Source organism: Pseudoalteromonas sp. MMG007, from assembly GCF_018100985.1.
Taxonomy (GTDB): Bacteria; Pseudomonadota; Gammaproteobacteria; order Enterobacterales; family Alteromonadaceae; genus Pseudoalteromonas.
This window is the reverse complement of sequence record NZ_JAGJEI010000013.1, coordinates 57,672-115,342: the sequence shown is the minus strand read 5'-3', so window position 1 is coordinate 115,342 and position 57,671 is coordinate 57,672. Positions and strand designations below refer to the sequence as shown.

Here is a 57,671-nt window from a genome sequence, read left to right as displayed (position 1 = left end):
GCATTATTGGTATTTTGGTGTTGGTATCGTCGTTATTTGGCTTATCAACCATGTTACTTGCCTCTATGGCACAACGTAAAAACGAAATTGCCGTGCTACGTGTATTGGGCGCAGGGCCAAGCGTTATTTTTAGCTTAGTGCTAGTAGAAGCTTTAATTTTAGTAATACTAGCAAGCGCAGCTGCAACGGCTTTACTTAGCTTAACCTTATGGCTTTTAGGTGATTGGCTAGGCGCTACTTATGGCTTATTTTTAAATGCAAACATGCTTAATGTAGAGACTTTAAAAGTAATCGCCGTTATTACTGTTGCGGCTATTATTACCTCAGCTATACCCGCGTATGAGGCCTATAAAAATGCCCTACACAGTTCGCTTGGAGCTAAAAATTAGCACCTTTAAAAATTTAATCATGTAATAAACAAAAAGGCCGCAGTAATAAATACTGCGGCCTTTGTTTTAGCTAAACTTTTTTAAATTAGCTACATTTAGTAAGCGCCTGCGCTGTAAATAAGCTCGTAGCTGTGGCTGTAAACCTCAAGGATGTTACCAAACGGGTCTTCCATGTAGATCATGCGGTATGGCTTTTCGCCTGGGTAGTAGTAACGAGGCTCTGACATACGTTTTTTACCACCTGCAGCAACAATACGCTCCGCTAAGCCTTCCACATCTGGGTCTTGTACACAAAAATGGAAGATACCGGTTTTCCAGTATTCAAAATTGTCTTTAGGGTTTTCTTGGTCTTTAAATTCAAAAATTTCTACACCAATACGGTCGCCTGTTGAAAGGTGCGCTATTTTAAATTTTTCCCATTTTTCACCAAATACTTCGGTACACATTTCGCCAATGGGGCTGTTATCTTCAGTGATCACGGTAGGCTCCATTATGGTGTACCAGCCCATCACCTTAGTGTAAAACTCTACGGCTTTTTCAACATCCGGTACTGAAATACCAATGTGCGAAAAACTACGTGGATATGTATGACTCATAATATGTCCTCTTTAACGTGTGACTTATCTTAGTTGATGGAGTTAGTTTACGAATCAGCCTTTATTAAGTAAAATTATCATTAATCATCATTTTGAGTACGTTTTGTAATGATAAATCCTACATGGTTAAACACGTTTTGCACCTTGGTTGAGGTAAATCATTTTACCCAAACCGCCGAACGCCTTTTTATGACCCAATCAGGCGTAAGTCAGCACATTAAAAAGCTAGAGAAGCAAGTAAACTGCGCGCTATTAGAGCGCCACGGCAAACAATTTACCCTTACCGTACATGGGCAAAATTTGTATCAACAAGGCAGTTTATTATTAAAAGAATGGCAATTTTTAGAACAACAATTAAAAGATGATTCGCCTTACAGTGGCCTAGTAAAAATACAATCGCCAGGTAGTTGTGGGCTACAATTTTATAGCCAGTTGTTAGCGCTGCAGGCAAAGCATACCGAGCTTAATATTGATTATCGCTTTGCACCCAATACAAGCGTAGAGCAAGCCGTAGCAAACCACAGTGCCGACATAGGATTTTTAACTCAAGCTCCCACGCTTAGCGAGGTTACTAGCCACAAAATTGGTAAAGAAGCGCTATTACTTGTTACCCCTGCACATATTAAGAACCCAACGTGGGAGGTTTTATGTGAGCTTGGCTTTATTGGCCATCCCGATGCAAAACACCACGCGCAGCTATTACTAAGCGAAAACTACAGTGAGTTTGAACATGTTGATCAAATTAAGCGCACGGGGTTTTCTAACCAAATAAGTTTAATACTGGAGCCGGTAAGTTTAGGGCTCGGTTTTACGGTGTTACCTGCGCATGCTGTTAGCGCATTTAATAAACCTGCGCTTATTAAAACGCACCATTTAGCTAATCCAATCAGCGAAAATATTTATGTATGCCATCATCGCAATAGGCCAATGGCAAAGCGCATGAATACCGTAATTGAAGCAATAAAAGCAGGCTAGGGCGCCTGTAACTGCGCCCGTAAAGCCCCTTTACAGTTTATGCTGCACGTTTAGGTTTTTGCTTAAAACCAAGTAGGATTAGCTTAATTTGCAAATACATTTTATGTACTGCAAAAGTGAGTAAACTCATAAGCGCCATTAGGCACAACGTTGGCACAAGCGACTGTGTATGATAACCAAACACTCCCATAAACCAGCAAATAAGCACCCACTGAATAACATACAAAGCGGTAACATGTTTGCTCGCATATAAAAGGGCCCGAGTAATAGGGCCATTAAATTTATTTGCAATGGCGTACTCTATAAAAGCTAAAGCACATAAATTTAAGCCAATTAAATAAATAATACCGCCGCCATTTAAGTGAAAAAAGTTACCAAACTGGCCGTTAAAATCAATAAATAACCATGCTGAACCAATGATTAGTAACGCAGCCCCTAACTTTGCGCACACGCTAAATAAGTACGCAGCATTATGCTGACTATTTATGTATAAACGCCCAAGCACGTAGCCGGTTAATATAGCGCTTATCCACGGAAATACCGGAAAATAAACTTGGTAGTTATTAGCAAAAAACAAATCGCTAATATAAGGCGAAAGCGCAAACTGCTGCCCCCTTACAAACTGGCTTACAAGTGCTATAGCCACGGCTAAACATGCAATCCATGTGGTTTTCCAGCGGGCAATATTAAGCGCACCAAACAGCAATAAGCTAACCCCGGCAAGTTGTAAAATATCACCCGTTAGCACCATAAATTGTAACTGCCCAGCACTCAATGGGCTTTGCCAGCCATACGCATTTATAAACGCCTCTGGCATGGTGTTAAATACCTCAATAGGTAGCCAAAACTTTGCTGCATTCATTAAATAGGCAAGTAGTAAAAGCTGTATGCCGCGCTTAATTAACAGCAGGGGTGTTTGCCTACGCGAAAGCGCCATAGACAGCCCCATTGCCACTAAAAACGAGGCGGTACCTTTACCAAGTATATGGATTACAGCACCAAATAGGCTTTCACTTTGAAGCGCTGTGCTTGAGTACATCCATAACGTGTGGACTAAAATCATAATAAAAACGCTCGCACCTCGGGCAAGGTCAATCGTTTTAAGACGTGTGTTCATTGGTTTTAATATCCTTTTTTGGGCAGGTTTGGCATTTTTTGTAACCTGCTAAATAATAACGACAGCACGTTAAGCGCTCGGCCGTTAAGTTAAATGGGGGGTTTAAATTAAAGTGATTACTGATCAAGGCATGTAGCTGTTTATGGCAATAGGTAATGTGCTCAGCGCTTGCTAAAGTTAAGCTATGAGCGCGCGTAAATGCGCTGTTTAGGGTGTCGAGTAATAAGCGCCCTTGCTCTTTTTTACTCAGCGCATAATCGCTATTTATCCACTTACCTACACAACTTATAAACTCAATGAGTGCATTATTTTGCTCAGTTTTACTTAATAGAGGCGCGCCTGTGAGGTTAAACCCTCGACTATAAGCGCCATTAATTTTGAGCTGTAACTGCATGGGGTTATGCGCGTTGTGTTTACACGTATACCAATAACAATAGGCATACAGAGTTTGCCAACAAAGCTGCAAATATAAATGCCGGCTAATAAATTGCGTAGGCGCATGAGGGTAATGCGCCTTGCAATGAATCGCTAATTTGCGCACTAAATCTAAGCTTGGATGAGCCGCAGCAGCCGGCTCATTTGGGCAAAATAAAAAGTGCGCAAGGGTTATGGGCTTAGCCATACAGCTTTGCCGATACCGGGTTATCTAAACTTCCGGCAAACTGTAAGCTGCCTGCTGGGTCGGTTAAATCAACCATTTGTTTATTATTGCCAAGCTGTAAGCGGTTTAAGCAAGAGTGTGCAAATTCATCACTAAAAAAGTCATACTCTTTAAAGCGCTCGTTTAAGGCAGGGTTGGCTTGTTGATACGCGTTTACACTTTGCGCAACGCCTTGCCAAAAATCGTGCTCGGTAATGCGCGCTTCTCTTACTAAAATAGCCACTAGGTATCTAAAAAAGCAGTCAAATACATCGGTAAATATACTCAATAGCTCAAGCTCTTTAGGCATAGTAATGTGAATACGCGACACTTCTTCAGGCAAAGACTCAGTGCTGTTAAGCAGCGCTACTTCTTCGCCAATGTCTTTCATGTAAGCGCCTACAGGTACTGAGTTTTTAAGCTTTAAAATGAGGTTTTCGCCGTGGGGCATAAACACTAATTTATGAGCATAAAAACAATGCACTAACGGAATAAGGTAGGCATTAAAGTAGCTTTGTAGCCAAGCGTTTGCAGTTAAGCCGCTTTGATCTATTAATGCACCTGCCATACTTTTACCGCTGTTATCTAGGTGCAGCAATGCGGCCATGGTGGTGAGCTGCTCATTATTTTGTAAATTATGGTTTGGGTTTTCGCGCCATAAACACGCAAACATTTTACGATACGGCGTATCACCGAGTGCACTTTGCTCAAAGGTGTGATGCGCATACCCTAACGTGGCGTACTCTCTAAGTGCTGTAAAGTTACACGCGCTAAGTGTTGGGTCGTGGTTTACTTTATTAAACACCCAATCATTTATGGCCGGAGTGACCGCCATATAAGCACGCGAAAGCCCGCGCATAAAGCCCATATTTAAAATAGACAGCGCCACTTTTAAATAAGGTTTATGCGGGTGCGAGCAGTTATATAATGTACGAATAGATTGTTGCGCTTGATATAAATCGTCACCTTCACCTAAATACACTAAGCGGTTATTGGCAAACTCGTTGGCAAACACCACACTTAATTTATGCTGGTACTGCCACGGATGGGCCGGCATAAATAGGTAGTCGTCGGGGTTTAGGTTTTGCGCTTTTAGCGCTTTGTTAAACGCATCACGAGTGGTTAAATCAAGCTCGCCACTAATATGGCTTGGGTAGTCACTAAAGTATTCACTATAAGCAAAATCACATACTGTTTTGTGCGCCGCTAACCACAGCACTTTAAACGGTTTACCCACTTCTGGCGCATAGCGTAAAAAGTCGCTTTTGCTAAAACCAATTCGGCCATTATTAGCCACAAATGCAGGGTGGCCTTCGCTCATTGCAGCCTCTATTTGTTGCAGCCCTAATTTCGCAAGTTCGGCTGCGCTAAGCGTGTTGTTTTCGCGTTTATAACAGGCACTGGCAAGTGTGGCGTTAAGCTCTTCAAGGTAGGTGGCTAAACGCTCGCCAGTTAAACCCAGCGCAGGGCCTTGCACACTAAAAAAGTGCAGTACATCAAGCGCTACTTGCTCATTGTTAAGGTTATAAAAACATAAGCTTGGCTCGTCTATATCTATGTGGTTAAGCGCCATAGCACGGCCATTAAATAAAAAGTAACCCCCTTCAATATTAACTTTAAAACCATGTGGGGTTTGCTCTGCAACCAATAATCGCTCGTGTACAAGCTCGCTAATGGCTTTACTTTGTAAGTGCCTATTTGCCCACTGCCAGTGGTCAAACTTTACATAGTCGTTGTTTATTGGCGTTTGCGATTTGTAATGTAAATCAACATGCGTTTCAAATGCGGCTTTATTACAAAATCCAAGGTATGCTTTTTTATCACCAAGCATTATTTGCTTAGTATGCACAAAACCTAAACGCTTATTTAAGGTATGAATTTTACTATTGGCAATATCGGGCTCTACCACTACGCGCGCATTATCGTTATGGGCAAAAATACTGTGCAATACGCACTGCATTATTTCAAAACTAAAATGGCGTTTAGGCTTTGTATTTGGCGCGAGTAAAATATGCATGCCGGTATCGTTTGGTAATACCTCATAGGCGGCTGCGAGTAACTTGTCGTGCTCAGGGTTGTAAAGCTCAACAAGGGCTAGTAGCTCATTACTTTGCTCAATAACATACGCATTATGGTGCGGGTTATTAATTATATCTTGGTAGGCGCTGCACATTTGCTCAGGGGTTTGTTTATTCATACCCCAAAAATGCGCGTAAGGCAGAGCAAGCCACTGACAAATAATAGGCATGTCGCTTTGCTGTAGTAACCGCATAGTTACATTACCGGTGTGCTGTAACGTAGTTACAAAAGATGAAAAATACATAAAAACTCCTAAATTTTTATAATTATTAAGTGGCTGTGTGTGCAGCACGGCCAACAAATTTAACGCGCCATAGCAAAATAGCGCCAAGGCTTACAAAGCCAATGGCAGCAAAGTAAAAAGGCACGGTTGTATTAAAATATTCCACACTCATGCCCACCAATAACGACGCTAAAATAACGCCAATATTTTGCGCAACATGCACTTTGGCAAAATCACTGCCGTAGTGAGCTGGCTCGCTTTTAGCAAATAGCATAACCTCTAATAAAACCATGACCTGAAACAGCGCTATACCGTATAAAATGCGCGAGCTGACAACTAACCACACCGACTCTTGCGCCTGTAAATAAAGCCCAATAGCGCCAAAAATAAGTGCGCACGAAAACGTACTGGTTCGGCTAAGTTTAGGGAGAGGTAAGTGCTGCCTAAAGTGGTTAAACAGCAGCATAAGTAGCGCTGCAAAAGCAGGAATGGCGTACACAAGCGCACTTTGAAACGCACTGCTTTGCGCGCTCATTCCTTGCCAATGGGTCGTAAAAAACGGCCTAATTAAGAACGCGCTAAAGTAAACAACCACGCTTATAAAACAAAATTGCCATATAAAATAGGGTGTGCGAGTGCGCGGTTTTTCGCTTTCAATCGCTTGCTGATAAATACCTAGCTTTAAGCTCAGCATTAAATAGGCGCACAGCAGCACTTGTATTACATCGCCCGCAGCACTTAATAACAATGCATAACGCGGTTCGTTTAAGCTAAAAAAGTACCCGCCCACTAATGCGCCACCAATAGCGCCAAAGTGCATAAGTACTGAAAACAAGCCTATAATAGAAAGGTGCTTACTTTGCTGCTCTAAACGCAGTGCAAACGGGTAAATAAGCAGATAACTGGCCTTAAGTACCAACATAACTTGGTAGTAAAACCAAAATTCCCACACGTTAGTTGCAAAATAACAAAGCAAACCGAAGCAGGCGGCAATCACTTGCGTTACAAGCCAAAGAGCCAGCTCATGGTATTTTTTGGCAACCTTTGCCCATAGTGGCAGCGCGAGCATAACGGTAATACAACAGTTAGCTACAAACACACCAATAAGCGTGGGGTTACTTACAGAAAATTCGCTGGCAAAAAACTGCGGATAAAACGGCAGTAATAAGGTATCGCACACCACCGAAATAACCGTAAGCAAAATAAGTGCTATACGTAAACTCATGCGGCGTTACTCTTTTGCTGTGAACGGGTTTCTACATCGCTTAAATCAAAACACTGAAAAGCAATTTTTTGCTCTACCTGATACGGTGCATAACCGAGTATTTCGCGCAAAATTATACTATTTCGATAACACGCCATGCCTAAATCGGGGGTTACAAAACCATGGGTGTGCTGCTCTGCATTTTGCACAAATATACGCTTTTGGTCGGTATCTATTGCGTATTCACGGCTTACTATATAACGGCCTTGATCGTCTTCTGGTAGCTGCTGTGCAATGGGGTTTAAAAAAGCAGGGCGCTTGTATTTAAAGCCCGTGGCACAAATTAAGTAATCGGTTTTTATTTCAAAGGCTTCATTTAGCTCTTGATGGTAAAACTCAGTGACTAAGCGACCAGCACTTTTACGTGTATTAGTAAGCTTGCTGTTAGTTTTAAATGTGGTAGAAATAGGCCCATCTAAGCTTTGCGCGTAAAGGGTGTCAAAAATGTCATTAATTAAATCGCCATTAATACCTTTAAATAAGTTTTTTTGATTTTGATTAAGCCAATCTCGTTGCTCGGTCTTTAAATTATAAAAGTAATCTACATACTCAGGTGAAGTCATCTCAAGAGTCAGTTTGGTGTACTCCAGCGGAAAATAGCGCGGCGATCGCGCAATCCAATCTAGTTGCAAACCGTTTGGCACGGCTTGTTGTAATAAGGTGTGATAAATTTCAGCAGCACTTTGCCCAGCACCTACAACCGTAACGCGTTTAGCAGCTTTTAGCTCATCAAGGCGGTGGCAAAAATCGCTACTGTGCAGTACGTTATTTGAATTACTTTGCACTGCGCAATCAGGAATATATGGGGCAGGGCCGGTGCCAAGCACTAAGTGGCGCGTAACATAGTGTTGCTCCCCATTTGGGGTGTTACAGGTAACGGTATAGCACTCACTTTGCTGGCAAAATTCAACCTGAGTTACACTTTGCTCAAAGCTTACGTTGCTAAGCTGCGAGCACACCCACTGGCAATAGAGATTGTACTCTTTACGCAGTAAAAAAAAGCTCTCGCGAATATAAAATGGGTATAAGCGGTTATTAAGCTTGGCATAATTTAAAAAGCTGTACTTGCTGGTAGGGTCTGCAAGAGTCACCAAGTCAGACATAAACGGCGTTTGCAAAGTAACACCTTCTAGCATCATGCCGGGGTGCCAATCAAATTGGCTACGCTGCTCTAAAAATAAACTTTTAACGCCCTCTAGTGGTTCGCTTAAACACGCTAACGATAAATTAAACGGGCCAAGACCAATGGCTATAAAATCATAAGGTTGGTTGCTCATTATTTTTGCTCCTTATACGTTTGCCACGCAATAGTGCTAATTTGTTCAAGCACAGCGCGCACATCGCTCAATTGGCACTGGGCATTAAGTAGCGTAAATTTAAGGTAGTGACGGCCGTTAATTTTGGTGCGTGCAATCATGGCTTCACCAGTATTTAAGAATGTTTGGCGTACGTGCAGGTTTAGGGTGTCGAGTAAATCAGGGTTATGTTTTAGCTCCTCTGGTGCAAAGCGAAATACCAGTGCGCTGAGCTCTGGGTAATTTACAACTTCAAAATCAGGGTGGTCGTTAAGCACAATGTGGGTTTGACGAGCAAGGCCAATTACTTTATCAAACGCTCTTCCAAGCGGCGCTTCACCTATAGTGCGCAGTGTTAACCAAAGCTTTAGGGCATCAAAACGGCGTGTGGTTTGTAAGCTTTTATCAACTAAATTTGGCGTACCATTGCCGGCCTCAGCTAATGGGTTTAGGTAGTCGGCGTAAAGGGTAATATGGCTAAAGTGGCGTTTGTCACTTAATAAAAACGCACTGCAGCTAACCGGTTGCATAAACGATTTATGGTAATCTATGGTAATTGAATCTACTTGTTCTATACCGTTTAGGGCACTACGGTGATGCTCGCTTACCAGTAACCCGCCGCCGTATGCGCCATCAACATGACACCAAAGCTGCTCTTTTTTAGCAAGTTTTGCTATGTCTTCAATTGGGTCAATTGAGCCAAAATCGGTTGTACCGGCGGTAACAACCACGGCGATAGGTAAATCGCCCTTAGCTTTAGAATCTGCAATTGCTTGGTTAAGCGCATCCATATCCATTTGCATTTTATTGTTTGTAGCCACAGGTACTACCGCGTTATAACCTAAGCCCAATAATGCTGCTGCCTTTTGAATACTAAAATGCGCCACCTCTGAGCAATAAATACGAAAACGTGAGGCAACGTTTGGCAAACCTTGTAGTTTTACTTGATGATCGGGGGCATAACGGCTCACAGCAACTTCGCGTGCAACAAGCATCGCCATTAAGTTCGATTGCGTACCACCACTTGTAAAAACGCCATCGGCAGTGCTCGGTAATTTTGCTTTTTCACAGCTCCAATCTATTAATTTTTGTTCAATAAGGGTCGCGCCAGCGCTTTGATCCCACGTATCTACCGAGGTATTAATTGCGCCAATGATGTGCTCAGCCACAACCGCAGGGTACGTAACAGGGCAATTTAAATGCGCCATGTAACGCGGATGATGAAAATACACCGCGTGATCTAAATACACGCTTTTAAGCTCGTTTAATACCGCCGGGAAATCAGCGAGAGGTTTAGCTAAATCTACATCGTTAACAGTGGCGGCAAGTGTATTAACCGCCACGCCAGAAAACGGCTTTTGTGCTTTTGCCATAGCTTGTTGCACAGCCGAAAGCCCCTGCAACGACGCTATTTGATAGTTAATAAACTGATCGAGATTAAATTGCGGCGGAAGGCCATTTTGCTCAAATAATGCTTGGTTTTCGACTGAGCTGAGCTGCGCCGATTGTAGTTGTGACATATTTCGGTCCTTGGTACTTATTTGGGTTCAAGGATCTTAATGGTAACAATTTTCATTATCAATAATGATTAAGGACTAAATATAAGGTTATTATCGCAATCAAGGCAAAGTAATTAGTTATAAGGAATTACTTTTAAAACTAACGGTGTATATAAAGTGAACTGTGTAAATATTTAATTCGCAGGTCAAATAGGACGTGTTTGTTAATTTGAAAATTGAGGAGAGGGTAATAAAGCTTAGGTATTTTGGACGGGTCAAAAAGTAAGGGCTACCCCCTCTTTACAACTTAAGCGGTAAAGAGGAGTATAAAAGTAAAAATGCAGCTTAATTAATCTCTTCAAGCTTGTTTTTCAAATCCACCAAATCAGTGGCAACCGTATTAGGCTGAATTTCCCACGGATCAAAAATAGAATCTTCTGAGCGTTTTATCCACGCACCGCGCATACCATGCGAAATAGCGCCGGTTATATCAAACGGGTTACTCGAAATAAGCCACGTGTTTGCACCCATTGAATTGGTTTCGCGTAAAAAATGGCTATAAACACCTGGGTTTGGTTTAAATGTTTTCATATCGTCGGCGCTTATAACGCCTTCAAAAAGCTCACTAATACCTGCGGTTTCGAGCAATTTATTTACCGCATCAGCAGCGCCGTTTGAAAATGCAAACAATCGGTAATTTTGCGCTTTAAGTTGCTCAAGGCCTTTTTTAACATCGTCAAAGGCGGGTAAAATTTTATATTGCTCAAGCAATTGCTGCTTTTGATCGTCACTCAGCTGCGTTTTATGCGCTAAACACGCGTAATCGAGGGCATGTTTAGTACATAACGAAAACGGTATATAGTTTTGCATCAACCCGCGCCTAAAGGAGTACTCCAACTGTTTTTCACGCCATGTATTTGAAAATTTTTGCGCGTTATCGCCAATCATATCTTCAAGTAATGACAATACGCCGTGAGTGTTTATAAGCGTGCCGTATACGTCAAATGCAAGTGTGGTTGCCATGTTTACTCCCAATAAATTTAAATTACTTGTAGATTAGTCGCTCTGAGCTTAACTTACTTTGAACACTTGCTCAAATTAATGTAGTTTACCTAAGTAGTAATGTAATAAACGCATAAAAATGTGGCTCCGTAGCTTAAATAAAAAAATTTGCTCAGTTATATGAAAGCCCTGTTAGGCAAATTATTTAAAAGCTATAAAAATTAAAGGACTAAGGAACATAGTATGAAAATATATTTTTTAATTTATGACAAAGTTGAAGAGCTGGATTTAGTTGGTTCATGGTAACTAATAGGCTTGCTGGCAGAAAAGGGGTTATGTGACAAACCCAAATTAATATCGCTAAACTCTATGACTTCCTTAGGAGAGCACGGGTTGCGTGTTAGTGCCGATTATCACTTTACTGAATCATTACAGCCCGATGTATTAATTGTACCCGGCGACATTTGTGCCCGTATAGTAATAGAAGACCCTACGTTATTAACTACCTTAAAAAGCTGCTGAAAACTGCCACTGATATTAGCCACACAAGCTAAGCAATCGCCTGATACCTGTTTAGATACCATCGCTATTTTAGCGCAAGAGTGCGTTAACTGGGCGTATGCAGGTAATAAATAATCAGCACATTCAATGTCGAATGTAGCTTAAAAGGGTGTGCTTAATTAAAAGCACACCTCTGAGTTAGTAATTATACAGGTGCATTTTGCTCGATGAGGTTTTTAGCTTTTAACTCACTCCAAAACGCATCTGGAATGGTTACCTTCATTGACGCAACATTTGCATTAATTTGATCGGCAGTACGCGCACCTGGCACTATTGAGGCCACAGTGGATGGCGCTTCTGCAAATTGCAGCGCAGCTGTTTTAATGTCGATGCCATGTTTAGTAGCAACTTCACTAATTGCATTATACTTTTGCTGCATAGGCGCAGGAATTTTAGGTGAGTAATTAAAGCGGTTTCGCCCAGTTAAAAAACCACCATTGAGTGGCGCACCAATAACGGCAGAGATCCCTCGTTTATCAAGCATAGGGAAGGTTTTATTAAGTGCTTCTTTGTGATCTAAAATAGAGTACTGCAGCGCTAATAAACAAATATCGGGATCTGACATATCAAGCGCTTTGTAAACGGCATGCGGTGTATTAACACCAAAGCCCCAACCTTTAATTATTCCCTCGTCGCGCATTTTTGTAAGCTCAGGAATTGCGCCTTTTGCTGCTTGATCAAAGTATTTAAGCCAATCGTCGCCCATATCACTATTTTGAGGCGATAAATCGTGAATATAAACAATATCAAGCGACGCCACGCCAATTCTTTGTAGAGTATCCTCAATTGAACGACGTGTGCCCGAGGCTGAATAATCATACTTATAATGAAACGGTGAATGATCGGCCCAGTGCCAGCTATTTTCTAAAGGCTCAGCGGAAGGTGTAAGTAAGCGGCCTACCTTGGAGGATAATACAAAGTCTTCGCGTTTTTTATTGCGTAATAAATCCCCAAAGCGTCTTTCACTCAAGCTTAAACCATAAAACGGGGAAGTATCGTAATGCCGTATACCTGCGTCCCACGCAGCATTTAACATTGTTAGAATTTCTGCATCGCTAGATATGGTGTTAAAGCCATTACCAGCGGCTAGACCGCCTAACCCCATTCTAGCTTCAGGGCGATAGTGTTTAGCGTTTGTAACATCATTGGTGGGCAAGGCTGCACTTTTATCGATTGGCCCTTTAGTTGGCATAAGCTGCCCTTGAGACATTTTTACCTTTAGTTGCTCAGCGAGTGCTGAAGCACTAAAAATAGATCCTATACCTAAAGCTGCACCTGCTTTAATAAAGCTTCTGCGAGATACCATGTAACCTTTCTCCTTGAGTAACGTTAAATATCTACTTTACACGCTAGTATAATTTTCAAACTTATTCAACAATACGCAAGTTATAAAACACAATAATATCAACAAGATGAGTTAAGTTAACTGATGCTGAACATATAAGTTAATTAACAAAAGAGTTCGATTGTTTATCTCGCTAGTATAGTTTTATAAAGGGTACACAGTGGTGCGTGCTAATTGTTTGAATAAGCGTGACACTTCCATAGTGGTGCAAATGTTAATACTGCTTTTGACAACAAAAGAGTTGTTACATTTAATACAACGTATAAATTACTGGACAAAGTGACCTTGTGTGATTTTATCAAAATTAAAATCTAAACATCTTTGTTTATGTGGTGTAGGCGGCTGTAAATAATTAGAGCAGAATGAAAACTCGTCAATATGAAGCTTTTTATTGAAAATTTGATGAGCTGATGAAAAACATCAGCACTATTAGTTTTAATTTATTAATAAATTACATAGCTAAAAATATGGGGTGAGACTATGTTAATTCAGGTGCAATATTCTCAATATTTGCGATAAACGATTAATAAAATTATTTATTAAAGTCTGACTTTAACAAACCAAAACACTTTAAATCGTGAAAACGATTTTTCCAAAAGCCGCTTTGGCGTCTTAAACCTTCCTCAAAAAAGCCCAGCTTTAATAACAAAGCTTCCGAAGATTTATTTCCGAGCACCGTATCAGCCTGTATTCGATTTAAAGCACCGCACCTTAGCAGTCCATCAAAGGCAGCTTTTATAATCATATGAATAGCCTCAAAAGCATAGCCTTTGCCCCAATACAGGCTTTTTAGGTCGTAACCAATGAATGCATGCTTCATTGGTACTGACCAACTATTAAAACCACAAGTACCTATTAACTCATCAGTACTTTTTAAACGAATTGCCCAGCGGATCCCTTCACCATTTTTATACCGGGTATTGAATAAAGCGATTAACTTATCAGCTTGGGAAATTTGGGTTAAGGGCTCTAGATCATAGTATTGAGTAACTTGTTGGTCTGAAAAAAGAGCAAAAATAGCGTCTCTATCCTCATAATTAATAGGGGTTAACGTTAACCTTTGTGAACTCAGTAACGGGAAAATCATTAACCCTCCTTTAATTTATAAATAAAAAGCTACTGTATACTAAGCCTAATCAAGCTCTAACTGGGCTTTTTCTACGCTTTCGTTTGGTAACTCTTTTTGGACCGATACACCTAGCTCTTTAAATTCAGAAGCTTGTTTAATTAAGTTACCTTTACCACGGTATAACTGAGAGAACGCTTTGTCGTAGCTTTCTTTTGCGCGATCGAGCTGTTTACCAACACCTTCCATACTTGTTAAAAAGCCATTGAGCTTGTTGTAAAAGCGCTCTGCACGATTCGCCAGCTCTTTAGAGTATTTAGTTTGCTCTTCAAAGCGCCACAGCTGTTTAACAATATTTAAGCTGGTAAGTAAAGTTGTTGGTGTAGCAACTAAAATATTTTTTTCGATAGCTTGCTGGTAAATATCACTTTGGTATTTAAGCGCCTCTACAAATGCAGACTCTATAGGCACAAACATAATAACCACTTCAGGCGAGTTTATACCAGGGAGGCGATCGTACGATTTACTTGCAAGCTCATTAATGCGCGCTGTAACGGCATTTACATGCTCTTTAATTGCTTGACTAGCCTCTAGTTCGTTTTCGGCGTTTACGTAACGGGTATAAGCATTTAGCGATGTTTTAGCATCAATCACCAAGTGGCGGCCCTGTGGTAAGTACACAACTACATCAGGGCGCAGTCGGCCATCTTCTGTGTTAAACGATACTTCGCGTTTGTAGTCACTGCCTGCACGCAGGCCTGCGCTGTCGAGTACGTTTTCGAGCATCAGTTCGCCCCAATTACCTTGAGTCTTTTTTTGCCCCTGTAGTGCATTACTGAGCTTATCGGCTTGTTCTGTAATAGCTTGGCTTTTAGCTTGTAAATGCAGTAGCTCTGTTTTAAGAGCAGCACGTTGTTTTAAATCTTCAACGTGAATAGATTCCATTTTATCTCTAAAGCCTTTTAGCTCGCCTTGTACTGGTTTTAATAGTTGCTCAATGCTTTCTTGGTTTAAGGTTTTAAAACTTTGCGATTTTTCTTCTAAGATTTTGTTAGCTAGATTTTCAAACTCTTTTTTAAGCACATTTTTACTTTGCTCTATTTGTGCAAGTTGTTCGGTAAAGTTTTGCTGCTTTTGTTCAAGCGTAGTGCGCATATTATTAAGCTCAATATCGCGCTGGTTAAATTGCTCTCGCAAAGCGGTTAGCTCGCCTTCGGCTTTACGCCAAAAATGGTTGTATTGAACGCTTTGTTTTTCTTGCTCGCTAAAGCGGGTTTTAAAATGCTGCGCTTCGTCGCGTTGCTCCTGATGGGTGTGCTCTAGTAATTCATGATCTTCTAATAAGGTATTGTATTGCAGCTCTTTATTATCAAACTGATTTTGTAACAATGAAAGTTGCTGTTGCTGCTCGCTAATTTGTTGATTTAATTTTTTACGAAGCTGGGCAGCTACAACACTATAAAGTACTGCGCCTGCGGTAACGCCAGCGCCCAGACTTAACCAGTCGATATGAGTGAGTAATTGGGTAAACATAAAATAAACTTATAAAATTTAGTGACATGCCATCATAACGAATAACATTGGTGCGGGGTAGGGGAAGTAACTAAAGCTTTAATTTAAATAAAAATGAGCCAACTAGAAGTAAGCTGGCTCGACATTACATAATAAAGTAATCAAAGGGAAAATAATCTACTGCTGTTGTTCAGCAGGTATAACAGTAGACCGTGTAAACCAAAAAACTATTCAAAATATTTATTTTAGGCATAAAAAAAGCCAGCTCAAAATGGGCTGGCTCAATCATTACTAAATTTAGTAACCAATCAGGGTAATCAACATGATGCTTGAGTTAACTGCAATTAACCAACAAGCATAATAGTAGACGTGCAACGTTAGATTAAGTTCAAAGTAGTAGTTAAAAAATTTAAATATAATAATTAAGGCAAATTTTAGATATAAAAAAGCCAGCTAAAAGACGCTGGCTCAGTGGTTACTAAAATTAGTAACTAAATAGGGGGGAATCAACATGAAAACTTGTATTAACTGCAATTAATCAACAAGCATAATAGTAGACGCCCAACATTTAATTAAGTTCAAAATAATCATTAAAAAATTTAAATATAATAATTAAGGCAAATTTTAGATATAAAAAAGCCAGCTAAAAGGCGCTGGCTCAGTGGTTACTAAAATTAGTAACTAAATAGGGGGAATCAACATGAAAACTTGTATTAACTGCAATTAATCAACAAGCATAATAGTAGACGCCCAATGTTAGATTAAGTTCAAAATAATCATTAAAAAATTTAAATATAATAATTAAGGCAAATTTTAGGCATAAAAAAGCCAGCTAAAAGGCGCTGGCTTAGTGGTTACTAAAATTAGTAACTAAATAGGGGGAAATCAACATGAAAACTTGTATTAACTGCAATTAATCAACAATTGCATAATAGTAGACGCCTAACTTTTAATTAAGTTCAGAAAATACTGAAAAATATTTAAAATAAAAATTAATACCAATTTACTCAACTAAAAAGTCTGTTTTAAAGCTGGAAAAACGTATTGATAGGCTAAGCAAAAATTCGATATTTAGTTGTTCTCGGCAGCTCTACCTTCTAATTCATTCTTAAATGAGAATTTTTGGTGCAGGGAGCGACACGTTTAGCAACGTAAATGATTAAGAATTTTTTGGGTTGGTATAAATTACAGGCATAAAAAAGCCAGCTAAAAAGTGCTGGCTCAGTGGTTACTAAAGTTAGTAACTAAATAGGGGGAATCAACATAATGCCTGTATTAACTGCAATTAATCAACAAGCATAATAGTAGACGCCTATTTTTTAATTTAGTTCATTAAAATTTAATTTTTAATGAGTGATAACATTTGTTGCTCATCAAATTGTGTAAAATTCATCGATTTTTCGGTAAATAAAGCATCTACGAGCGCTTGCTTGTCTTGCTGCATTTTAAATACTTTTTGCTCAATTGAATTGCTCATTATTAATTTATACACAAATACCGGATTAGTTTGGCCTATGCGATATGCCCTGTCGGTGGCTTGCTTTTCTACAGCGGGGTTCCACCACGGATCAAAGTGAATAACAGTATCGGCTTGCGTTAAATTTAAGCCCGTGCCACCGGCTTTTAAACTAATTAAAAAAACTGATGTGTTGCCACTTGTAAACTCATCTATTACTTTATCGCGATGACGAGTTTGCCCTGTTAGCATACTAAAATTAATGTGTATTTCTTCAAGGCGTTTGGCTATTAAATCAAGTGCCGATGTAAACTGGCTAAAAATAATTATTTTACGACCAAGGCTTAACATAAGCGGTAAATGTGTTGCGAGCCACTCAAGCTTTGCTGATCCTGCTTGGGTTTCTGAGTCTATTAATTTTGGGTGGCAACAAATTTGCCTTAGCTTTAATAACGCTTCTAAAAAAGCCAACTTACTTTTTTGTACGCCTTGCTCTGCAAACAAGTCTATAAGCTTTTCTTCCAATGAGCGTGTAATGCCTTGATACATTTCTTTTTGCTTAGGTTCAAATTCAAACTCTTTCGTTAGCTCTGTTTTTTCTGGTAGTTCTTGAGCAACTTGCGCTTTAGTACGGCGCATTATAAAGGGCATAATTAGCGCTTTTAACTGCTCGGCACGTTCCATATCGGCTTCACGCTCAATAGGCGTTTGGAAATGTTGTTTAAAATGAGCCTGCGAGCCAAGTAGTGACGGCATAGCAAAGTCAAGTAATGACTTAAGTTCAAGTAAGTTATTTTCAATTGGAGTACCGCTTAAACATAATTTAAAGTCGGCATTTAGGCGTTTAACTAAACGCGAAACCTGCGCGGTATCGTTTTTAATGTACTGGGCTTCATCGAGGATGATATTTTCAAAATAAAGCGGTGAATAATACGCTATATCGCGCTTTAAAAGCGGATAAGTTGTAAGAATACATTGCGCTTGAGCTAAGTGCTGTAATGGCTCATTTCGCTGAGCACCAAAAATAGTCGTTACTTTTAAACTTTTAGCGAATTTAGTAATTTCGTTTTGCCAATTACTGACTAAGCTTGTAGGGCACACTATAAGTGTAGGCCCAGCTTGCGGGCGATTAAAAGTGCTCGCTAAAAAAGCAATTACCTGAAGTGTTTTTCCAAGACCCATATCGTCGGCTAAGATCCCACCTAACTGGTGGCGCTTTAAAAAACTAAGCCAATCAACGCCTTGTTGCTGATACTCCCTAAGAGTAACGGAGTCGTTTAATCCATGTAGTGCAACCGTAGGCATAGCATGGTCGGTGCTATTTAGCTCTAGTAGGTATCGCTCTAAAGAATCGTCGTGTAACTCTACATTTATAGCTGTTTGTTTCACCAGCTCAGGTAAGTACGATAGTGGTATATTAAATTCATCTCGCGTTTTTACAAATTCAAAACGTTCTTTAAATTCGTTAATTAAGTTAATTGCTGATTTATTTATAACCCCAAACTGTCGACCTACTGGGTAGTAATAAAATAATTCACTTTGTCGATTTAATGATTGATATAGCGGATCAGCATTGCTGAAAAGAGGCGCTGCTTTCGCTTCACCTAGCAAAACTTTACAGTGCATTTGGTGCCCTGCTGCACGATGAACATGCAAGCTAACTTCCGATTGAGGATTAGGACTGCTAACTTTACTTACACTTACTTGCCAGCCTCGCTCTTTAAAACTAGGAAACACTTCAAATATAAGCCAGTGCAAATGTATATGAGATTGTTTTGTAAATACAAATTCACTTTGTAAACCCCCTTTACAAAATTCAAAACCGAGATTAGTTAGCTCATTAGTAACTGTATTTTCAAAAGCACTATTTATTGTATTAGCAGGGGCAGCGCCTGCTAAATAGTTTTTATTTTTATACTTAAATAATAATGAAAGCGATAAACCGCGCTCACTCATTGTTATTTTTAACACTGCATTACTAGAAAGTTTAGGTAAGCTAGGCTGTAAATTAGTTGGGTGTGGAATAACACCTATACCAAAATTATCAGCTAGTTGCTTATAAATACGATCAAAATTAGCATCGTGCAGGGCTGGCATAGTTTGTAAATGTGCAATTTCGTCACCACTTAATGGAGTACGAATGCGCCCAGCTTTTAAATGGTCTAAGTCTATATATGTAGGAGGCGTGGTTTTTAACAATACCCAATTTTGGCTTTGCTCAAGCTTAATAACTAATTGCGAAAGGTCTTTACTTTGTTCCCAATTAAAACTCAATGTTTGACCAGTTTGAGCCTTTATAGGCACACGAGAACGTTGAAAAAACAAACGTTCTGTTGCTATTAACTGCTGTAAAGCACTAAAGCCCCATTGGCCCTTAAGCTCAATATTTCCGACTGCATTTTGCGAGCGGATCCAACTAAATAATCTAAAGTCGCTTTCGAGTAAATCGTTTGGAGTAACAAAACTATTGAGCTGTTGCTCGGTAAGGTTTCTTCCAAGGGTGTAATTTTTTTTGTTTTCATAATTTGCTATTTTAGGTGTTAAAAATACTTTGTTATTTTCAATATCTAAAACAAATAAAAGTACATGTGATGGCGTTTTATTATTGTTGCTTTTAAGTGCTGTTAGCTCACTAAACCAATCGTTTATGAAGTAGTCTTCTCCGTATTCACCAGAATGTTCTATTTTTAATTTAAATAAAATAGCAGCTAAATGGCGACACTTGGTTTTTGCGTTACACGTACAATGAGTGTCAACAGAATAACCAGTTGGTACTTTACTGATCTCAATACGTTGATTAAATGATGATCCGTTATCGCCTTGTACCGTGGAATCTACAACAGAAAAATCTGGTGTATGTTCAAGCCAGCTAATTTGACCATTTTTATAATACTCTTTGCCTTTATCTAGAACACTTTCGCGAAAAAGCTTTTTAATAAAGCGTTCAGACAGAGGAAACTGAGTTGCCTGCTCATTTTTAATTTCTTCAAAAATAGCCATTAAATCATTTTTTGATAAGTTAGCAGACATGTCACTCTAAGCATTAAATTTTAAAAATAATTCTGCCAGTATATGCCTTATGTGCATTGAGCTAAAGCAATATTAACGCAATATAAACTGGTTGGAGCTGATAGGTTAGTAAAAAATCGGTTTATAGCTAAATACAGGTAAAAGTTTTTACTAACTAAAATTTAAAATACAGCAAGCTCACAACTTGTATACAAGTTAATAACAAAAAAGGGGCATTACAGATCATAATTTTACTAACGCAGAGATTTAACCGTGTTTGATGCTATAAAATAACAATTAAGTTAGTAAAAAATTGATCTACGGAGATATGTAGGGATTTTTGAGACTATAGATTGGCAAGAAGATCAGAGTTTTACCAACTTAATTATCTGCCAGATCGCTATTTAACTAACTAAATAACGCTGGCAGATCATAATTATACTAACTAATTAAAAGCACCTAAAAGCTTTGTAAGCTGCTCTAAACGCTTATCAGTCATAACTTTGTTGTCTATTTTAATAGAAACGTCACCGCTTTTAAGATTACGCTGTACTGATATAAATTTGTTTTCAAGGACTGCTTCACGTTTTGCAGCAACTTCTGGCTCTACAGTTAAACGCTTAGTTATAGCCATAGCACGCTTGTCGTCGCTTGTAATAGCATTAAGTTCTTCATCGTTAGCAAGTGCATTAACAAGCTGGTTAAACGCAGCTTCGTCTCTCTCCTTTGCAATCACCAGCTTTTTAGCTACTTCACGACCTACATGATTGGCCGTAGGATAAAGTGAGATAACATCAGCAGGAATTTGCTCATATGCTTTTACCGCATCAGCAATAGCTGTGTGTGAAACACCTTCAATGGTGGCTATTTCACGGTACGAGCCTTTTTTACCTTGCTCAATTAATTCATTTTTAGTTTGCTGATAAGCTTGGCCAAGTTCCCATAAACTAGGCGCAATATATTGATCGGATGATACTGCTAAAATTTTAGCATCTTGATCTGTAAAATCAGTAGAGCTAAGCACTAAGTAATCGGCGTTACCTAAAATACAAGCCTTACGTCTACGTGAGCCAGCAAGTACTAAGCTTGTATCATTTTGCTCCCATAAGAGCGCTGGGTGCTGGTTACGACCATCTTCGCGAATAGCAGGTAATATATCAGATACCGACTTTTCGTTAAGCAGCGCTTGAACACGACGGTTTTTCCCATAAACCTGAGTACTTGATTCAATATCGCTGTGTGGGATTACTTTACAAACTAGGGTAATGTCGCGCGTAGGATCACTTGGAGCAGGCATTCTAATTACATCGCCAGCGCTGGCTTGCTCTAAAAGTGCATCAAGACTGCTGTTACCTACAGCTGTTGCAAATGGATCTAAGCGGGTGTCGTTTTTACGTTTTTTAGCCATTTTTGTTTAACATCCTTACTTAGGGCTATTGAGTGATGATTGAGTAGACTGCCAATTTGATCGAATTAACATTTCAAGTTCATCTACTACGTCTTTGATATTTTCTTGTGCACGCATTAGTGACTCTCTGCTTGCTAAGCTATCAGAGGCTTTTTGATCAAAAATTGTATTAAAAGACGATGAACTAGCGGTAATTGCAGAGCTATGATTAATTGGATAACTCATTACTTGGCGGCCAAAAGCGCTACGAACATCTTTGACTATATCGCGTTGAGAATGGTTACCTTTTACATAATTGGTCACTAAAAACTGCATAAAGTCCCAACCATCATGCCCAAGGGCTGCAACAGTATGATAAATCTCGCCTAATCGTTTTAAATATTTATTATTAGCATCAAAATCAACAGCTTCTGGATGAACCGGTATAAGCATAGCTGTAGATGCCATTAAAGCGTTATAAAACATAAAGTTAAGGGTTGGGGCTGTATCAATTAATATAATGTCAAACTCATCTTTAACCGGGTCAATTACTTTTTCAAGCAACTTATGATAATGCCGAGTTTGCTCATAATTAGAGGTGTCTTTGAGTAAAGTAGCAGTTTCATGTTCAAAATAAAAATCGTCCATACCTGATGGTAAAACACGAATATTAGGAATATGGGTTGGTAAAAATGAATTAGAAACAAACTCTGGCCAAGTTTCACCTTCGTCTAAATCAATACAATCACGCATTAAATCGCCAACAGTAATTGGATCGTGCTCGCTTGAAGGAAAGAAGCTTGAAGATGAACCTTGTGGATCTAGATCAATTATACCAATACGGTAACGTTTAATATTTGTAGTTGCTAAAGCAGCTGCAATATTAACCATGCTCGTTGTTTTACCACAACCACCTTTAAGCGAGTTAATTACTATAACTTGTAATTTATCGTCATCAGTACGGTGATCGGGCTTAATATCCATAATATCAGCCATAGCAAAAATATTTACTAACGTGTAAGCATAATGCCCATTAGCACCGCGTTTTATATTAAGATCGTCAAAATCACCGTTATCATGTCGTCTTTTTAGAGTACGATTATTGCAACCAAGTAAATCAGCTGCTGCTTTTTGAGTGTAAGTTCTTAATTCTTTTTCTTCTGATTTAAGATGAGCGCGGTAATGTTGAATACGTCCTTCTAGAGATTTTTCAGCAACTTCAGCGGTTGCTTTTAAAAGCCGGTAGGTACTTAGCGCGTTGTTATTGATTGACATACTTTCTTCCTCAAAGTTAGGCTTTAAGTATAATGTCCATTCAAATAGCTGTAAACAACTATTTAAGACGACATGCATTTTAATAACAAGACATTCAAAAATATTTTTACACCTTTAATATCGCTTAGTATAAATAAAGAAGTTTAAAGGTGGTTAAATATATAAGGTAATAAAGGTTAAGGGTGTATAATCAATACATAACTATATGATTTTTAATAATAATACTAAAAAAAGCAGATCAGCTTTATACTTGGTTAAGATCAGATCTTTATCTACCCTTGGATCACCTTTTTACTAAGCTATATTTTAAATATAGAGTTATACACAAGTTACTCCATTAGTTATGAACAAAAACAGCTTGGCAGATCAACTTTTAACTAAGTAAATTATGAAGTTATGCACTAGGCTGTGCTTTAAAACGTGGCTTTAATTGGTATAGATCTGATCTGTAGTAAGTACAGATCAGATCTATGCTAACTCAATAAGCCTTTATCCACAGGGATGAAAAATTTAAGGTTAGTTTGTCGTGCTAAATTTACAAAAAGAACAAATCTGATGGACAAAATAACACCTGAGTTAGTAAAAATTAGATTTGTTAGCGTAAGGTTAGTAGAATAGTGATCTGAAATCATGATAAATACATTAACCTTAGTAAAATATTGATCTGAACGTTTTATTTAAACTTAGATCACTTTTATACTAACTTAAACATTTAACTTTTGTCGTTTTATGTGTTGTTATTAGCTGTCACAATAAAAATGGAAATTAGAACAATGAGCCGAAAGGTCAACATCTCGGTAGATAACTTGCCCGATACACTAAGGGGCCAAATCCACGGGGTGGAAAGTGCAATCGATAATGAAAGTTTAGCACTGTTTACAGATAATAAAGATGTGCGAATTTCAATCGAAAATGCAGCTCATGGATTACGTGCTTACTCTAACACATTTAATCATTATGATTTGTGGGGTCGCTTTGTACGTTCTGGCCATAAAAAATTGCCACTAGAAGAAGCTCCTAAAAAAACGATAATAACGCGTAAAATATCTGAAAAAGTAGATGGTATTTTATATGATGGCGAAATAAAAATAACTCCCGCTGTTGTTAGTACACGCAAAGATGGCGAAGACGTTGAATACTTAGTTTGGCCATCAGATAGAGAAGAAAAAGTAGAGCGTGCACTTATTCGTTTAGCCTCTAAAGGCAAAATAGTAAAAATTAATTTTAAGTCCGGTATTCAATATGCGGTCGTTTTTTCTATGAACGAATTGGCACAGGAGCTTAAAGCGGTAGGGCAGTCAATGCCTTATCCAGCAATCAAAGAATCATTAGAAGCACTTCAAGGTTCTAAACTTTCATTTAAATATTCCGCGACCGACACTAAAAATTCAGACATTGACGACTCTTTTTATGAGTCAAATATGAACTTTTTATCGTCGCTACACTTTAGTGGTAAAAAAGGTCAAGGTGGTAATGTTAAATGCGTTGCATGTTTAAATGCATTTGTTCATAACATGATTGATAACCTTGAATACAAAGGATATTACTTTAATAGTGCGCAAGAATTAAAACGCGGATTATCACGTTGGATGATGTTGCGTTTGTATCATCTTTGGCGGTATGCGGCGCCAGGTAAAACGTATCATTTTAGATTACTTTCTATTATGGAAAAGTATGGCTCTATTTATTCTACCGACGACATTACTGAGAATAAATTAAAAGCATTACGTCGCGACATGACTACAACAATGAAAGATTTGATCGAGAAAGGGGCTATATCTGAATACAGCATAACAAATGTAAAAGATGACAAAACCGGAAATATTATCGACTACACATATGAAATGCATCCATCAGATCAGTTTTGCGATGAGATACTTACATTAAACAAACATAATAAACGCATAGAAATTCAAGGCGGTAAACGTATCGTTGAGAATGCAGTTTTAATTGATGAAGATAAAATTGAAGAAATAGTAGAAAAATAAAAAGCTTTATTTTAAACAATTAAACACCAAACCAAAAAGGCCACATAAAGTGGCCTTTTTAACATAATCATTATTTGTCTACTTGCTCTAAATATAACCTATCGACTAAAAAATCATACTCTCGCTTACGTGGGTGAGCATCTGGCTTTTGATAATCAGGTAAAATACCAAGCTTTACATCTGATTCCGGGTTTATCAAAATAAAGGGTAATGCAGCACTAACATGGTAACGATTTTGAGCTGTGTATCTAACATTTACTTGAGGGCTTACACGGGTAGGGCGTCTAATCCTTAATTTTTCTTTTTCACCTAAACTGGCTACACGCATTTGTTCTTGTGCAACTAATGATTGCCATTTTTGTTGATCAATCATTCTTGGGTTTCTGTAACCGGCCGATTTATCAAGCATCTCTAAAGCCATTTTTTTTGTGAGCGTTTTTGTTGCGTGCTTATGCATCCACGTAAAACGTACTGAAAAAGGCGAATCACTCTCAGAATGTATTTTTCTGTAGGCAGCTAAAGTAATTAAATTAGGCATTGCATTGTGTACTGCTTCAAAACGAGCATCGTTATTATCTATCGCGACAATACAAGCTTTGAAATCAGCCTTAGCCTTATTCACCTGAGCCATTCGATTATTAAGCGCTTCTTTATCTGCATTTTTAATTACAAGTAAACCAGGGTGGCGCTTTAAAACACGACTACTTAAACCATCTTTTTTATAAATATCAGTGAATGAATTAAGGATAGATTTATGTGCTAAATCACCCGAAATCCTATTAGTGATAATAGACTCCGGAACAATGTTTTCATCAGCGCTACTAATATCAGGCAACTGATAATATTCAGCCTTTGAGTATTCACAAGCTTTTAGCTCTTCTACTAACATTAATGTTAGCTCATTCATTAAATCAAACTGACTTCTTATTTGTATTTTACTAACCATATGCAACCAAGAACACATCTTACATTTTTATAATTATCACATATAACCTTTTGCTTGTTGATTAATTTCTTTAAATTTTTCTACCACGCTGAGATTAATATAATTTCAATATAAGTATGATGTGTTCTTTATTTATTAGCTGTATATATGATCACTTCATACACTCTAATTAAATATAATTTGCTAATGTAATAGCCTGTAGGTTAGCTGTGATATCATTAAATCTAACTCACAAATCTACTATGGTGATAAGTAATAAACTGCAAATCATGAGTGTGAGCTGTTTTAATTATTTATACTCTGGATGATTGAGGCTTTGGACTCAGAGGACAAAATGAACGATATCAATGTTATGGAACTTAACTAAACAGAGGTTTTTACTTTGCTGGAATCATTACAAGTTAGATGAACGCAAGTGCACTAAGGGTTGTAAATTGAGTGCATAGTGGACTAAGTGGATAAGCTAGCTTCAAATAAACTAAAAACTCATAAACACTATTAGTAATTTTATTACCAATTCATTAGAGTTACCAGACCAAGCCCATAGCACAATTTTATCTGCATTCATACCGGTTATCTTTTTTTAATTATTTAACCCGTAAAGCTAAGATTACAAATCACGCCATTTTAGTATGATGTGTTCTCTTGTTGTTTGTATACATATAATGCATGTCTTTAATTTAATATAAGATACTTAAAATATAATCAATTTACTTTTATCTTATTGTTATTAAATGAATAAATATTATAAAAAAAACAAAAAAATGGCATGTAGAATAGCTTATTTAAGTTATGAAATTTATATATACCTAGCTCATAACTAAATAATTGGTAATTAGTGAATTTAGTCCTTGAACTTAGGTGCCTGCATACGTTAATTTCTTCTTATCAGGTAATGTAGGAATGAGGAAAGAACATGCAATCGTGGAACCCAAATAGTTGGAGAGAGCTGCCAATACTGCAGCAACCACAATACCCAGATCAAGAAGAGTTAAAGTCAGTAGAGGGCCAATTAAAAAGCGCTCCGCCATTAGTATTTGCTGAAGAAACAAGAAGCTTATTTAAACAGCTTGAAGATGTGTGCGAAGGTCGTGCATTTTTACTTCAAGGTGGTGATTGTGCTGAGTCGTTTAGTGACTTTAACGCAGCTAATATACGCGATACATTTAAAACCATTCTGCAAATGGCGGTTGTATTAACTTACGGCGGTAAATGCCCGGTAGTTAAAATTGCACGTATGGCTGGCCAATATGCAAAACCACGCTCTGCAGATTTAGAAACAATTGATGGAGTTTCATTACCATCTTATCGTGGTGATATTGTAAATAGCTTTGAATTTACAGAAGAAGCACGCATACCGGACCCTCAACGTTTAATGAAGGCTTACCACAACAGTGCAGCTACATTAAACTTACTACGTGCATTTGCACAAGGTGGCTTAGCTGACTTACACCAGGTAAACCGCTGGAATATGGGGTTTGTTGCCGCTAATCCGCAAAAAGAGCGATTCCAACAACTTGCAGACAAAATTCAAGATGCACTTGAATTTATGGAAGTGTGTGGCATTAATTCTACAATTGCACCTAGCCTTAAAGAAACAGATTTATATACTTCTCACGAAGCCTTATTACTAGGTTACGAAGAGGCGCTAACACGCCGTGACCACCTTTCAGGTGATTGGTACGACTGTTCAGCACACTTTGTTTGGATTGGTGAGCGCACACGCCAGCTAGATCATGCCCACATTGAGTTTTTCAAAGGTATTAAAAACCCAATAGGTGTTAAAGTTGGCCCTGGCATGGACCCAGACGACCTAATTCGTTTAATTGATGCAGTAAACCCAGATAACATCCCCGGTCGCTTAACGTTAATTACACGTATGGGTGCAGATGTACTTCCAGAGAAATTACCAGCATTAGTTCGCCGCGTTCAACAAGAAGGCCGTAAAGTAATTTGGAGCTCAGATCCAATGCACGGCAATACTGAAAAAGCGACATCTGGTTACAAAACACGTAGCTTTGATAATATTATGCGTGAGATCAGCCAATTCTTTGCAGTACACAAATCTGAAGGTTCATACGCAGGTGGTGTTCACTTAGAAATGACAGGTCAGCACGTAACAGAGTGTACAGGTGGTGCTTACGGTTTATCAGACGATGACCTAGCTCAACGTTACAAAACACAATGTGACCCTCGCTTAAATGCTGACCAAGTATTAGAAGTTGGTTTCTTAGTAGCTGATTTATTAAAAGACGCTCGTAAGTAATAAATAAAAAATTAAAGCCGCATATTGCGGCTTTTTTTAGCAAAAAAGTAAATTAGTTTGTTAGTACTTACGTCGCTCAAGGTTACTGTCAATTAAGATTTTAGCAGATATTTCTTCTACCGAGTGATGGGTAGAATTAAAGAACGAAATTTTATGGCGCTTATATAACATTTCTACTTCACGTACTTCTATTCGGCATTGCCTAATAGAGGCGTATTTAGAATTTGCCATACGCCTATGTCTAATTGCAGCTAAACGTTCAGGGTCAATAGTCAGGCCAAACAGCTTATGTTTGTAAGGGAGTAAACACTTAGGTAATCCCTCACTCTCTAAATCGTCTTCTGTTATTGGGTAATTAGCGGCTTTAATACCGTATTGTAAAGCCAAATATAAACTGGTTGGTGTTTTACCACTACGACTCACGCCAACTAAAATAATATCGGCTTCAGAAAAGTTTTTAATATTGCCACCGTCATCATTCATTAGTGCGTAGTTGACGGCGTCAATTCTAAAATCATAGCTTTTTTCGTGAATAGAATGCGTGCGGTGCATTTTTGGTACTGGTGCTACATCAAGCTCTTTTTGTATTTTTTCGCTATAAGTAGAAAGAAAATCGTAAGCAACAGCATCGGCCGATTTAATAATTTCACTTAAGTTATGATTAACGAAGGTAAAGAACACAAATGGCTTCTCACCTTCTTTTGCAGCAGTTGCGTTAATTAACGCTTTAATTTCATTTGCTTTTTCTTCTGTTTCAACAAAAGGAATAGTTTTATGATTAAAATCAACCGGGAATAACGACAAAGTCGCGTGCCCAAACACCTCTGAGGTGATTGCAGTACCGTCTGATATATAAAAAGCTGTTCTCATAGTTAACCTTTTTATTACGTTTAATCCCTAAAATGGGTTACTCACGGTTTACGTGAGGACTAATGCCAGTGTAGAATGAAGGTGACCTTTATAAAAGGTTTTCTTTCTTAACTCTCACAGTTTCAACTACAATTTGTTTTTTGGAGAAAGACCCGTGCAAGAATACGTTCTCTGGTATCAAGAGCTTGGTATGCAAGATGTTCCTCGTGTTGGTGGTAAAAATGCCTCACTCGGTGAAATGATTTCAAACCTAGCAAACGCAGGTGTACAGGTTCCGGGTGGTTTTGCCACTACAGCCGACGCTTTTAACGAGTTTTTAGATCAATCAGGACTCACCGCAAAAATTCACGACATTTTAGATACACTCGATGTTGATGATGTAAATACACTTGCCAAAGTAGGTGCCGATATCCGCCAATGGATAATCGATACACCATTCCAACCTAACCTAGATAAAGCAATCCGCGACGCTTATAGTCAACTCCACGGTGACACAACAGCAGATGTTTCTTTTGCAGTACGTTCATCAGCTACCGCTGAAGACATGCCAGATGCATCATTCGCAGGCCAACAAGAAACTTTTCTTAACGTAGTAGGTATCGACTCAGTAATGGTCGCTATTAAACACGTGTTTGCTTCTTTATTTAACGACCGTGCAATATCGTACCGCGTTCACCAAGGTTACGATCATCGTGGTGTAGCGTTGTCTGCTGGTATTCAGCGCATGGTACGCTCAGATAAATCAGCATCAGGCGTCATGTTTAGTATTGATACAGAGTCTGGTTTTGAAGACGTTGTATTTGTTACATCAAGCTATGGCTTGGGTGAAATGGTTGTACAGGGCGCAGTAAACCCTGATGAATTTTATGTTCATAAACCAACATTACTAAAAAACAAACCTTCGGTAGTACGTCGTAACATTGGTTCTAAAGCCATTCAAATGATTTACTCAGAAGATAAAGCGCACGGTAAGCAAGTAGACATCGTTGATGTAGACCCAGCGCTTTCAAACAAATTTTCGATTACAGATGAAGAAGTGCAAGATCTTGCCAAACAAGCTGTAATCATCGAAAAACATTACGGTCGTCCTATGGACATCGAATGGGCAAAAGACGGTAACGACGGCAAACTATATATAGTTCAAGCGCGTCCAGAAACCGTGCGCTCAAACGAAGACGCAAACGTAATGGAACGTTTTCAATTAAACGGTACTAGCAACGTAATTGTTGAAGGCCGTGCAATTGGTCACAAAATTGGTAGCGGTGTTGTACGCGTACTCGATTCAATTAAAGAAATGGATCAAGTACAAGAAGGTGACATTTTAGTGACCGACATGACCGACCCAGATTGGGAACCAATCATGAAGCGTGCTGCAGCCATTGTTACAAATCGTGGCGGTCGTACGTGTCATGCTGCAATTATTGCACGTGAATTAGGTATTCCGGCAGTGGTTGGTTGTGGTAATGCAACCGATTTAATCAAAGCGGGTCAAGAAGTAACCGTATCATGTGCCGAAGGCGATACAGGTTACATCTACGAAGGTATTTTAGACTTTGAAATACTAACATCGCGCGTTGATAGCATGCCAGAACTACCAATGAAAGTTATGATGAACGTGGGTAACCCTGATCGCGCATTCGACTTTGCACGTTTACCGCATGCAGGTGTTGGCCTTGCCCGTGTTGAATTTGTTATTAACCGCATGATTGGTGTGCATCCTAAAGCGCTTTTAAACTTTGATGCGCAAACACCTGCTCTACAAGCAGAAATTAATGACATTATTGCCGGCTACGAATCACCTGTAGAATTTTATATTACTAAGTTAGTAGAGGGTATTTCTACACTTGGTTGTGCCTTTGCACCAGAGCGCGTAATTGTGCGTATGTCTGATTTTAAATCAAACGAATACGCAAACTTAATCGGTGGTGAGCAGTACGAACCAGAAGAAGAAAACCCGATGATTGGTTTTCGTGGTGCTGCACGTTATATCTCTGAAGACTTCCGTGATTGTTTTGCCCTTGAGTGTGAAGCAATAAAACGCGTAAGAAACACTATGGATATGACCAACATTGAAATCATGATCCCATTCGTACGTACCCTTGAAGAAGGTAAACGCGTAATCGAATTACTAGAAGAGCATGGCCTTAAACGTGGCGAAAATGGTCTTAAAGTAATCATGATGTGTGAGCTTCCTTCAAATGCATTACTTGCAGATGAATTTTTAGATATGTTCGATGGATTTTCTATCGGCTCTAACGATTTAACTCAGCTAACACTTGGTTTAGACCGTGACTCAGGTTTAATCGCACATTTATTTGATGAGCGTAACCCTGCTATTAAAAAGCTACTTTCAATGGCTATTAAAACAGCTAAAGAAAAAGGTAAATACGTAGGTATTTGTGGCCAAGGACCTTCAGATCATGAAGACTTTGCAGCATGGTTAGTAGAGCAGGGCATTGATTCTGTTTCACTAAACCCAGATACAGTACTAGAAACTTGGTTATACCTAGCAGACAAACTTGCTAAATAATCGCGTTATTAGTAACTAATAAAAATGCCAGCTTAATAGCTGGCATTTTTGTATGTGACATAATTTAGCGTGCTAATTTTTTATCTAAATAAATACACGATTTAGTTAAGGCTTTTTGGCATAGTTTTAAATAATGCCTCGCTTTTGGGTAGTAAAAAGAAAAGCACAGTAATCCCGCCATAAAAAATATTAGCGACGGGCCTGGCACGATTGCAAAAAACAACCCGAGCAAAATAAACAAAACACCTATGATCTGTAATAGTAATTTTTTCATATAAACCTCTACACATTGGTTTAACTTGATTATAAATACAGAACCTCAAAATACGACAAAAAGAGTGTTACAAACTGTAAAATCTTCAATTTCTATTAGCCAGCACCATGATATAATTACACAAATGCCTTAAATTATCGCCGTCATGATAGCAACAATTACACAGCAAGATGCAGCGACCGAACTTGTCGCTAATTACTTAAGTACTATTAAAAATCAAGGTTTTAGCGGAGACACCGATGCAAGCTATGCAACGCGTTTAACTGCCTCTACCGATAACAGTATTTATCAGCAAATTCCGCAGGGTGTTATTTTTCCTAAAACCGAAAAAGACATACAACTCGCTTTGCAAACCGCATCTCGCGACCCATTTTTGTCGCTTACTTTTGGCCCTCGCGGAGGTGGTACGGGTACTAACGGGCAGTCACTAACGCCCGGTATAGTTGTTGATTTATCACGTTATATGCGAGAAATTCTCGAAATTAACGTAGAAGAAGGTTGGGTAAAAGTACAAACAGGTGTCATAAAAGATCAATTAAACGACTTTTTAAAACCCTATGGTTTTTTCTTTTCACCTGACTTATCTACTAGTAATCGTGCAACTATTGGCGGAATGATCAGCACCGATGCATCAGGCCAAGGGTCACTAGTTTATGGTAAAACCAGTAATCATGTTTTAGGCTTAACCACCTATTTAGTTGATGGCACACCTATGGTTACCTCGCCAATCGACATACAAAAAGCAAAAGTTATAGCCGAGCAAGACTCACTTATCGGCAGTTTGTACAAAACAGTATTAGATATTTCGATCACGCAGCGCGATGCTATTTTAGAGAAATTCCCGCGTTTAAATCGCTTTTTAACCGGCTACGACCTAGAGCATGTGCTAAGTGATGACTTACAAACTTTTGATATGAGCAGGCTAATTACCGGATCAGAAGGCTCATTAGGTATAGTTACTGAAGCTAAATTAAACCTAACGCCCATAGCCGAGTTTAAAACACTCATAAATATTAAGTACGATAGTTTTGATTCTGCACTTCGTCATTCACCTTTTTTGGTAGATGCACGTGCAACCTCTGTTGAAACAGTCGACAGCAAAGTATTAAATTTAGCCCGCGAAGATATAATTTGGCATTCAGTATCGGACTTAATAACCGACGTACCAAATAAAGATATGCAAGGACTCAACATGGTTGAGTTTAATGCAGTATCACCCGACGACATAAAAGACAAAGTAAACACACTTTGTACATTATTAGATCAGTGCGTAGCAAATCAAACCAACGGTGTAATTGGCTATCAGTTAACCAACGATAAAAGCGATATTTTAAAAATTTACGCAATGCGTAAAAAGTCAGTTGGTTTGCTTGGTAATGTTAAAGGCAGCCAAAAACCATTGGCCTTTGCCGAAGACACCGCAGTACCGCCAGAAAACCTAGCCGATTATATTGTAGAATTTAGAGCATTACTCGATAGCCATAATTTACAATATGGTATGTTTGGCCATGTTGATGCTGGCGTTTTACACGTACGCCCAGCACTTGATATGTGCGACCCAGATCAAGAAAAACTACTGCGTACAATTTCTGATGACGTTGTAAAACTCACTGCAAAATATGGCGGGTTAATGTGGGGCGAGCACGGTAAAGGTTATCGCAGCGAATATGGCCCAGAATTTTTTGGCGAACATTTATTTAATCAACTGCGCAAAATTAAAACGGCATTCGATCCTAATAACAGAATCAACCCAGGTAAAATATGTACACCTATTGAAAGTGAAGACTCACTTGTAAGTGTAGATAGTCAAAAACGTTCGCACTTTGATAAGCAAATATCTATCGATGTAAAAACCAGTTTTAATAACGCCATGACCTGTAATGGTAATGGAATATGCTTTAACTACGACGAAAATTCACCTATGTGTCCGTCGTATAAAGTAACCGGCGATCGTAGGCATTCACCAAAAGGGCGCGCAACATTAATGCGCGAATGGTTACGACTTCAAGAGTCTAAAAATGTAGATTTACTGGAAGTAGAAAAAGAACTTAATAAAGGTGAAGTGATTACCTGGTGGGAACGCTTTGTTCATAGCCGAGAAAAAAACAAAGGCGTTTACGACTTTTCTCACGAAGTAAAAGAATCAATGGATGAATGTTTAGCATGTAAAGCGTGTACAACTTCATGCCCAATAAAAGTAGATGTGCCAACATTTAGAGCGCGCTTTTTAAATTATTACCATAGTTATTACGCGCGTCCACTTAAAGATTATTTAGTTGGGAACATAGAAACCTCGGCTCCGCTTATGTCAAAATTTGCACGAATAATTAACCCCATTGTAAAAACCAATTTAGTAAGTGGGTTAATTAAAAAAACGGTTGGCTATGTCGATACACCACAATTAAGTATTCCATCACTTGATAAACGTGTAGCCAAAGCGCATAAGTTTAATTTTGAATTATTAAATTCACTTTCAAGTGAAGAGCAAAATAATTATGTGCTAATTGTGCAAGACCCGTTTACCAGTTTTTACGAAGCTGAATTAGTACAAAGTTTTATAACGCTTATAACTGCACTGGGTAAAAAGCCAATGCTATTACCCTTTAAACCAAATGGTAAAGCACAGCACGTTAAAGGTTTTTTACACGAGTTTAAAGTAACAGCAAAAAATGCCGCCGAGTTTTTAAATAAACTCAGTGATATAAATGCGCCACTGGTTGGTTTAGATGCATCGTTGGTTATGTGTTATCGCGATGAGTACAATACAATTTTAGAAAATAACCGCGGTGATTTTCATGTACAACTTGCACATGAATGGCTACAAACTCAATCTTTCAAATCGTTAAGCGCAAAGCAAAAACAAGATACAGAATTTACACTACTTAGCCACTGTACAGAAACAACGGCTTTACCAAAAGCGGCAAGTGTTTGGAAAACTATTTTTACCGACATTGGTTTAACACTAAACACAACAAATACTGGGTGTTGTGGAATGGCAGGTACATACGGCCACGAAGCACAAAACCAAGAAAACTCACGAGCACTTTACGAAATGAGTTGGAAACCAATTGTAGACAAAAATAAGCCAGAGCAACTTTTATCAACCGGGTTTTCGTGCCGAAGCCAAGTAAAACGCTTTGAACAATTTAAACCTAAGCACCCAATAGAGTTACTCGCACAGGTACTTGGCTAATAAAAGTAAAAAATAAAAAAGGCGTAACTTAAAAATAAGTTACGCCTTTATTTATTAATACCCATTCGCTTAATAAAATGGTCGTTTTTGAGGCTGAAAAAACGCCTCGATACTTCGGCAAATAATTCACTAATTTTTATAAAAGTTATTTAGATTGTTTAGCAAAACTATCTGCAATTGGTTTTGTACTTATACCGTGAATAAACACACTAAATAAAATAGTTGTCATAGCGATAGTTGCAATGTCATATTTATTTTCTATTTGTGTATCTATAATCATTAAAGTAAAAACAATCGATGCTAAACCGCGAGGTCCAAACCAAGCAAAAGTAAAACGCTCTTTTAGTGTGAGTGCAGTAAATTGCAATGAAACCATTACAGGTAAAATTCTAATTATTGTTGTACTTAATAATGCATATATTACAATTTCACTGCTTAATTTAGGAATGACTAAGTAAGCGCAAACAAACCCAAACAGACACCAAATCATTAACGATGTAAAATCGGCAATGTGTTCTGAGTCTTCAATTAGCTCTTTTTTAATCTCAACTTTTGAAAATTGATCAAACAATAATCCTGAAACAAAAACAGCAATAAACCCGCTAGCATGAAAATATTGTGCAATCGAAAATACCGCCATTGCAAAGCCTAATAATAAAAATGGACTCGTGTTCTGCGCAAAATAATGTCGCTTCATAGCAAAATTTAACAGCGGTATGAAAATACCAGTGGCAGCAATAGCAATTAAAATAGCTAAACCTAACTCTCTACTAAAAACACCTAACGTTTGAGAAGCAGTTATTGCCGACTCAGGATTTTTTGCAAGCAACATAAAAATTAAAAAAACAGGAACACATAACCCATCATTTAAACCACTCTCTGTATTTATGCCTTCTCTGATTTTTTCGGGCACTTTGGTACTTGCTAGCAAACCTTTACTCAATGCAGCATCTGTAGGTGTTAAAATAATAGCGACTAACGAAGCTTGAATTAAAGATAAATCAGAGAATAAAAATAAAGCGCAACCTATACCAAATAATAATGTTAAGGGTAGGGCAACAAATAATAATAAACTAGGATATTGAAAACTGTGTTTTAAAACACCTAACTTTGATTTAGCCGCATCCGAAAATAAAAATATACTTAAAGTAAGTTCAATTAAAGGCAGTAAAAAATCAATTCCTGCTTTTAATTCCTGTCCTTCATTAGGCAGTAACCACGCAAGCAAGCCGCCACCAAGTACAAAAAACATAGGGCCTGTAATTTCTGTTCGCTCTAATTGCCTAATTGAAATTGAATAAATTAAAAATAATAAACCAATAAATGCTATTACTAAATACTCCATTAAATTTTCCTTTTAACGCCAGATTTTGCTCGCTCTTTAATATTTGTTTGAATGTAAATTTGATCAGTCGTTGCAATTTTAGAGTGTCCTAAATCTTCCGATAAATGTTTTAGTGGTCGTGTTTGTGCATCGTGCGTGGCTCCCGTGTGGCGTAACCAATGTGCAGTTGCTGCTTCAAGTTGTTCTGCATCATCTTTAAAACCATCATCAAGTAAAGATTGTTGGGCCAAATCAAAACTTTGCTGCACTAAGCGTCTTATTTGCCTAACAGTCATTCCACCTTGGCCACGAATTTTATGAACTAATGGTTCTGATTCGTCAACGCGAGGTAGGGCGGGTAACCCTCTGTATAATCGGTAACGTTTTAAATATTCAACAAAATCATCACTTAATGTAACATCTCGCAGTTTATTACCTTTACCCATTATTCTTAAAAACCAAAAGCCGTCGTTATCTTGCCAAAAATGCGACATAACTGGTGACCACTGCGGGCGCTCTGACAATTCAGAAATCCGTAAATATAACCCTTTTAAACAAGCTAAGGTAAATAAGTTACGCTCAAGATCTGGTTTTTGTTCGCATAAATCGCGTGTTACACCAAATACATACTCCCATTGTATGTCACTTAATGTGTCTGGGATCTGAATTTGTGACTGAACCACCAAGTAGGGGCTATTTTTTTTTACTACAGGTACAAAGTTCGCGAAGGTACGTTCTTCTAAAATCGCAAATTTAAAAAACACATTTAATGCTGTAAACATAGCCGATAAAGTTTGTTGGCTTGCTATAGATTCTTTTTGCATGAAAGGGCGCCAATTTTGATTCAACCGGCGGATACCTTGCACATCTTTATAGCGCCATTGCACAGAAGTTGATGCCCATTTTTTATCTGGCTCGACCATAAAATCCACATAGGCTTCGATATCTTCACGTTTTAGATCGAACACTGATTTTTCTGCAATTAGCCAAGACCATAAATAAAAGCGTTCTAGCTCATTTCGAAAACGACTATATGTTGCTTCTGATTTTCGCCCGTAGACATATAAAAATTGGTATAAAAATTTAAGATCGGCCTTTGATTCAGTTACAGTCAAGCCAACTTGCTGTATAAAGGATGCAAGTTTTGGGTATTCTGATTTAAGAGTATCGTCATCAAGATGAGCAATTTGGTATCTTAATTGTTTTAACGTATCAACTAAAGCAACAAGCATAATGTGTAAATATTCAATAAAATAATAGACTTACAGCTTAACTTTAAAGTCCGATACTGTCTAGTATTGGACATAGCGAAAGTTTAAATATTATTGCTGGTTGGTATTAATCTTATTAAGGAAAGTTTTATGAAGAAATTTATAGTGTTGGGCCTACTTTCAATAAGTGTATTACTCACAGGTTGCGCTACAACAGGTAGTGCTTCACCAAGCGAAAAGCGCTCTTTAGTGCAAAGCATGAAATCCAATACACTAGACAAATTATATGCACAAAAACCCGATGTTAAAACACAAATAGCCAACTCGGCTGGTTACGCTGTATTTGATAACGCAAACGTCAATGTTGTTTTAGCCAGTTTTGGTGGTGGTTATGGTGTAGTAAAAAATAACCTTACGGGTAAATCAACTTACATGAACATGGGTGAAGCTGGTTTAGGGCTAGGTTTAGGTGTTAAAGACTTTAATGTGGTTATGGTTTTTCATAACCAAGCAGCACTAAATAGATTTATTGAACACGGTTGGGCATTTGGCGGAAACGCAGATGCAGCAGCAAAATACGAAGATAAAGGCGGAGCTTTGGTTGCCGAAGCGATTGCAGATCAAGTTACCGTATATTCTTTAACCGAAAATGGCCTTGCACTACAAGCTGTACTAAAAGGCACTAAATTTTGGGTAGATTCTGAGCTAAATTAACCCCTAATTACTCTCCTAAAAGCGGGCTGGTTTGTATAATCACGCTCGCTTTATTATAAAGAGTGCAATTTAACATAACGTAATTTATAGGTTATTTCATAAGTATTACACGTGTCAATTGTATTTTAAAAAAATAAAATGTTATTTTATATTTTCGATAATTCGATTTACAAATATTCCATGGCTACTGCTTAGGTCGTTCAAGTGATCTGTAATATCTTTGACCTCGAAATGAGATAAACCTACATCGATTTTTGTTATTTTATCAATAATATCTAGGCATTTAGTTATTAGCCAATCATTGTTATTATTAGCATTTAACTTATTATCCTCATTGCATAATTTAGAGAGCTTAATCGCCTGTGCTATAGTATTACGTTTAACGTCTAAGATTTCGCTAATTTTAAGATTGATAAATTCGATATCTATTTTTGCGGACCGAATTTTATTATTAGTATACTCTTCAAGTTTGTTACTTTCAGTTTTGATACTTTCATTATTAACTAATATCTTTTTATTCAATTCTTCATACTTAGCTTTGGTTGAGTCATCTACCTCCAATAGCCTTTCAGTAATTAACTTATTAAATTCATTATTCTTATTTTCTATCTCATGTATTTCATTTTTAATTATTCCAATATTTTGCAAATGATGTTCTTCAATTATTTTATTTATTGTTAAAACCTCGTTTTCTATTTTATTGTTTAACATTGTTTCAAAGTTCTTCTTTTCATCATCAAATCTTCTATTTGCAGAATAAAGATTTATCCCTAGGAAAACTAATAAAAATGTTGCTGAAAACCCTAAAGCCCAGTAGTAAGAATTCCTAAGGTCACTGGAAGAACTTTTTAGTATTTTGTTTTGTTCTTCTAATTTGATTATTTTTACTTTTAAATCACTACTTATATTGTCACTAACTTTTTCATCAATATCTCTACTATGAAGACTATGAACACTAGGAGCTTTATATTCTTTCTCTCTCTGTTCAGCTGCTATAGCTGTTAAAGATAAAAAAATACAAATAATAATAGTCAATCGTTTCATTTGTTTTCCTTTTTATAAATAATTCTTCGTTTAAGTATTTACTTTAAACAGTTGTCAAACGCTTCAGCCAATTTTTCAGTTTCACTAAAAACGGTATTCCAATATTTAATGCGTGTGTCTGCATCGAGATCGGTAAAGTCGTTTCTGTCTGGAATCTTTCCGTAAGGTAAACCGGCTATAAATTCTTTTGATGGTGAGATCATCACCACGTTATCGTAATTTTGTGCTGCTACTTTACGTTTTAAATTTTTATCGAACCACCCTGCTTTTGGCTCTGAATTAAAATGCGGATATAAAATTAAGCCGGGATTATTAATTTTTAAATCAAAGTGGTAGTCAATTATTCCGCCATCGCGATACATGCCTTGTGGCGAACCTGCAATATTTTTTATGCCTTGCATAACAAGTGGTATTGAACCCGATGCGAGTAAGGCATCTTTTAAATTAGTTTGGCTAAGTGGTATGTTTTGTGTTTTAAAATTATAACTGTCGGTTATTGATAAATTGCTGTTTGGCGCGCCAAAAATAAATCGCTCGTACTGCGCGCCTAATAATTTTCGGTTTACGCGGTTGAGCATATAACTTTTTGATAAACCCAGTAGCTGTATTAATTTATTTTCGCTGGCAATAAAGCCATTCGATTTTGCGACAATAAAGTGCGCTTTAAATGCGGGGTTATTTATAATTTCGGTTACGCCATTATCGCCAAAAACATCTTCAAGTAATGCGCGCGCTTTTATTGTTATTTCATTTGGTGTTGGTTTATTACTTGAGTACCTAGTTTGCGAATACGATTTTGCTAAGCGCTCAATGGCAGCAACGGGATCGTTTTGTGCAAAACACGCCGAGCGAAAAGCGCCGGCAGATGAGCCAATTAAATTAAGTGGTTGAGTACGGTTTTTAAAAAATTCACCAAAAATATATTTATCTAAGCCGAATAATGTAAACCACTTAGGCCCACCACTTGCGCCTAAAAAAGAGGTGAAAAGTTCAGGTTTAAAGCCTTGTTCGTTTATTATTTTTGCTGCGGTTTTACCTGCGTGGATCTCGATCATCTAAAAAGTTGTGCCTTTATTATTGGTTATTTTAGTTGTTTATTTAAAACTGAAAGTGAATATCTATTCAAAATAAAAAACGGCTTTATGTTGCCATAAAACCGCTTTTTATCATTAAAGTTGCTTAAAATACGGGAATCAATCCCAAATGCCGTCTTCGCATTTGCCCTGTACTTTTACATCTTTTACTTTAAATTCGGGCTCTATGCCTTTTTCTATTTGTGTGTTGTAGTCGCGATTAACAGACAAAATAGTTGGTGTAAGCAATATAATAGCGATTACGTTAACCACTGTCATTAACCCTAATGCTATATCGGCTAAGTCCCACACTTCTTTTAATGAAGCGGATGCGCCCCAAAGCATCATTGATAAATAAAGTAATGTATAAATTGTGCGCCCTACTTTGTTATCGAGCTTAAATAAATGCAGATTACTTTCAGCATAAGCATAATTTGCTACTACCGAGGTAAATGCAAATATGGTAATTGCAGCTGCAACAAAGTAAACACCGCCTTGTGCTAAATGGGCGGTCATAGCGCTTTGTGTTAAACGTATGCCTTCCATTTCGCCGCTTATATCTACATCGGCTAATAAAATTACTACGGCGGTACAACTACAAAGTACAATGGTGTCGAAAAACACGCCAAGCATTTGTATGTAGCCTTGTGTTACTGGGTGGTTAGGAATGGGGCTTGCGCTTGCTGCAGCATGCGGCACACTACCTGCACCGGCTTCGTTAGAATATAAACCGCGTTGAATACCATTTTTAATGGCTGCACCCATTGCACCTGCGCCAGCCTCTTGTAAACCAAAAGCCGACAAAAACACATCTTTAAGCATGGCAGGTACTTGCGGTAAGTTCATAATTGTAATAATGACGGCAGCTGCTACAAATAATATGCCCATAAATGGCACTACACGCTCTGCAAAGCGGGCTATGGCTTTAAAGCCGCCAAGTATAATTGAGCCTGCTAATACCGTAATTACTAAGCCTGAATAAAAGGTGGATACTTCAAACGCATAGTTTAGGGCATCAGTTATGGTATTGGTTTGCATTGCACTAAAGGTAAATCCGTAACCTAAAAATAAACACGCGGCAAATACAATAGCAAAGGCACGGCTGCCTAAACCTTGTTGAATATAATAAGCGGGGCCACCTCTAAATTCTCCGCTACTATCGCGTACTTTATATACCTGGCCTAATACGCTTTCGGCAAAACCTGTGGCCATGCCGAGTATGGCAATTACCCACATCCAAAAAATGGCACCACTGCCACCGAGCGATATAGCAACGGCTACACCCGCTAAATTACCCGTACCTACGCGAGCACATAAACCTGTACATAATGCTTGAAACGATGATATGTCGTCTTTTTTACACTTACTGCTGCCTTTTAACAGGCTAAACATGTGTTTAAATTTAAGTATTTGTATTGCCTTTAAACGTACCGAAAACCAAATACCAGCAAACAGTAGTATGTAAATGAGTACTTGCCCTTCCCCCCATAAAAGGCCATTTACACTTTTAACTATGGTATCGAACATGGGCTAATCCTTTTATATTTATTATATTTTTACTCAATAGTTAGTTGAATAAGCGGCATTTGATTATGCGTATTAGCCATAGATAAAGGCAGCTTTACTGCCTTATAATGTGGGCTTAGCGATAGGTTATTTACTTTGCAAGTGAATGCCTGCTATCATGCATCTAACCGAACCACCCGCCGACTCTATGGTTGGTATAGGTAACGGAACAAGTTTAGCTGTTTTTTGTATTGCTGCTTTTTGCTCGGTTGTAAATGCATTAAACGCCGTTTGTGAGAGTGCTAAAATACGGCCATTTTCACCTTGTAGCTCTATTGCGTTACCGCAAAAGCTACTTATTTGCGCATTAGATAAGTTTATTACTTCTAAATGGCTTTGTATAAAATGGCTAGTTAATTGTTTGTGCTGACTATTTGGCACCATACATAAGCTGATCATGGCAAACTCTGTGGCTACACACATCAATACATTAGTATGATAAACCGCAGTACCTTGCTCATCGTAGGCGTTAAATACAACAGGTTTTAGCTTTAATTGCTCGCACACGGTATTAACCACTGTTTTAGTAGTGCGCTTAGACTCTACTGCATAAGCAAGCTTATGTTGGTGGTCAATAACAAGTGATCCGGTGCCTTCTAAAAATGCATTTTCTTTCGCTAAAAATGAATAATCAGTCACAGACAACACTTTATAGTGATTAGTCAAAAAATCAATAATATCTTTACGATATTCTAGCCTTCTGTTTTCTGCGTACATTGGGTACATAACTAGTTCGCCACTGTTGTGAGTAGAAAACCAGTTATTAGGAAACACTGAGTCGGGCGTATGTGTGTGCTCGTCTTCAAAAAGGTGAACCGTTACGCCTTCGTTTTGCAGTAATTTAACTGCATTAGTTACTTCATCAAAGGCGAGCTGGCTTTGATTTTGTGAATGACAGGTACTTTGAAATGTGTTGTCTAACATGGTTTGCGGGTTAGACGTAAAATGATGCGGACGCACCATAACCACAGCTGTTGGAGCTTGACTAATTATGCTCATGCTACTTGCTCTTGGCCTACTGATTTATTACTTTGCTCTGTATTAAGCACCGAAAACAAGTTACGCGGGTCGGCTTGTTGTGTTATTAAATCGAGTAATTCAAATTCCCCTGAGGCAACTAACTCGTCTTTTATAAAAACAAGGGCAGTAAAGTCTTCGCTTGCAAAGCCTACGCCATCAAATATAGTTAACTCATCTAGGCTGGTACGCCCAAGCGATTGTTTATTAATTACTTTATGAAACTCTGTAACCGCAAAGCTTTCGCTCATTTGTTGTATTTCGCCCTCTACTCTGGTTTGCGGTTCGTACTCTACAAACACGTTAGCACGCTCTAGTAATGTTGCGTCAAGCTCTGTTTTTCCTGGGCAATCGCCACCTATTGCATTTAAATGCACACCCAGCGGGATCATATCACTGGTTAAAATAGTGGCATTTTTTTTATCGGCTGTGCAGGTGGTAATAATGTGCGCGCCTTGTACGGCCTCTTTTGCGCTATTACAAATAGTCACGTTTAGGCCACAGTTACTTAAATTGTTAAATGCTTTTTTCGACGCGTTTTTGTCAATATCGTATAAACGAATATGAGTAATGCCTAATACCGCTTTAAAAGCTAACGCTTGAAACTCAGACTGAGCACCATTACCAATTAATGTAAGTGTTGTTGAGTTTTTAGGTGCTAAATACTGTGCAACCAGTGCCGAGGTTGCTGCTGTGCGTAATGCTGTTAATAGGCACATTTCGCTGATCATCACCGGATAGCCGCTATCAACATCCGACAAAATACCAAAAGCCGCTACCGTTTGAAGCTCTTTAAAGGTATTTTTTGGATGGCCATTTACGTATTTACAGCTAAACATTTTGCCATCGCTTACGGGCATAAGCTCTATTACGCCATCAGGAGAATGCGCTGCATAGCGCGGTGATTTGTCAAATTCGTGCCAGCGAGCAAAGTCGTGTTTTAACCTTTGCGTAAGTTTAAGTAAAACGTTTTCTATTCCTACTTTATTTATAAGCTTGGCCATTGTTTGTACGCTTACAAATGGAACGCCTTGTTTTGGCTGTGCTATAAAGTGACTCATGACTACCTCTGTAATAACAATATGAACTAATTGAAATAAGTTTATCGACTACAGATGTCAGTTAAAATGCTAATACTTTATACAAACAATAGTATTTTTTAGCAATTTGCTATGCAATAAATTACAAATTTAGTAATTTGTAATAAACACATAACCCAAGGCGTTTTATGACCCCTTATATTTACGACTCATTAGATAACGCGTTAATAGCCGAATTAAGAAAAGACGGCCGTGCTTCTATTTCGGCATTGGCAGATGTATTAAATGTATCGCGCGGAACAGTACAAAACCGTTTAGACCGATTAGTTTCATCGGGTGCTATATTAGGTTTTACTGTACGGGTGCACGAACACATAGAAACCGAAGCCGTAAGAGCGATTATGATGGTGGAAGTAGTAGGTAAATCGACCTCGCAAGTTATAAAAACCATGCGCGGCATACCCGAGCTTACTAAGTTACATACCACCAATGGCGCTTGGGATTTAGTAGCAGAAATACAAGCGGGAAACTTAAGTGACTTTGATGGCGTACTGAGGCAAGTGCGCGAAATAGATGGTATTTTAAATAGCGAAACCAGTATTTTACTGTCATCTACTTAGGTTTAATTTAGCTCATGTTTTACGTGAAGCACTTAAGCCTACGCGCTGTTTATGTATTTGGTAATGGAGTATGCAATTAATAAGCTTTCAATTCGGTATTATTCGCAAGATATAAAGCGCCACCAGCATAATTACCACCAACTGGTTTTACCCTTACATGGCGAAATACACATAACATTAAATGATGAGTTTAAAACAACGGTAAGTACCGGCAGTTGCATAGTGATAGAGCAAAACGTAGTTCATGCTTTTACGGCCGATGAAGCAGCCCGCTTTATTGTTGCAGATTTAGATGCGCTCCCTGATAACCTTATTAATCTTTTTTGCCCTAAAATCTCAATAGATAACCGCTTATTAAGTTATTTACAGTTTATAGAGCAGCAAATGCTAGTGGTGAGTGATGATGCGCTTACTCATTCAACCTTTGATTTATTTTACTTATTACTTTGTGAGCAAGTGAACCATAGCAATATTGATAAGCGAATAGATACTGTAATAACCACTGTTAAACAAAATTTAGCTTACCCGTACACGTTAAAAGAATTAGCCGATATAGCGTGTTTAAGCGTAACGCAGTTTAAAACTGTGTTTAAAAAAAGTACCACTATGAGTGCGTTGCAATATTTAACCATGTTACGAATGCAACATGCTCACGCCCTTTTAATCCATTCAGACTTGCCTATTGCTTTAGTTGGTGAACGAATTGGTTATAACGATGCCTCTGCTTTTAGCCGCCGGTTTAATTTATATTTTGGACAGCCACCTAAGGCGTTTGCAAAGCTGTAATATAGATTACCTGAACACTAAATAACCTGAGTTCTGGATAATAAATCTATCTCAAGCAGCTATTTTTAGCGCTAACTGCGTTGAATTTCCTTGCAATAGACCAGCTATTGCAAGGAAATTCGCCTTGTTTTCACCAAAAATTTCTAGCTAGAGAGAAACAGGCTTAAATATCGTTATTATTTATAGTGTTTTTAAATCTCTTAACCAGAATTCAGATTAAATAATAAATTTATCTCAAGCAGCGTTTAGATTAAATTGCGCCAGAGCAAACAATAACACCGTCTTTTTAGCACATTTTTATAGATTCATATTGATACACTCAGTAAATCGTATATACGGAGTGTAATTAATGGCAACAAACATAGGCTTTTTAGCAATATTTTCGTGGGGGCTTTTAGCATTACTAGGTAATTTAACCAAAGCGTTACCTGCTTTTCAGTTACTTTTTATATGCTTTGCAATCTCTTTTATTATTTTATTAGTTAAACGCTTAGCAACAAAACAGCCACTATTAACACCGCCAACGCTTTCTAGAAAACAGATTATAATAGGTGTTACAGGCTTATTTGGTTTTCATTTTTGTTATTTTATGGCTTTAAAATACGGCCCTTTAATAGAAGTAAGCTTAATTGTGTACCTTTGGCCATTATTATTAGGTGTATTTGTTGCAACGCCTGGGAGTAAATTTAAAGCTATATTGGGTGGCTTATTGGGGTTTTTAGGCACACTTAGTTTAATTACCGATGGCAGTGGGCTATCAATAAATAGTGAGTATTACTTAGGGTATTTTTTTGCAGGTTGCTGCGCAGTACTGTGGTCGAGTTATTCTTATTTAATGTCGCAATTTAACAGCCACATAGATGATATAGGCTGGCTTTCGTTTATTGTGGCCGTGCTTGCCCTTTGTGCACATTTTTATTTTGAAACAACCGTAATAAATTTATCTGTTTCACAATGGCTAGGCGCTATTTTATTAGGATTAGGCCCAGTAGGCGGTGCATTTTATTTATGGGATTACGGTTTAAAGTTTGGTAACCGTTCGGTGCTTGCCTCGTTAAGTTTTTTAACGCCGGTACTTTCTACTTTTATTTTAATATTCGCCTCGCAAGCCCCATTTAGTTGGTCTGTATTTATCGCTTTGGCGCTTATTTTATTAGGGGCAGCCATTAGCAATAAAAAGCCATCGATAAGTTTAAAAAAAACGTAGCTTTAGTTTTGCGGAAGCGTTATTACACAGCTACATTGCGTAGCTGTGTGCGTAATCTACGATACGTGCGTTTTGGCTTTTTAAATACTCTCTGCCCGCTTTTACACCTAGCTTATGATCAAAACGTAAATCGTTGTTTGAACTGCCTAATAATTTACTGTGCAGCTTTTCGTCTGCAAAAATTTGTATAATCTCTACATCACTTGGTGGGTTAGCAATAAAGTTAAGCTCATCTAAATACGCTTGCTCATGCTGAATTAAGTAGTCGAGTGTTTTAGGGCAGTAACCAGATGCACATGCAAATGTTCTTAATTTTTGCACCCACGCAGATTGCGCCTGAAAGTGTGCGTCTACCGTTCTTATAACCACAATCTTACGTGCGCCACGGTTATATGCTTCGCGTACAGGTAATGGTGCAGCTAAACCGCCGTCGAGGTAAAAGTCTTCTTCGCTTTGCTCTGCCGCTAAGTGTGCTTCGTTTGCCGCTTTTGTATCTAACCACGGTGTTAGTTTAACGCCTTGTTTGTATAAAAACGGTAATGCGCTTGATGCTTTTAACAGATCGCGCCATTGTTTGCCTTCACCGGTAGGTGATAAGTAATAGGCTTTTCTGTCGCGTGCGTTAGTCGCGGTTATTAAAAGCTCACGATCGCCTAAACTAGTTTTAGCTGTTTTAAAGTCGAGTACTCTGTTTACCTCAGTGGTTTTATCAAAGTACCAGTCTAAATCTACTATGTGTTTACCCATTAAGCCGCGACCTAGTTGAAAAAAACGTTTATTGCGCGAAAGCCCTCTAATTAAGCGCTTAGCGTAACCTTTTTGGCGAGCTAAGTAGCTAGTTAAATTTTGCGAGCCAGCGGAGGTGCCAATAAATAAGTCAAATGGGTCGTAGTTTTGCTCTAACCACGCATCAAGTACACCAGCTGTGAATATCCCTCGTTGTCCGCCACCTTCAGCAATCAGAGCAACTTTTGGCTGCGCTGGTTTAGTAACTGAATTAGCTGATGGGGTGTTTAGAGAATTCACGGTGTACCTGCCTTTAATTTAATGATGTTTTTGTTTATACGGTCATTATAAAAAATTAAAGTGATATCTTAAAATTGATTGTTTAAATCAGTTTGATTGAAAAAACAGAACGGTATTAAATGCAAAAGTTGCCGCTAAAAATTGGCACAACACTTCACACTAACTATTTAAATACCGAAAACAACTTAATAGAGACACCACTAAAAGTTAATAAAATAGGTATAAAACAACTAACTTTTGATGATGTCTGCATACTAACAAGCCTTGGGTGTACGCTTGCTTAACTAAATAACCAATTAATGTTTTATTTCCATTAAAATCTCTAGTGCGCGGTGGCGTTTTTCACTATCGTATACGTCGTTTGTAAATATAAACTCATCCACTTCAAGCTCTTTAGCTATCATTTCTAGCTTGTGTTTTATACTTACGTGCCCGCCTACCACGCTTAAGCTTAAAAAGTTTTCTACATGGGCGCGCTCTTGTTCGCTCCATAAACCTTCCATGGTATCTACCGGTGGCTTTAACCACAGCTCTTTACCACGTATTAGTTCAAGTACCCGTTGCTTTGAGGTGGTAGATAGGTATTGCGCTTCTTCGTCAGTTTCTGCTGCCACCAGCGGTAAAGCAAGCATTACATAGGGTTTATCGAGTACGTTTGAGGCTTTAAATTCACGTTTATACAGTGCTATTGCATCATGTACAAAACGCGGTGCAAAGTGCCCTGCAAATACATAAGGTAGTCCTTTTTGCGCGGCCAACTGGGCACTAAATAAACTTGAGCCTAATAGCCAAAGTGGTACGTTTGTACCCTCCCCCGGAATAGCACGTATTGGGTGAGTACCGTTGTATGGCCCTAATAATGTTTGTAGCTCTGTTACTTCACTAGGAAAGTTTTCAGCTCGGCTCATATCGTTATTAAGTGCACGGCTGGTAACTGGGTCACTACCGGGTGCGCGGCCAAGGCCTAAATCTATTCGCCCGGGGTATAAGCTTTCAAGTGTACCAAATTGCTCAGCCACAACTAATGGTGAATGGTTTGGTAGCATTATTCCGCCAGAGCCAACACGAATACACTGAGTTTTACCTGCAATATGCCCTACTAATATTGAAGTAGCAGCACAAATTATACCGGGCATATTATGGTGCTCGGCCAGCCAAAAGCGGTTAAAGCCTAACTGGTCGGCGCGCTGGGCGTATTTGGTAGTTTTATTGAGCGTATGAGAAACGCTTTCCCCTTTGATCATGGGGGCAAGCTCTAATAACGAAAAAGGAATGGAAGATAACAAAATAGCAGCTCCTAAAAATGCATACTAATAATGGGTTCATTATCAGCATAAAACACTTAAGTGGGACTGCTATTAAATCAATTCAAGTTAAGGGTAAGCATAAAAGCAAAATAAGTATATGTTATTTTGCTCTAAGGTATTCAAGCAAGTTCAGCATTTTGTTGGCGCTGCTTTTTATAACCTTCAGAATCAACGCCTTTTTTCCAATAACCTGATGACACTATATTACAGCGCGGTATGTTAAAGTGCTCACTAAACACGGCTTTAGCTTTACGTACTAAATCGGCCTCTAGCGCCATAAACACAATAGGTGGCTGCTCTGTTAGCTCAATAGCTTTAATTGCATTAAGCATTGTTTTATTGGCGTTATTGGTAATTATCCAATTAATGTTGCGTGTGGTGTCTAAATCAATAATGTCTTGCTCTGTTGGGGCATGTATAAACGCATCAACTTTTGAAAATACAGGGAGCGCTTTTACATAGCCTTTAATAGCATTTACCGATGTTAAATCGCCAAGTAATACATAATGTGAATGCTGGTAGTTATCGAGCTTTTTAGGGCCTGGGCCTGCTATACCTAGCTCATCTCCTACTTGTGCAGTTTTAGCCCAATCAGTTGCTGGGCCTTGATGCATATTAATTACAAAATCAAGCGTTAGTGCGCCGCTTTGCTCATTTACATGCTGTATTGTGTATGAGCGCATGCATGCCGTTTTTAAATTTAAATCGGCAACGCCATTTTGTGGAATAAGTACTTTTACATAATTACCAATGTACGCACAGGTTATATCTGCAAAATCGTCTGAGCCTACAACAATGCGCTGTAAGTGCGGTGTAATTTGCTCTGTGCTTAATACTTTGGCTTTGCGAACTTGTTTACCCATTTAAAATCACCTCTTGTAACAAAATAGTTAACTGCTTTTTACAGCAAGCATTGCACAACGCCCCATTGGTTGATAAAATCAACCATAGCAAACTAATTGACATTGTCAACCATATTGAGACCCCTATGAACACGCCTTTATCAAATACCTTGTTTGAGCTCATGCAAAATTACCGTGTAACAATCCGCGAGGCCATTAACGCAGGAGAGCTTGGTATTAACGCTATGCACGTACGCTGTATACATATAATTGCCGGTACAAGTAACTGCACAGCTAACGATATAGTGACTAAAACACAGCGCGATAAAGCACAAATAGCACGGTTAGTTAAAGATCTTATTGCGTTAAACCTTATTAATAAGCAAGCAAGCGAGCACGACAAACGTTGTTTTATTTTGTCGCTCACTGAGCAAGGCAATACATTGTTTGATAAGTTATTAGCGTCTGAGCAGCAAATAAATGATCAAATGTGCAAAAATTTAAACCCTCAGCAAATCAAAGACTTTTTAAATACGGCACAACAAATGATCAAAAACATGGATTGATCGTCTTTCATTTCTTGGCATAACTCATACAAAACGCATATACTGTACACTTATACAGTATATGCGTTTTAGGTTGTGTTATGTTTGTTATTCCCGTTTATATAGAAGCCGGTGTGTGTGGGTTTGAATCGCCCGCGGCGCAATATACCGAGCTAGGTGTTTCTCTTGATGAGCTATTAATAAAACACCCAGATGCCACATTTATTGGCATTGCATCGGGTAACTCTATGCAAGAGGTCGGTATTTTTGAAGGCGACCTACTTGTAGTAGACCGTGCAGAGCAAGCCGATAATGGCGATGTTATTGTTGCCAATTTAAATGGCCTGTTTGTTTGTAAGTTACTTGATAAAACCAATGCAAGGCTGCTGTCGGCATCGCCCTTACATAAGCCGGTACAACTCACCCCAGCCGATGAGTTTCAGTTAGAGGGCGTAGTAACACTTTCTGTACGCATGCATAGGCACACTCCAGAGCTTTTAAAATGTACGCCTTAGTGGATGCGGTTTCATTTTATGCAAGTGCCGAAAAAGTATTCGACCCTTCCATTCGATCCAAACCTGTTGTTGTACTTACTAATAACGATGGCTGTGTATGTGCTGTGTGCCCTATTGCTAGGCAGTTAAACATACCTAAATTTGGCCCTTACTTTAAAGTTAAGCATTTGCTTGAGCAAAACAACGTGGTTGTACGCTCAAGCAATTACGAGCTGTATGCCGATTTAAGCGCCAAAATGATGAACATAATTGGCCGCTTTTGCGACACACAATACATATACAGTATTGATGAGTCGTTTTTACACTTTAATGGCTACACGCCAGTGATTAAAAATTGGCACGAATACGGCCATGTAATAAGGCGCACCGTATGGCGAGAAGCAAAACTCCCCGTAGGCGTAGGTTTTGGCCCAACGCCTACCCTTGCCAAAGCGGCTAACCACGCAGCTAAAAAGCTAAGCGGGTTTGATGGTGTAGCCGTTATAGATAACGAGCAAAGCCGCCAAGCGATTTTACAAAGAATGAGCTGCGAAGATGTATGGGGTATAGGCAAGCGCCTAGCTAAAAAGCTTAAAATAATGAACATAAACACAGCGTGGGAGCTTGCACAGCAAAGCCCAAAAACAATGCGCCGTGCGTTTAGTGTGGTTGTAGAACGTACAGTAAGTGAGCTTAACGGTGTAGCGTGTTTAACCTGGGACGATGTACGCCAAGATAAACGAGAAATTTATTCTACTCGTAGTTTTGGTGAGCGAATATACGAGCCTAGCGCATTAAAAACCGCCCTTATGAACCATGTTACTACGGTTGCCAGTAAATTACGGGCGCAGCGCTCACTAACAAAACAACTTTATATATTTGCCGCAAGCGGTAAACACGAAGACCGCTATTGTAAAAAGTCGTTTATGTATAAGTTTGCAACCCCCACTAACGATACCTGTGTAATGGCAAATGCAGTCTCTGAGGTGTTTAATACTATTTATCAGCCAGGGGTTCGGTTTTATAAGTGTGGCGTAGGCGCTTTAGAGCTTACCTCGGTGCAGTATCAGCAAAGCGATTTATTTAACCAAAGTGCCGATAACCCAAAATTAATGCAGTGCCTAGATACAATAAATAACCGGTACGGAAAAGGCATGCTAAGCCTTGCTAGCAGTAAATTAAACAACCGCTGGCACATGAACCGCGATTATTTATCGCCCCAGTACACGACTCGCTGGCACGATATTCCTAAAATTTACTGTTATGAATAAGCGCACTATTGCCTTTGTAAATTAAACGCTGTGTTTAATCGGCTTGCTTTTCAAAAGTGCATTGTACTTGAGGATCGTCAAGGGTGTATTTAACGGTGGTATTGCCAACAAATTCTATACTTTGCCTAATGGTTTTTTCGTTAACAGGATCAACACAGCGACTCATTCTTAGGCTGTTATCTACACCATCACTTTTGTACTTAAACGAACTGGTTACAAAGCAAAAGTCAGGTTTTTTAGTTGTACGTGTGCCGTTATGCAGGCTTTCGAATGCTATTTGCGAACCTAATTTAAAACCCGCATCGGGATACACAGGGTTTATTAAACTCAATTGACTATCAACACAAAGCGAAGAGCTTGCTGAAACCACCTTATAATTGCCTAGCTTTGTTTTTAATAAAGGAATAAAACGGCTCTTATTACTTGGCGTAGCAAAAACAGAGGCGCTAATAAAAGTAAGAGAAACTAAAGCAAGTAGTAAGGTTTTCATTGAGTGAGTGTATCCTCGTGATAATAAATAGCGTATAGAACAACCAAATAGCAAGTTTTGCCTAGCTATCAACACGTTTTTCCAGCTTAAAAATACATCATTTAATTAAGCTAATGGTATAACTTTTATAACTATAACAGAGATTTAATCTAAAAGAAGATAAGTAGCGCTATATAGTATTGCAACGTAGTACGCTTATGTTTTACGAGGAATAAAACAAATCGGTTTATCTAAGCACTAAATAAACCGATTTTAGTAAAACAGTAAAGTGGAGTTTACTGCCAATATTTTTGAAATAACTGTGGGTAGCTTTGCTTTAAAAATTTTGATTTGTCTTTAAAGCGCTTACCCGCTGGTTGCTCACCTGATGGAACAAACGGCAGCTCATCGTCGTTACGCTCTTCGTAGAGTAAACCCGCAATTAAATCGTATTCATCAATATAAGGATAAGGTTGCTCGTTTAAATAATATACCGGTGAACACTGTGCTAATGAGTCGGCATTAGTTAAAGCATTGTTAAATACTGTTTGTCCGCGAGAGATAAGCCAGCATCTAAATTCACTAAAGCCATATTCGTCGTTACAGCCCGCCATTACAAATGCCGCGCCAAATAAATCCCAGGTAAAACATTTGCGCATGTTAATACCAAAAAATTTGTCAAAGGCAATAAGCTGCTCGTCAGTTAAATCACTTAGTTTAGCTTTTAAATTCTCGCTTACACTTTGTGGGTCAAGCCCTAAGTCAGGTGCGGTTACTAAATCCCAAAAGGCCTGCTCTGTTAATGCTGCCATTATAAAATCTCTTTTACTCGGCCAACTTGACCGTCTTCTAGGCGTACTTTTATGCCATGAGGGTGATTGGGTGATTTAGTTAATAACCGCTCAACCACACCCTCGGTTAAAGTGTTACTACGTTGATCTTCTTTTAATACAATATTTACTGTTGTGCCTGGTGTAATTTGCGAACGCGTAGGAACAGCCATCGTTTACATCCTAAAAATAGTTTTAGCAATTATAGCGCCCATAGTAAGGCAAACCAATGTTAATCAACTAAAAACACTATTTGCTTAGCCGCTATAGGTAAGTTTATTTTGCCAAGCGCTGCTGTAATGATATCAATGATCTGAGTAAAGTGAGTTTCGCTCTCGTGGTATGCCATGTCATCTTCAAAATAACACTTCACTTTTAATGACTTTGTTTCGTTTTTAAAATCAATTGTATGGGTTAAGTAAGCAAAGCCTGGGTATGAGTGTTTAATGTTTTCGCATGCGGTGGTAAGTGCTTGCCTAATTTGTTTATCGCGGAGTTTTTGTGTTTTGGTCATGGTTTACTTAGTTTGCTCGCTTTGTTGCTTTTTATATTCTTCAAAGTTTTTATCTTGGTTTTCAAGGCATTCATAATACTCTTTATCGGCTTTGTAATTACATTCATCAAGGCGTGCCGATTGTATTTCGTGAAAACGCGCATCAGAGCTACAGCCGCCAAGGAGTGATAGCCCTAAAACTATTAATGCACTTTTAGTAAACGTGCTAATTAGCATTGAAATTCCTTACACTGTTATTGTTTAAAGTATTTTATGTATCAAGAAATAAGACCTTCGATTATCAAATTTGTTCTATTTAAAGCAAGTTATAATATAAATAACGAATAGCGTGATTAAATAGCAAACATCTAATGTAAATTTAATAACGAAAGATAAACACACCAACAATAATATTGTATATTAGCGCCATAAAACCTTACTTTGCATAGGATTCATAATTATGATGTCGCAGTTACAAAAGTTGTTTCAGCGTATAGACAAAAGCAAGATATTTCAATCGTTTGTTATTGCTGTTATTGTTGTTTCTGCCCTTACCGTCGGTGCTCACACTTACTCACTTCACCCAACTGTAGAATTTGCCCTTAACTGGATGGATGTAGGGATCACCGCATTCTTTTTAGTTGAGTTAATTATTCGCTTTATAGCAAGTAAAGGAATAAAAGACTTTTTCTCGAAGGGGTGGAATATATTCGACACCATAATTGTACTAGGTAGCTTGTACCCTGCAGCTGGTTCGGCTGTATTGCTTGCAAGGTTACTGCGTATATTTAGGGTGCTGCGTTTAGTCTCTATGATCCCCGAGCTGCGTTTATTAGTTAATTCCTTGCTAAAAGCTATTCCGCAAATGGGCTATATAGCCCTGCTAATGTTTGTAATATTTTATATTTACGCAGCCATGGGCAGCATGATGTTTGCCGATATTAACCCCGTGCTTTGGAAAGATGTGTCAATTTCAATGCTTACGCTATTTAGAATAGCAACCTTTGAAGATTGGACCGACATAATGTACGAGACCATGGCAGTTTACGAGCTGAGCTGGATTTTTTACCTTACGTTTATATTTTTAACTGCGTTTGTGTTTTTAAATATGATGGTGGGCGCTATTTTAGAGGTTATGGGGGAAGAGCATCGCAATGCGCGAGAAGAGCTTGCAGATAATAATTCACTACCTGCAACTCAAGGGCAAGTAAATGCACTACAAACGCAAATTGCTGAACTAAAAACCCTGATAGAAAAAAATAACAAATAAGTTAAAAGGCGCTTTTATGTTAGGGTAAAAGCGCCAAACAATAGCAACATGTTTAATAATAGTTTTGCAGTAAACCCTATCAGTAACAAGCATAAACTCTGACTGTACTTAACTTGCTACTCTTGTTTTGCATCTTCAAACGTAATGACATTATCTACTTGCATGTTAAACGCATCAAAAAAAGCATTTTTTAAAACAGATACAACGGCCTGGAAAGTAGAAATATCTGTATTATCCAATTCGCCTTCTATAGGCACTCTTACAGCAACTAGCTTAGAATCATCGTTTTCAAGAATTGAGCTGAGTAAATCAATACTGCCTTCAAAAATTGCGGTAAATAAACCATCGTCGTCTTTTTCAATGTCTTCCCGCCATGAAAATACACTAAGGTTCTGAACCCCCGCTTTAACATAACCCTCAAGTTTATTATTGCTAGCTGCTAACTCCATAGCGCCATCTATGCCACCTGCTTCTATATCAAATGGGGTATAAACCTGGAATACGGTTTCAAGGTTTTTAACTGAAAAACGCTGAACCTCAGCATTAAAATCAAAATTCGCTTTTTTACTAAAAGGGTCAAGCTTTCCATTGAGTGAAAGCGCAGCCTCTCCCATTAATTTACCTCTTACATTTAAGCTAGTAACAAGCGTTTTAGAAAGATTTTGTGCATTTGTTATATTTCTAATGTAAGCATTAATATCAGATATATACGTAGGCTTAGTGCCGCTTTGTGTTGAATTAACTAACGTAACTTTGCCATTTTCGATACTTAATGTGTCAATTGAAAAAAGAACTAAGTTATTAGCCAAACCTACCCATGTTGTTTCATCTTTTATCTGCTGGTTTTGCTCTTGAGTGCTTGGCTCTTTGTCATAAATAACTATTTCAGGACTTTTAAAAGCCATATTCGTCACAAGGTTACCTTTGAATAAAGCTGACCACGCAAGTGAAAAATCAAGTGTCTGTATTGCTAATAAAGGCTTAGGTGCAGAGGTTGCATTGGTGGCGTAAATTTCTACATTATCAATTGCGTAAGCGCCGCGATATAAATGTAGATCAACATCCCCTACGTGCCCTGTTATTCCTTCAGTGTTTTTAATTTGCTCGTTAACATAATATTGCACAACATAAGGCGCAGCTATTCGCGCGGTAATAAGTATCAGTAGAGTGACAATTGCCGTTGAAAACCATTTATTACGCGAGTGTTTAAAAGTGAAAGACATGTAATATCCTTATATAAGTAAAATATTACTAATATGCGTGTAATAACTACCTACAGTTAGCCGTTAATGAGTAAAAATATAAGTTAAAGCTAACAGAGCAAAAGCTATACCACTTAAATAACAGCTTATCAGGGAATAAGAATAGGTCAGACGAAGTGCAATAATTAATAAAATGACGAATACAATAACAATGTGTTCTAGATATGATGTTATGCACGCCATTAAAAAAGCCAGCAAAGGTGCTGGCTTTAAATAAGAGTATTAATTTAGGCGTTATTCACCGTCTACAATAATGCGAAGCATACGGCGAAGTGGTTCAGCAGCGCCCCATAACAGCTGATCGCCCACAGTAAATGCGCTAATGTATTTAGGGCCCATAGCGAGTTTACGAATACGACCAATAGGAATACTTAGCGTACCTGTTACTTTAACTGGGGTTAAGTCAGTAGCACTGATATCGCGCTCATTTGGAATCACCTTAACCCATTCGTTATGTGAGGCTAGTATTTCTTCAATTTTTTCTACGCTAATGTCTTCACGTAATTTAATGGTCATCGCTTGGCTGTGACAGCGCATAGCACCAATGCGTACGCATAAACCATCAATGGGTACCGGTTGTTTAGAAGATCCTAAAATTTTGTTCGCTTCAACCTGGGCTTTCCACTCTTCTTTAGACTGGCCACTTGGCATAGGTACGTCAATCCACGGAATTAAGCTGCCAGCAAGCGGCACGCCAAATTGGTCTTGTGGTAAATCGCTTGAAGCCATTTTTTCGCTCACTATTTTATCAATTTCTAAAATAGCTGAACTTGGGTTATCTAGTTGCTCGGCAACGCTTGAGTGAATAGCGCCCATTTGTGCAATAAGCTCTTTCATATTACGTGCGCCCGCACCCGAGGCTGCTTGGTAAGTCATTGGGCTTACCCATTCAATTAGGTCTTGCTCAAACAAGCCACCTAAAGCAAGTAACATTAACGATACGGTACAGTTACCGCCTACAAAGGTTTTAACGCCTTGCGCTAAACCTTGTTCAATGACATCTTTGTTTACAGGGTCAAGAACAATAATGCTGTCATCAACCATACGCAGTGCAGATGCCGCATCAATCCAATAACCATCCCAACCTGACTCACGTAATTTTGGGTAAACCGCTTTGGTGTAATCACCACCTTGACAGGTAACAATAATATCCATTTTAGCAAGTTCATTAACATCACTTGCATCTAATAACGGTTTTGCGTCGCCCGCAATATCAGGGCCGAGTTGCCCTGCTTGTGAGGTAGTGAAAAAGGTGGTGTCGATGTTTGCAAAATCACTTTGCTGCTGCATACGTTCTAATAACACAGAGCCTACCATGCCACGCCAACCGACTAATCCTACTTTTTTCATTGCTTTATCCACTGTTTTGTTCATAAAAGATGCCTTAATACATTAAAAATTAAATTCATTGCGTGAGATTCAATTTTCAAGTTAACAAACTAACACTGCTAGACGGCTAAAACTAGTGAATAAAACAGAACTTAAAAATTTTTCATACTGTAA

50 protein-coding genes (1 of these 50 only partly in view) are annotated in these 57,671 nt (G+C 38.3%); 16 read left to right on the top strand and 34 right to left on the bottom strand.

All coding sequences use genetic code 11. The features are described from left to right. Window positions 1-389, top strand: the end of a protein-coding gene (locus J8L71_RS14710; RefSeq protein WP_211001193.1) for an ABC transporter permease. It extends 850 nt beyond the left edge of the window; the window shows 389 of its 1,239 coding nt (coding positions 851-1,239); the start codon falls outside the window, past its left edge; the stop codon is at window positions 387-389. A 95-nt stretch (window positions 390-484) separates the two neighbouring features. Here the strand turns inward: J8L71_RS14710 and J8L71_RS14705 are convergent, their stop codons facing one another. Continuing rightward, window positions 485-985, bottom strand: coding sequence for a lactoylglutathione lyase family protein (locus J8L71_RS14705; protein WP_211001192.1), 501 nt, complete (start codon window positions 983-985; stop codon window positions 485-487). 108 nt (window positions 986-1,093) lie between these two features. On the opposite strand from J8L71_RS14705, the gene J8L71_RS14700 reads away from it, so the two are divergent. After that, window positions 1,094-1,960, top strand: a complete 867-nt coding sequence (locus J8L71_RS14700) for a LysR family transcriptional regulator (protein ID WP_211001191.1) — start codon at window positions 1,094-1,096, stop codon at window positions 1,958-1,960. 37 nt (window positions 1,961-1,997) lie between these two features. On the opposite strand, the gene J8L71_RS14695 is transcribed toward J8L71_RS14700, so the two are convergent. The 7 genes from J8L71_RS14695 to J8L71_RS14665 form a co-directional block, all read right to left on the bottom strand. Then, complete coding sequence (locus tag J8L71_RS14695) at window positions 1,998-3,077, bottom strand: heparan-alpha-glucosaminide N-acetyltransferase domain-containing protein (RefSeq protein ID WP_211001190.1); 1,080 nt, start codon at window positions 3,075-3,077, stop codon at window positions 1,998-2,000. Beyond that, a complete protein-coding gene (locus J8L71_RS14690; RefSeq protein ID WP_211001189.1) occupies window positions 3,061-3,699 on the bottom strand; it encodes a hypothetical protein in 639 nt (212 codons plus the stop codon). Before J8L71_RS14690 ends, J8L71_RS14695 begins: the two co-directional genes overlap by 17 nt. Further along, on the bottom strand, window positions 3,692-6,040 hold the full coding sequence (locus J8L71_RS14685) for a GNAT family N-acetyltransferase (RefSeq protein ID WP_211001188.1): 2,349 nt from the start codon (window positions 6,038-6,040) through the stop codon (window positions 3,692-3,694). The genes J8L71_RS14690 and J8L71_RS14685 overlap by 8 nt, the downstream gene beginning before the upstream one ends. Window positions 6,041-6,065: 25 nt before the next feature. Continuing rightward, window positions 6,066-7,244, bottom strand: a complete 1,179-nt coding sequence (locus J8L71_RS14680; protein WP_211001187.1) for an MFS transporter — start codon at window positions 7,242-7,244, stop codon at window positions 6,066-6,068. Continuing rightward, on the bottom strand, window positions 7,241-8,560 hold the full coding sequence (locus J8L71_RS14675; RefSeq protein ID WP_211001186.1) for a SidA/IucD/PvdA family monooxygenase: 1,320 nt from the start codon (window positions 8,558-8,560) through the stop codon (window positions 7,241-7,243). The genes J8L71_RS14680 and J8L71_RS14675 overlap by 4 nt, the downstream gene beginning before the upstream one ends. Then, on the bottom strand, window positions 8,560-10,098 hold the full coding sequence (locus J8L71_RS14670) for an aspartate aminotransferase family protein (RefSeq protein WP_211001185.1): 1,539 nt from the start codon (window positions 10,096-10,098) through the stop codon (window positions 8,560-8,562). Before J8L71_RS14670 ends, J8L71_RS14675 begins: the two co-directional genes overlap by 1 nt. A 324-nt stretch (window positions 10,099-10,422) precedes the next feature. After that, window positions 10,423-11,100 carry a haloacid dehalogenase type II gene (locus J8L71_RS14665; protein ID WP_211001184.1) on the bottom strand — a complete coding sequence of 226 codons (678 nt, stop codon included), beginning with the start codon at window positions 11,098-11,100 and terminating at the stop codon, window positions 10,423-10,425. Window positions 11,101-11,448: 348 nt separating this feature from the next. Here J8L71_RS14665 and J8L71_RS14660 point away from each other — a divergent pair, with 348 nt between their 5' ends. Continuing rightward, window positions 11,449-11,601: a hypothetical protein gene (locus tag J8L71_RS14660; protein ID WP_211001183.1), complete on the top strand. Its 153-nt coding sequence runs from the start codon at window positions 11,449-11,451 to the stop codon at window positions 11,599-11,601. Between the two features lie 184 nt (window positions 11,602-11,785). Here the strand turns inward: J8L71_RS14660 and J8L71_RS14655 are convergent, their stop codons facing one another. From J8L71_RS14655 to J8L71_RS14630, 6 genes are all read right to left on the bottom strand, one after another. After that, the gene (locus tag J8L71_RS14655; RefSeq protein ID WP_138613094.1) at window positions 11,786-12,946 is read right to left on the bottom strand and encodes an aldo/keto reductase; all 1,161 of its coding nucleotides are present in this window, start codon (window positions 12,944-12,946) and stop codon (window positions 11,786-11,788) included. Window positions 12,947-13,517: 571 nt separating this feature from the next. Beyond that, a complete protein-coding gene (locus J8L71_RS14650) occupies window positions 13,518-14,072 on the bottom strand; it encodes a GNAT family protein (protein ID WP_211001182.1) in 555 nt (184 codons plus the stop codon). A 45-nt stretch (window positions 14,073-14,117) separates the two neighbouring features. Continuing rightward, window positions 14,118-15,584 carry a DNA recombination protein RmuC gene (rmuC, locus tag J8L71_RS14645; protein WP_211001181.1) on the bottom strand — a complete coding sequence of 489 codons (1,467 nt, stop codon included), beginning with the start codon at window positions 15,582-15,584 and terminating at the stop codon, window positions 14,118-14,120. A 1,318-nt stretch (window positions 15,585-16,902) separates the two neighbouring features. Further along, entirely contained in the window at window positions 16,903-20,049 is a 3,147-nt protein-coding gene (locus tag J8L71_RS14640) for a DEAD/DEAH box helicase (RefSeq protein ID WP_211001180.1), read from the bottom strand. A 424-nt stretch (window positions 20,050-20,473) separates the two neighbouring features. Then, window positions 20,474-21,436, bottom strand: coding sequence for a transcriptional regulator (locus J8L71_RS14635; RefSeq protein ID WP_211001179.1), 963 nt, complete (start codon window positions 21,434-21,436; stop codon window positions 20,474-20,476). A 15-nt stretch (window positions 21,437-21,451) separates the two neighbouring features. Further along, complete coding sequence (locus J8L71_RS14630; protein WP_211001178.1) at window positions 21,452-22,690, bottom strand: AAA family ATPase; 1,239 nt, start codon at window positions 22,688-22,690, stop codon at window positions 21,452-21,454. A 773-nt stretch (window positions 22,691-23,463) separates the two neighbouring features. On the opposite strand from J8L71_RS14630, the gene J8L71_RS14625 reads away from it, so the two are divergent. Then, on the top strand, window positions 23,464-24,678 hold the full coding sequence (locus J8L71_RS14625; RefSeq protein WP_033021802.1) for a hypothetical protein: 1,215 nt from the start codon (window positions 23,464-23,466) through the stop codon (window positions 24,676-24,678). Between the two features lie 70 nt (window positions 24,679-24,748). On the opposite strand, the gene J8L71_RS14620 is transcribed toward J8L71_RS14625, so the two are convergent. After that, the gene (locus J8L71_RS14620) at window positions 24,749-25,624 is read right to left on the bottom strand and encodes a DNA replication terminus site-binding protein (RefSeq protein ID WP_211001177.1); all 876 of its coding nucleotides are present in this window, start codon (window positions 25,622-25,624) and stop codon (window positions 24,749-24,751) included. A 916-nt stretch (window positions 25,625-26,540) separates the two neighbouring features. On the opposite strand from J8L71_RS14620, the gene J8L71_RS14615 reads away from it, so the two are divergent. Continuing rightward, on the top strand, window positions 26,541-27,890 hold the full coding sequence (locus tag J8L71_RS14615; RefSeq protein WP_002962128.1) for a 3-deoxy-7-phosphoheptulonate synthase class II: 1,350 nt from the start codon (window positions 26,541-26,543) through the stop codon (window positions 27,888-27,890). A 60-nt stretch (window positions 27,891-27,950) separates the two neighbouring features. On the opposite strand, the gene J8L71_RS14610 is transcribed toward J8L71_RS14615, so the two are convergent. After that, the gene (locus J8L71_RS14610; RefSeq protein WP_211001176.1) at window positions 27,951-28,760 is read right to left on the bottom strand and encodes a pyruvate, water dikinase regulatory protein; all 810 of its coding nucleotides are present in this window, start codon (window positions 28,758-28,760) and stop codon (window positions 27,951-27,953) included. 154 nt (window positions 28,761-28,914) lie between these two features. On the opposite strand from J8L71_RS14610, the gene ppsA reads away from it, so the two are divergent. Further along, complete coding sequence (ppsA, locus tag J8L71_RS14605; RefSeq protein WP_211001175.1) at window positions 28,915-31,290, top strand: phosphoenolpyruvate synthase; 2,376 nt, start codon at window positions 28,915-28,917, stop codon at window positions 31,288-31,290. Between the two features lie 64 nt (window positions 31,291-31,354). Here the strand turns inward: ppsA and J8L71_RS14600 are convergent, their stop codons facing one another. Continuing rightward, complete coding sequence (locus J8L71_RS14600) at window positions 31,355-31,564, bottom strand: PGPGW domain-containing protein (protein ID WP_211001174.1); 210 nt, start codon at window positions 31,562-31,564, stop codon at window positions 31,355-31,357. Between the two features lie 145 nt (window positions 31,565-31,709). Between J8L71_RS14600 and J8L71_RS14595 the strand changes: the two genes are divergently transcribed. Beyond that, complete coding sequence (locus J8L71_RS14595; RefSeq protein WP_211001173.1) at window positions 31,710-34,757, top strand: FAD-binding and (Fe-S)-binding domain-containing protein; 3,048 nt, start codon at window positions 31,710-31,712, stop codon at window positions 34,755-34,757. A 145-nt stretch (window positions 34,758-34,902) separates the two neighbouring features. Here J8L71_RS14595 and J8L71_RS14590 read toward each other — a convergent pair whose 3' ends face one another. Further along, entirely contained in the window at window positions 34,903-36,102 is a 1,200-nt protein-coding gene (locus J8L71_RS14590) for a cation:proton antiporter (protein WP_211001172.1), read from the bottom strand. After that, entirely contained in the window at window positions 36,102-37,313 is a 1,212-nt protein-coding gene (locus J8L71_RS14585) for a tyrosine-type recombinase/integrase (protein WP_211001171.1), read from the bottom strand. The genes J8L71_RS14590 and J8L71_RS14585 overlap by 1 nt, the downstream gene beginning before the upstream one ends. A 129-nt stretch (window positions 37,314-37,442) precedes the next feature. Here J8L71_RS14585 and J8L71_RS14580 point away from each other — a divergent pair, with 129 nt between their 5' ends. Further along, window positions 37,443-38,006, top strand: a complete 564-nt coding sequence (locus J8L71_RS14580) for a YSC84-related protein (protein WP_211001170.1) — start codon at window positions 37,443-37,445, stop codon at window positions 38,004-38,006. 141 nt (window positions 38,007-38,147) lie between these two features. Here the strand turns inward: J8L71_RS14580 and J8L71_RS14575 are convergent, their stop codons facing one another. The 5 genes from J8L71_RS14575 to J8L71_RS14555 form a co-directional block, all read right to left on the bottom strand. Next, entirely contained in the window at window positions 38,148-39,050 is a 903-nt protein-coding gene (locus J8L71_RS14575) for a hypothetical protein (RefSeq protein ID WP_211001169.1), read from the bottom strand. 38 nt (window positions 39,051-39,088) lie between these two features. After that, the gene (locus tag J8L71_RS14570) at window positions 39,089-40,105 is read right to left on the bottom strand and encodes a patatin-like phospholipase family protein (RefSeq protein ID WP_211001168.1); all 1,017 of its coding nucleotides are present in this window, start codon (window positions 40,103-40,105) and stop codon (window positions 39,089-39,091) included. 138 nt (window positions 40,106-40,243) lie between these two features. Further along, on the bottom strand, window positions 40,244-41,650 hold the full coding sequence (locus J8L71_RS14565; protein WP_211001167.1) for an alanine/glycine:cation symporter family protein: 1,407 nt from the start codon (window positions 41,648-41,650) through the stop codon (window positions 40,244-40,246). Between the two features lie 126 nt (window positions 41,651-41,776). Continuing rightward, window positions 41,777-42,688: an arginine deiminase-related protein gene (locus tag J8L71_RS14560; RefSeq protein WP_211001166.1), complete on the bottom strand. Its 912-nt coding sequence runs from the start codon at window positions 42,686-42,688 to the stop codon at window positions 41,777-41,779. After that, window positions 42,685-43,767: an ornithine cyclodeaminase gene (locus J8L71_RS14555; RefSeq protein WP_211001165.1), complete on the bottom strand. Its 1,083-nt coding sequence runs from the start codon at window positions 43,765-43,767 to the stop codon at window positions 42,685-42,687. Before J8L71_RS14555 ends, J8L71_RS14560 begins: the two co-directional genes overlap by 4 nt. Window positions 43,768-43,934: 167 nt before the next feature. On the opposite strand from J8L71_RS14555, the gene J8L71_RS14550 reads away from it, so the two are divergent. From J8L71_RS14550 to J8L71_RS14540, 3 genes are all read left to right on the top strand, one after another. Continuing rightward, window positions 43,935-44,366 carry an Lrp/AsnC family transcriptional regulator gene (locus J8L71_RS14550; protein WP_089349805.1) on the top strand — a complete coding sequence of 144 codons (432 nt, stop codon included), beginning with the start codon at window positions 43,935-43,937 and terminating at the stop codon, window positions 44,364-44,366. Between the two features lie 63 nt (window positions 44,367-44,429). Continuing rightward, window positions 44,430-45,152 (top strand): AraC family transcriptional regulator, encoded by a 723-nt coding sequence (locus tag J8L71_RS14545; RefSeq protein WP_247655316.1) that lies wholly within the window; start codon window positions 44,430-44,432, stop codon window positions 45,150-45,152. Between the two features lie 349 nt (window positions 45,153-45,501). After that, window positions 45,502-46,359, top strand: a complete 858-nt coding sequence (locus J8L71_RS14540; RefSeq protein ID WP_211001164.1) for an EamA family transporter — start codon at window positions 45,502-45,504, stop codon at window positions 46,357-46,359. Window positions 46,360-46,389: 30 nt separating this feature from the next. Here J8L71_RS14540 and J8L71_RS14535 read toward each other — a convergent pair whose 3' ends face one another. Further along, entirely contained in the window at window positions 46,390-47,385 is a 996-nt protein-coding gene (locus J8L71_RS14535; RefSeq protein ID WP_089349802.1) for a patatin family protein, read from the bottom strand. A 119-nt stretch (window positions 47,386-47,504) separates the two neighbouring features. Here J8L71_RS14535 and J8L71_RS14530 point away from each other — a divergent pair, with 119 nt between their 5' ends. After that, window positions 47,505-47,669: a hypothetical protein gene (locus J8L71_RS14530; RefSeq protein ID WP_211001163.1), complete on the top strand. Its 165-nt coding sequence runs from the start codon at window positions 47,505-47,507 to the stop codon at window positions 47,667-47,669. A 12-nt stretch (window positions 47,670-47,681) separates the two neighbouring features. Here J8L71_RS14530 and J8L71_RS14525 read toward each other — a convergent pair whose 3' ends face one another. Then, window positions 47,682-48,671 carry an LLM class flavin-dependent oxidoreductase gene (locus J8L71_RS14525; protein ID WP_211001162.1) on the bottom strand — a complete coding sequence of 330 codons (990 nt, stop codon included), beginning with the start codon at window positions 48,669-48,671 and terminating at the stop codon, window positions 47,682-47,684. 140 nt (window positions 48,672-48,811) lie between these two features. After that, entirely contained in the window at window positions 48,812-49,555 is a 744-nt protein-coding gene (locus J8L71_RS14520; protein WP_211001161.1) for a siderophore-interacting protein, read from the bottom strand. 125 nt (window positions 49,556-49,680) lie between these two features. Between J8L71_RS14520 and J8L71_RS14515 the strand changes: the two genes are divergently transcribed. The 3 genes from J8L71_RS14515 (at window position 49,681) to J8L71_RS14505 (ending at window position 51,844) form a co-directional block, all read left to right on the top strand. Further along, window positions 49,681-50,100 (top strand): MarR family winged helix-turn-helix transcriptional regulator, encoded by a 420-nt coding sequence (locus J8L71_RS14515; RefSeq protein ID WP_211001160.1) that lies wholly within the window; start codon window positions 49,681-49,683, stop codon window positions 50,098-50,100. Window positions 50,101-50,180: 80 nt separating this feature from the next. Beyond that, complete coding sequence (locus J8L71_RS14510; RefSeq protein ID WP_138683032.1) at window positions 50,181-50,594, top strand: S24 family peptidase; 414 nt, start codon at window positions 50,181-50,183, stop codon at window positions 50,592-50,594. Further along, entirely contained in the window at window positions 50,582-51,844 is a 1,263-nt protein-coding gene (locus tag J8L71_RS14505; protein ID WP_211001159.1) for a Y-family DNA polymerase, read from the top strand. The genes J8L71_RS14510 and J8L71_RS14505 overlap by 13 nt, the downstream gene beginning before the upstream one ends. 34 nt (window positions 51,845-51,878) lie before the next feature. Here J8L71_RS14505 and J8L71_RS14500 read toward each other — a convergent pair whose 3' ends face one another. The 5 genes from J8L71_RS14500 to J8L71_RS14480 all read right to left on the bottom strand — a co-directional run bounded on the left by J8L71_RS14500 (window position 51,879) and on the right by J8L71_RS14480 (window position 53,873). Continuing rightward, on the bottom strand, window positions 51,879-52,334 hold the full coding sequence (locus J8L71_RS14500) for a hypothetical protein (RefSeq protein WP_211001158.1): 456 nt from the start codon (window positions 52,332-52,334) through the stop codon (window positions 51,879-51,881). Window positions 52,335-52,609: 275 nt separating this feature from the next. Further along, window positions 52,610-53,125 carry a DUF4240 domain-containing protein gene (locus J8L71_RS14495; RefSeq protein ID WP_211001157.1) on the bottom strand — a complete coding sequence of 172 codons (516 nt, stop codon included), beginning with the start codon at window positions 53,123-53,125 and terminating at the stop codon, window positions 52,610-52,612. After that, on the bottom strand, window positions 53,125-53,316 hold the full coding sequence (locus J8L71_RS14490) for a YwbE family protein (RefSeq protein WP_211001156.1): 192 nt from the start codon (window positions 53,314-53,316) through the stop codon (window positions 53,125-53,127). Before J8L71_RS14490 ends, J8L71_RS14495 begins: the two co-directional genes overlap by 1 nt. A 59-nt stretch (window positions 53,317-53,375) precedes the next feature. Next, window positions 53,376-53,657 carry a hypothetical protein gene (locus J8L71_RS14485; protein ID WP_211001155.1) on the bottom strand — a complete coding sequence of 94 codons (282 nt, stop codon included), beginning with the start codon at window positions 53,655-53,657 and terminating at the stop codon, window positions 53,376-53,378. A gap of 3 nt (window positions 53,658-53,660) precedes the next feature. Then, the gene (locus tag J8L71_RS14480) at window positions 53,661-53,873 is read right to left on the bottom strand and encodes a hypothetical protein (protein ID WP_058550336.1); all 213 of its coding nucleotides are present in this window, start codon (window positions 53,871-53,873) and stop codon (window positions 53,661-53,663) included. A gap of 223 nt (window positions 53,874-54,096) precedes the next feature. On the opposite strand from J8L71_RS14480, the gene J8L71_RS14475 reads away from it, so the two are divergent. After that, a complete protein-coding gene (locus J8L71_RS14475; protein ID WP_211001154.1) occupies window positions 54,097-54,906 on the top strand; it encodes an ion transporter in 810 nt (269 codons plus the stop codon). Window positions 54,907-55,022: 116 nt separating this feature from the next. Here the strand turns inward: J8L71_RS14475 and J8L71_RS14470 are convergent, their stop codons facing one another. After that, window positions 55,023-56,129 (bottom strand): DUF748 domain-containing protein, encoded by a 1,107-nt coding sequence (locus J8L71_RS14470; RefSeq protein ID WP_211001153.1) that lies wholly within the window; start codon window positions 56,127-56,129, stop codon window positions 55,023-55,025. A 273-nt stretch (window positions 56,130-56,402) separates the two neighbouring features. Continuing rightward, the gene (gene asd, locus J8L71_RS14465) at window positions 56,403-57,542 is read right to left on the bottom strand and encodes an aspartate-semialdehyde dehydrogenase (protein WP_211001152.1); all 1,140 of its coding nucleotides are present in this window, start codon (window positions 57,540-57,542) and stop codon (window positions 56,403-56,405) included. Window positions 57,543-57,671: the final 129 nt, after the last annotated feature.

Coding starts and splice junctions, on each gene's coding strand:
- J8L71_RS14680 (WP_211001187.1), bottom strand. CDS start 7,244: ATGAGTTTACGTATAGCACTTATTTTGCTTACGGTTATTTCGGTGGTG.
- J8L71_RS14555 (WP_211001165.1), bottom strand. CDS start 43,767: ATGAGTCACTTTATAGCACAGCCAAAACAAGGCGTTCCATTTGTAAGC.
- rmuC (WP_211001181.1), bottom strand. CDS start 15,584: ATGTTTACCCAATTACTCACTCATATCGACTGGTTAAGTCTGGGCGCT.
- J8L71_RS14685 (WP_211001188.1), bottom strand. CDS start 6,040: ATGTATTTTTCATCTTTTGTAACTACGTTACAGCACACCGGTAATGTA.
- J8L71_RS14515 (WP_211001160.1), top strand. CDS start 49,681: ATGAACACGCCTTTATCAAATACCTTGTTTGAGCTCATGCAAAATTAC.
- J8L71_RS14690 (WP_211001189.1), bottom strand. CDS start 3,699: ATGGCTAAGCCCATAACCCTTGCGCACTTTTTATTTTGCCCAAATGAG.
- J8L71_RS14615 (WP_002962128.1), top strand. CDS start 26,541: ATGCAATCGTGGAACCCAAATAGTTGGAGAGAGCTGCCAATACTGCAG.
- J8L71_RS14510 (WP_138683032.1), top strand. CDS start 50,181: ATGTTTGTTATTCCCGTTTATATAGAAGCCGGTGTGTGTGGGTTTGAA.
- J8L71_RS14695 (WP_211001190.1), bottom strand. CDS start 3,077: ATGAACACACGTCTTAAAACGATTGACCTTGCCCGAGGTGCGAGCGTT.
- J8L71_RS14705 (WP_211001192.1), bottom strand. CDS start 985: ATGAGTCATACATATCCACGTAGTTTTTCGCACATTGGTATTTCAGTA.
- J8L71_RS14505 (WP_211001159.1), top strand. CDS start 50,582: ATGTACGCCTTAGTGGATGCGGTTTCATTTTATGCAAGTGCCGAAAAA.
- J8L71_RS14480 (WP_058550336.1), bottom strand. CDS start 53,873: ATGCTAATTAGCACGTTTACTAAAAGTGCATTAATAGTTTTAGGGCTA.
- J8L71_RS14485 (WP_211001155.1), bottom strand. CDS start 53,657: ATGACCAAAACACAAAAACTCCGCGATAAACAAATTAGGCAAGCACTT.
- J8L71_RS14530 (WP_211001163.1), top strand. CDS start 47,505: ATGCAAAAGTTGCCGCTAAAAATTGGCACAACACTTCACACTAACTAT.
- J8L71_RS14570 (WP_211001168.1), bottom strand. CDS start 40,105: ATGATCGAGATCCACGCAGGTAAAACCGCAGCAAAAATAATAAACGAA.
- J8L71_RS14575 (WP_211001169.1), bottom strand. CDS start 39,050: ATGAAACGATTGACTATTATTATTTGTATTTTTTTATCTTTAACAGCT.
- J8L71_RS14585 (WP_211001171.1), bottom strand. CDS start 37,313: ATGCTTGTTGCTTTAGTTGATACGTTAAAACAATTAAGATACCAAATT.
- J8L71_RS14660 (WP_211001183.1), top strand. CDS start 11,449: ATGACTTCCTTAGGAGAGCACGGGTTGCGTGTTAGTGCCGATTATCAC.
- asd (WP_211001152.1), bottom strand. CDS start 57,542: ATGAACAAAACAGTGGATAAAGCAATGAAAAAAGTAGGATTAGTCGGT.
- J8L71_RS14475 (WP_211001154.1), top strand. CDS start 54,097: ATGATGTCGCAGTTACAAAAGTTGTTTCAGCGTATAGACAAAAGCAAG.
- J8L71_RS14600 (WP_211001174.1), bottom strand. CDS start 31,564: ATGAAAAAATTACTATTACAGATCATAGGTGTTTTGTTTATTTTGCTC.
- J8L71_RS14655 (WP_138613094.1), bottom strand. CDS start 12,946: ATGGTATCTCGCAGAAGCTTTATTAAAGCAGGTGCAGCTTTAGGTATA.
- J8L71_RS14545 (WP_247655316.1), top strand. CDS start 44,430: ATGGAGTATGCAATTAATAAGCTTTCAATTCGGTATTATTCGCAAGAT.
- J8L71_RS14670 (WP_211001185.1), bottom strand. CDS start 10,098: ATGTCACAACTACAATCGGCGCAGCTCAGCTCAGTCGAAAACCAAGCA.
- J8L71_RS14540 (WP_211001164.1), top strand. CDS start 45,502: ATGGCAACAAACATAGGCTTTTTAGCAATATTTTCGTGGGGGCTTTTA.
- J8L71_RS14580 (WP_211001170.1), top strand. CDS start 37,443: ATGAAGAAATTTATAGTGTTGGGCCTACTTTCAATAAGTGTATTACTC.
- J8L71_RS14630 (WP_211001178.1), bottom strand. CDS start 22,690: ATGTCAATCAATAACAACGCGCTAAGTACCTACCGGCTTTTAAAAGCA.
- J8L71_RS14620 (WP_211001177.1), bottom strand. CDS start 25,624: ATGGTTAGTAAAATACAAATAAGAAGTCAGTTTGATTTAATGAATGAG.
- J8L71_RS14650 (WP_211001182.1), bottom strand. CDS start 14,072: ATGATTTTCCCGTTACTGAGTTCACAAAGGTTAACGTTAACCCCTATT.
- J8L71_RS14565 (WP_211001167.1), bottom strand. CDS start 41,650: ATGTTCGATACCATAGTTAAAAGTGTAAATGGCCTTTTATGGGGGGAA.
- J8L71_RS14495 (WP_211001157.1), bottom strand. CDS start 53,125: ATGGCAGCATTAACAGAGCAGGCCTTTTGGGATTTAGTAACCGCACCT.
- J8L71_RS14595 (WP_211001173.1), top strand. CDS start 31,710: ATGATAGCAACAATTACACAGCAAGATGCAGCGACCGAACTTGTCGCT.
- J8L71_RS14550 (WP_089349805.1), top strand. CDS start 43,935: ATGACCCCTTATATTTACGACTCATTAGATAACGCGTTAATAGCCGAA.
- J8L71_RS14675 (WP_211001186.1), bottom strand. CDS start 8,560: ATGAGCAACCAACCTTATGATTTTATAGCCATTGGTCTTGGCCCGTTT.
- J8L71_RS14500 (WP_211001158.1), bottom strand. CDS start 52,334: ATGAAAACCTTACTACTTGCTTTAGTTTCTCTTACTTTTATTAGCGCC.
- J8L71_RS14625 (WP_033021802.1), top strand. CDS start 23,464: ATGAGCCGAAAGGTCAACATCTCGGTAGATAACTTGCCCGATACACTA.
- J8L71_RS14560 (WP_211001166.1), bottom strand. CDS start 42,688: ATGAGCATAATTAGTCAAGCTCCAACAGCTGTGGTTATGGTGCGTCCG.
- J8L71_RS14700 (WP_211001191.1), top strand. CDS start 1,094: ATGATAAATCCTACATGGTTAAACACGTTTTGCACCTTGGTTGAGGTA.
- J8L71_RS14470 (WP_211001153.1), bottom strand. CDS start 56,129: ATGTCTTTCACTTTTAAACACTCGCGTAATAAATGGTTTTCAACGGCA.
- J8L71_RS14490 (WP_211001156.1), bottom strand. CDS start 53,316: ATGGCTGTTCCTACGCGTTCGCAAATTACACCAGGCACAACAGTAAAT.
- J8L71_RS14635 (WP_211001179.1), bottom strand. CDS start 21,436: ATGGCTAAAAAACGTAAAAACGACACCCGCTTAGATCCATTTGCAACA.
- J8L71_RS14520 (WP_211001161.1), bottom strand. CDS start 49,555: ATGGGTAAACAAGTTCGCAAAGCCAAAGTATTAAGCACAGAGCAAATT.
- J8L71_RS14610 (WP_211001176.1), bottom strand. CDS start 28,760: ATGAGAACAGCTTTTTATATATCAGACGGTACTGCAATCACCTCAGAG.
- J8L71_RS14665 (WP_211001184.1), bottom strand. CDS start 11,100: ATGGCAACCACACTTGCATTTGACGTATACGGCACGCTTATAAACACT.
- J8L71_RS14590 (WP_211001172.1), bottom strand. CDS start 36,102: ATGGAGTATTTAGTAATAGCATTTATTGGTTTATTATTTTTAATTTAT.
- J8L71_RS14640 (WP_211001180.1), bottom strand. CDS start 20,049: ATGTCTGCTAACTTATCAAAAAATGATTTAATGGCTATTTTTGAAGAA.